Genomic DNA, 51,803 nt, shown 5'->3' on the forward strand with positions numbered 1-51,803 from the left:
ATATTAGAATGTGGCCTGCTGTCTTATTTAGCTTATGAATTTTTGGTATGTCCGGTCTTCGCTCAAAGCTGCCGGTCATGGCTGCTAAAGAAACTGTCTTAGCGTAGGATATTTAATGAGATGGTCACTCCCTCCTTCCCGGTACTATGCTGAGGATAGGCTTTCATTCGGAGAACTATCATGGAAAACATTGCGCTCATTGGTATCGATCTGGGTAAAAACTCTTTCCATATTCATTGCCAAGATCGTCGCGGCAAGGCTGTTTACCGTAAAAAATTTACCCGGCCAAAGTTAATCGAATTTTTGGCGACATGCCCCGCTACAACCATCGCAATGGAAGCCTGTGGCGGCTCTCACTTTATGGCACGCAAGTTGGAAAAGTTGGGGCATTTTCCAAAGCTGATATCACCACAATTTGTCCGTCCATTCGTTAAAAGTTACAAAAACGACTTTGTCGACGCCGAAGCTATTTGTGAAGCTGCATCGCGTCCGTCTATGCGTTTTGTACAACCTAGAACGGAATCTCAGCAGGCAATGCGGGCTCTGCATCGTATCCGTGAATCCTTGGTTCAGGATAAGGTAAAAACAACCAATCAGATGCATGCTTTCTGCTGGAATTTGGCATTAGCGTTCCACGAGGAGCTGCCGTTATTAGCCGACTGAGTACCATTCTTGAAGACAATAGTTTGCCTCTTTACCTCAGCCAGTTATTGCTGAAATTACAACAGCATTATCAATATCTTGTTGAGCAGATTAAAGATTTGGAATCCCAGTTGAAACGAAAGTTGGACGAAGATGAGATTGGACAGCGCTTGCTGAGCATTCCCTGCGTCGGAACACTGACAGCGAGTACTATTTCAACTGAGATTGGCGACGGGAAGCAGTACGCCTGCAGTCGTGACTTTGCGGCGGCAACAGGGCTAGTGCCTCGACAGTACAGCACGGGAGGTCGGACGACATTGCTGGGAATTAGTAAGCGAGGTAACAAAAAGATCCGAACTTTGTTAGTTCAATGTGCCAGGGTATTCATACAAAAACTGGAACACCAGTCTGGCAAATTGGCCGATTGGGTTAGGGATTTACTGTGTAGGAAAAGCAACTTTGTCGTCACTTGTGCTCTGGCAAACAAGCTGGCCAGAATAGCCGGGGCCCTAACGGCACGACAGCAAACTTATGTAGCATAACGGCAGAAATACACCGGTTTAAAGAATCACTGATCTGGTTTTGCGAATACTGATATTGATGATACTAACGGCCCACCGGTCTGTTGAGGAACCTGTAAAACGGAAAGGCTCATTGAAGCCGTATATTTTCTGGAGGTTCATCAGGCGCGGAACTCATCGAGGCGCGGGAATAAAATCCCATTCAGACGCCGGATAGATTCAAGCAAGCCAATTTATCGTCAAAATCGGTGTTGCAAAAACGGGAGTGACCATAGATTCGTTTTCCAAGCGGACCCCTATTATCCTGTGGGCCGTCCGCTGGTACTGCAAATATGGCATCAGTTATCGTGAGCCGCAGGAGATGCTCGCTGAGCGAGGGGGAAATGTCGATCACACCATGATTTATCGCTGGGTTCAGCCTTATGCACCTGAGATGGAAAAGCGGCTGCGCGGGTACTGGCGTTAGCCTTCCGTTTTTGGCTCATGGCATCTCGATGAAACCTACGTGAAGGTCAACGGACGCTGGGCTTATTTGTACCGCGCGGTCGACAGCAGGGCTGCACCATTGATTTTTACCTGTCTTCACGTCGTAACATCAAAGCCGCATATCGCTTTATGGGTAAACTTCTGAATAATACGAAGCGCTGGCAAATTCCACGGTTGATCAACACGGATAAAACCCCGGCGTATGGGCGGGCGCTGGCATTGCTGAAGCGGGAAGGTAAATGTCCGCAGCATGTGCAGCACCGGCAGATAAAGTACCGGAATAATATAATCGAGTGCGATCGTGGCAAACTGAAATGGCTAATCAACGCCACGCTGGGCTTCAAGTCAATGAAGACGGCTTACGCCACAATCAAAGGGATTGAAGTGATGTGAGCGCTAAGGAAAGGTCAGGCAGAATCATTTTATTTTGGGTATCCCCTTGGCGAGATGCGTCTGGTGAGCAGAATCTTTGAAAGATAAGACCTTTTAATAATACGAAAGGCTAATTCATCAATAACTTTGCAACAGTGCCCAAAACATCACCTTAACGTACAATAATTTTCGATATCCAAACTGCCCCCTAAATGGCCAGCTTCGAGGCGGAACTCGGGGCTGAAATAACGTCTGTTATTTCTGGTCATAATGTCACCTGTTTTGTCTATGAGGTGATGACATCACCTCTGTTCAGGTGGCCAAATTCACTATGCCACTACAATTATTATAAATTCTATTTGTTAATTAAAGAGAATGACTCTACGTTTTCATTTTGAGCGCTGAGTTTTGCTAAGTCTATTGTTTCAAAAACTATATCTGCCAATCCTAGCAAATCTTCTGAAGAGTTTTTTGAAATAACATCATTGTTATTTAAGTTATAATCAGATGATAAAGTATAGGAGCCTCTTAACGGATCATGCGTAATAACATGCAACGTTGCTCCAAGTGTTTGCAGAGCTTCCACGGCAAAAGATAATATCTCCGTTGGAGAGTCTTCATTTTGTAAAATGATAACACGCTTGGTGTTATCAACTTTTGATAGTAAAAAAATATTTTTCAGTTTTGCACTTAACGTTTTGTTATCTAAGCTCATTTATTAACTCTTTGGTGTTGGGTTTAACAATTAATGCAAAAAATTCAGGGTGTGATGACAGTTAATTTATTTTTTAAGTTAAACCCTACCCTTAGACGGCAGAGCTTACCGATATTATAAATTTCCAGAGTCAATAAATAGTCAAGGTTTAATCAAGATTGTGTCAAGACTAAAAGTTATAGATAAATGCAATTGTCGATGAGACCTGGTTGGGTTTGAACACAATCGGGCTGTCTTTTGCGTGTTTATCCAGACGAGTGTATTCGATGCTTGCTGCAGTGCTCCAGTGCGGGGTGAATTGATGGCTCCAGGTAAGAGTACTATCCACACCATAGAATCCACTGCTTGCCTGATATTGAGCATATCCAGAGTGAAAGCTTTGATCGCGACTCACGCCATAAAAGGTATTCATATATCGGCTATCGCCAAATAATGCAGCACCTTGGAAAGCAACAGTATTTGTTTCATTTTGTATGGGGAGAAGAGTTATTGACGTTTGGTATTTCACACCCTGTCCATCGCTGAGAGGCAAGATGGTTTTTCCCTCCAATGAAAGCCAGGGTGTAACGGCCCAACCCACAGCCACGACGGTATTGACTGTCGCATTGATATTTCCCATCCCCTTCAATCTATCTGAACCATCTCGCCAGTTGGAATTGCTGTCAGAACGGCCAAGGCTATATCCAAGGGTATGTTCTAGATATAACCCGCTGTCGCTTTGCAGGTCATATCCCACTCCCTTTTGCGAATCAAAGAAAAAAGCACCATCGCGTGCCTGAACAACAGGAGCAAATTGCCAATGTTTATTTTCAGAACCGCTGTAGCGAGGGGAATTTTGCATCGCCAGGCCAAGATTTAAGCTCTGCTGACTAGCAGCGTTGGTGTCCGCTAATGTGTTTGTTACGTTTCCTGCAAATAAAAAACAGGTAATGTGAAGGAGTAGTTTTCTGGTTATCATTATAAAACCTCGTCACTCATGACTCGCAAATCAAAGCGGATTACGGCCGCGTATGAAACTCAGAGTATGAAGAGGCAGTATCAATGTACTGTCAGGGAATTATCGAGAAACAGTCAAGGTAGTAAATATGCAAAATAAGCGGATCCTGATTATCGAAGATGATGTTGATGCGGCCAATGTTCTGGAAGCATATTTAATACGAGAAATGTACGAAGTAACAGTTGTCGGGGATGGTCTCTCGGGGCTTGATATGGCACTGCGCTGGAAACCCGATCTTATTTTACTGGATGTGATGCTGCCGGGGATGAGTGGGACGGAAGTATTGGCGTCAGTGCGCCGTAAAAATAATACCCCGGTTATCATGGTAACTGCCATGGGAGATCTGCCGGATAAAATTGGTGCGCTTCGTTATGGGGCGGATGATTATGTAGTCAAACCTTATAACCCTGGTGAAGTTGTCGCGCGAGTACAAGCCGTGCTGCGCAGGACTTCGGGCAATGCTCAAGGCCAGGAGCAGGTGGTTTTGCGCTGGCAGAATTTAGAAGTCGATGTCATAGCCTTGACCGCAAGCATTAACGGTGAGCAAGAGAGCAAATCGTATCTCAATTTAACACCCACAGAATTCAGTATCCTGTCTACTTTGATGAGTTCTGCAACACGGGCTTTTTCACGACAGTATCTTTTAGAAAATTGTCTGCCTGAGAGCGAGGCGTTAGAGCGCGTGGTGGATACACACGTTTATAACCTGCGTAAGAAACTGGAGTCAGCAGGCATTAGTCATGTGCTGGTCAATGTGCGCAGTGTCGGTTACCGGTTCAGACAACCATGAACAGCCGACATCAATCTCTATGGCGCTGGATTTGTGTGCGTATCCTGCTGCTTGCCATTGGCTCTGTGTGCCTTATTGCCCTGTGCATGTGGTCTAGATTCGCGCTGGTTGAGCTGTTGCGAGTGCATGAAATGCCTTCTTCAGTCAGTGCAGAGTTTAAAATACTGCTTCTGAATCCTGAAATTAATCCTCAACGTTTTCATCAAATTGTAGATAAATGGTGGGGTATACGTTTTTCGGATCCCTCGATTGCTTCCGCCGACTGGATCACCGTTGGAATTTTGGTCGTTGTGACGATCCCATTTATTGTTTTTTTTGGGCTGCGATCTGCTCTGCCGCTCTCTTTACAATTTAGTCGCTTGGCTTCGTCCGCACGTGAAGTGGCCAGAGGTGACTTTGAAACTCAGGCGGCATTGGTTAAAGGAGCGCCCTCGGAGCTGGTTCAATTCACGGAAGATTTCAATACTATGGTTCAGCAACTTTCGCGCTACGAGCGCGAGCTGCATGCCTCCCATGTCGCGATGGCACATGAGTTGCGCTCTCCGCTCACGGCCGCGATGGGGCGACTTCAGGGAATGATCGACGGCGTATTTCAGCCAGAACCCAGGCAGCTGGAAATGGTCATGAAACAGTTAGTCAGTTTAAATCGTCTGATAGATGAACTGCACCTGCTGTCGCTGGCAGATGCCGGGGAGCTCAGCCTTGATATCTTTGAGTGGGATCTCGCCGAGCTGTTGCAGGAGCGGGTGATGTGGATAAAGCCGCAAGCTGAGACCACGGGAATGGTTATTGCTGTTCATGCACCGGCTAAGTGCCGTTTCAAAGGTGATCCATTCCGGTTGGGACAGGTGTTTACTATCTTGATGGAAAATGCCCTACGCTATGCCTCGGAAGGCGGCACCCTGGATATTTATGTAGAAAGGTTGACCGATGCGTATCAAATTTCGTTTTGTGATAAAGGGAAAGGGGTGTCTGAAGCTTTCATCCCGCTGATGTTTGAACGATTCACCAGAGCTGAAACGTCGCGCGCCCGTCATTTTGGCGGCAGTGGCCTGGGCCTGTCCATAGCCCGAGCAATCTGCGAATCTCATGGGGGCAGAATTATGGCCCAAAATGCAGAAAATGGCGGGCTAAAAGTCGTCATTCAATTTCCCGATAAGGAAAAATAAATAAAAAAGTGTCAGTCTTGACGGTCCCTTGATGAAATATAGGGGGAATCTGGACCAATGCTGGATTGAATAGCGTTATATCAATTCAGGGGCAGGGTCATGACAGACACTTTTGCAGATTTAGCTCGCCAGGCAATTAGCCATATCATTTCATCTTGTAAAATAACTCATTTTTTAATTGGGCTTATTTTGCTGTCTTTTTTAATCGGTCTGAATAGTTGTGGTGAAAAGCAGCAAAAGGTTGCTCTTTCGCCGCGGCCAGTGCGTTTTGTGATTGCACCTCAACCTACATTGTCAATTTTTCACAACCAAACCGGTGAAATTCGTGCCCACGACGAGCTTACGTTGGGATTTCGTCTTGGCGGCAGGCTGCTTACTCGACGTGTTGAGGTGGGCGACGAGGTTAAAAAGGGGGAACTACTCGCCTCCCTTGAAAGTGAAACCGGCGAAAATCAGTTCAACAGTGCTCGCGCCGATCTGCAAAGTGCCATCGTAAGCGAACAGGTGGCGGCAGCCAATCTCAGACGAATGAAAATTTTAATGCCTTCGGGGGCGATTGCACGGGTGCAGCTGGATAATGCGATGGCAGACTGGCAATCCGCTTTATCTCATCGTCAGACAAGTGAAAATGCTCTGAAAAATGCGCGGGAGAACCTGGACTGGACTCGACTCACCGCCCCTGCGCCAGGCATAATAACCCAGGTTAGCGCCTCGTCCGGGCAAGTCGTTGGCGCAGGGCAGACTGTTGTCAACTTGGCCGAAGCTACGGAGCTCGACGCAGTATTTGACCTTTCGGAGTCTCAGGTTCGGGCTCTGAAAAATGTTCAAAGCCTCAATGTTTCCCTTCTCTCCGATCCCGCCATTACAACCCATGGAATCTTAAGGGATATAAGTCCCCAGGCTGACCCTCAAACACGTACCTGGCGCGTTCGAATTTCGCTGAACAATCCCCCGCGGGCGATGGCTCTTGGCGCAAGTGTACAAGCGCCATTACCAGAAACAGGGCTCGGGGGGATTCGGCTTCCGGCTTCTTCTCTTTCCCAGTCAGGAGGGACACCGGCAGTTTTTATCGTTGATCGCAGAAATCTGCAACTTGAAATGCGTCCGGTAATTATCGGTAGATTTTCTACCCGCGAAGTTTTCATTTCGTCGGGGATCCGGCCCGGTGAAACAGTCGTAACAGCAGGAGTGAGCAAGCTACGTCAAGGGGAGAAAGTGAGCCTTGGGGAGGGCCAAGAATGAACAGTAATAGATCCAAAAGGGCATTTAATCTTTCGGCCTGGGCGCTTAACCATCAGCAAGTGGTCACATTTTTCATGCTGCTATTGTTGGCCGCGGGGAGTTGGGGGTATGAAAATCTTAATCGTAACGAAGACCCGGCGTTTACTATAAAGACTGCTGTAGTTTCGGCTCAGTGGCCTGGAGCCAATGTTCATGACACCGTTAATCTTGTCACCGATGTGCTGGAGAAGAAGTTACAAGAAATTCCTCACCTTGATTATGTCGAAAGCAACACGCGGGCAGGGCAGTCAGTTATATTTGTTTATTTGCGAGAGGACACTCCGCCAGCCTCCGTACCCGATATCTGGTATCAGGTGCGCAAAAAAATGCAGGATATTTCTTCCTCGCTCCCTGCCGGTGTCCTGGCACCTACCGTCAACGATGAGTTTGACGACACTTTCGGCACAATTTATGGGTTTACTGCGGAGGGTTTTACAGAAAGAGAATTGCGCGACAGAGTGGAGGCCATTCAACGCAGTCTGATGTCATTGCCCAATATAGGGAAAATCAGTCTACTGGGTGTGCAAGAAGAACAAATGGTCGTTGCTTTTTCACCGGGCCAGCTTGCGGGAATGGGGATCACCCTGCAACAAATCTCTGATGCCTTGAAGCAACAAAACGCAGTAGTACCCAGCGGCACGCTGCGCGGCGATCGTGAAAACATTACGTTCCATGTGAGCGGGGCGCTGAGTACGCAGCAAAGCCTGAAAGAGATAACGTTGCATGTTGACGGGCGTTACATCCCCTTAACTGATATTGCCTCGATTAGCCGGCAGGTTGCCGAGCCGCCGTCTCCGGCCTTCAGAGTTAACGGGCATCCTGCGATTGGCATGGCAATCTCAATGGCCAAAACGGGCAATATGCTCAGTTTTGGCCGTGAGCTCAACCTGCGAATGAACGCTATTCGACATGCCCTTCCTCACGGTATCGAGATGACTACGGTTGCCGACCAGTCCGCTGTTGTAAAGCAGGCGGTAAACGGATTCATTAGAGTGTTGGTAGAAGCCGTTATTATCGTTTTGGCTGTCTCTTTTATATCTTTGGGAACTCGGGCCGGGCTCGTCGTTGCCACGGCTATTCCATTGGTACTGGCCATAACGTTTATTGGCATGATGCTAACAGGGATTGGGCTCCAGCGTATTTCACTGGGGGCACTGATTATCGCGCTGGGACTCATGGTTGATGACGCGATGATCACTGTTGAGGCAATGATTTCCAGAATGGAGGCAGGAGATAGCCGCTGGCACGCGGCGACTTACGCCTTTGAGACTACCGCCTTTCCCATGCTGACCGGTACGCTTGTAATGATTGCCGGATTTATTCCAGTGGGTTTTGCTGCATCCAGCGCGGGTGAGTATTGCTTTTCACTGTTTGCCGTAGTTCTGATTTCACTTTTAAGTTCCTGGGCCGTTGCGGTTTTATTTTCGCCCTTAATCGGCACTTGGATCTTATCGCCAAAAATAAAATCACACAGTGGCTCCCCCGGAAGACTGCTTCATTTTTATCAACGAATAGTAGACGCCACTTTGGCTCACCGTGGCCTGACTCTTTTCATTGCCGTTTTTCTGCTCGGGCTATCAGCTTATGGCACCACCTTTATGCAGGGGGAGTTCTTTCCAGCCTCCGACAGGCCAGAACTGCTGGTGAGCCTGACGCTTCCTGCCAATGCATCGCAGGTAGAAACATCCAGGCAAACAAGCAGATTGGAAGATTGGCTGAAGAAGAATCGATACGTTGATCACTTCTCAAGCTATGTCGGTTCTGGGGCTGTAAGATTCTATTTACCCATGGAGGTTTTACTGGATAATGAAAATACATCCCAGCTAGTCGTTGTAGCTAGAAACCTGAAAGACAGAGACAGGCTTCAGCAGCAGTTAAATTCACATCTTGCTCTAGATTTCAGAGATATCACGACGCGAGTGTCGCCGCTTGAACTTGGGCCACCCGTTGGATGGCCGCTTAAATATCGCATCAGTGGACCAGACTACAACGAGGTTCGCCAGCTAGCACAGCATCTTGAGGCTATCGTAGGCAACAGTAACTTGACGCGAGAGGTGAATCTTACTGCCGGAGAACCCGAGCGTGTCGTCACGCTTGAGGTTAATCAAACGGCTGCCCGTGCCGCCGGTGTATCTTCCGAGAGCCTGTCGGAGGTGCTAAATACTGTTTGGTCAGGAAGCGTGGTGACTACCCTGCGTGATAACAATAGGTTAATTGACGTGGTATTAAGATCCAATGACCATGAGAGACTCGATTTGGATACGCTTGCCAATCTGAAGGTAACATCGACCAACGGGGGCAAAGTCCCAATAAGTCAGGTGGCAACGTTGAGATGGGGCGTGAGTGACCCGATTATCTGGCGCAGGCAGCGATTGCCTTTCATCACAGTGCAAACCGACTTGGCACCTGGTATGCAAGCCGAGTCGGTTTCAAAGCAACTCTCTCCTATGGTAGACAAACTGCGCCGTTCGCTTCCTGAAGGCTATAACATTGAAGAGGGAGGCACTGTTGCTGAATCAGCCAAAGGGAACAATTCAGTTTACGCAGTGTTGCCAATAACTTTATTCGTCATGCTGGTATTGCTAATGATTCAACTGCAAAGTATTTCCCGCATGCTTGTCGCTTTGCTTATGGCTCCCTTTGCCCTAATTGGCATCGTGCTTGCGATGCTACCCAGCGGAACGCCGATGGGTTTTGTGGCTTTGTTGGGTATCATTGCATTGTCAGGGATGATTATTCGCAATGCCGTTATTCTTATTAGTGAGGTCGACAGTAATTTCCGTGAAGGGATGGCGCAACAAAACGCAATCGTCAGCGCTGCCCTTCACCGTTCGCGGCCGATTCTGTTGACTGCTTCAGCGGCAATTTTAGGGATGATCCCTATCTCGGAGCAGGTTTTTTGGGGGCCAATGGCCTACGCCATCATCGGAGGCTTGTTTGTTGCCACGCTCATTACACTGACTGTGTTGCCTGCATCAATAAGTGTCGTTATGGAAGTTGAGCTGAAATGGAAAAATAAACACGCTGACTAAAGTATGAAATAGTATCCAGAGTGCCAGACTTAATAATAATGGCACTGTTGCAAAGTTATTGATGAGTTAGCCTTTCGTGTTATTGAAAAGTCTTATCTTTCAATGATTCTGCTCACCAGGCGCATCGCGTCCGTTGACCTTTACGTAGGTTTCATCGAGATGCCATGAGCCAGAAGCGGACTAAGGTAGTACCGTATTTACATAAAGAGTATTGTTTAAAATCAATCGATTTGATGAGTTAACTTCTCAAGGATTAAAATAATGCCACTGCCGGAAAGAATGAGACCAGGCAAAGTCAGTAGTAATAAAATTAATGAACTTTCAAAAAGTGCTGAAATGATACTTTCTAAAATTGATGGAGGCTCTGTTCAAGAAGATCCCATATTAGTAACCATGATGGGCGAATGGAACAACCAGGTTGTATATCCCTATACTTTTTCTGATTTCAGAGATTTTTCCTCCTGGACCCGTGCCAGGGAATTTACCAGGATGGCCTTTAATCTGGAGAGGTTTTACCCAGACTATACCTGGAGCGAATTGATTCAAACAATCAAATTTATATGTGACTCCGAGGGCAAAGAATCCGAACAAAACTTTGCTCTTTCATTACTTGAGAGGAATTTTAACGGTAATCCATCTGATCTTATTTTTTGGCCAGATAGTTGGTTCCAGAATCCTGAGATGTTACATGTTGATCTCAGTGTTGACGAGATTGCTGGGTACTTGATGGCTATACATCAAAATGACGAGTAAGAGCCGACGTCCGCTCCTCGCTCACAGCAGCCCTTGTGCGTTGCCTTGGGCCGCTTTTTGCAAAAAGTGGACGTTGCTATCACCTCAATGTATTAATCATTGGATGCAAATCATACCTAAGGTTAGAAAATGAGTCGTACTAACAATGCCATTAGCAACCTCACATCAACTTTCAATCCGACGGTTATCTTGTATATCCGTACAAATTAATCCGGCCAGACAAATATTCACCTAAATAGACTTCACTAATTTTATTGAAGCCTTGCTCTGCGATTTTAGATTCTAACCACTCTCTGTCTTTATTAATTATCTCAAGCAAGTCATGGTTTGCTAATCCATCCACTATTATCGGATAACGAATGTTCTCATCGCCACTTTGAATAATAGTTAACTGCCCATTTTGCTCAAGCACTACGCGCTTGAGTTGTTCAACTTCATATATACCGTTAGCTCTTAATTTAAACATTAAATCATGGGCCGAAACGCCATTCCTTAAACACTCTTTAACATCTACACTGCCGTTGTGCACTAATGTAATCGGTTTCCCATCAATAATATGCTTAAGAAAACGGTTATTTTCCTTTAAAAACTTGAGAATGAAAACCAGCAATGTCCAGATGATTAACACCAGTACAAATTGCAGCACAGTTATCGATTCATTATAGATAACGCCACCGATAATTCCGCCTAATACGTAGTTTTGAACCTGATCCATTGCAGAGGATGGGGCTAAGTTTCCTTTCCCCATCAGATTTATTTGTACAATCAGGCAAAGTATTCCTAGCCCTAATTTTATTATTATCGGTGTATAGATAGGCATGTAGTCCCTCGTTATTTTATAATGGTAATGTCCGGGTTAATTAACCCGATCCTGACTAAGCTGTAAGTGTTTTGATCTGCGCTTAAATTTACGCGATAATAGTTATCATTAATCTTAACAATCACACCATCAGATAATTGCACTGAACTGGAAAGGATAGCATCAACCCCTACATTCTTTTCCCTGGCGAGGAGTTTTACAAAATTAACCATTTGCGATGATTGAGAGTGTATATTTTCACTATTTGCGTAGTCTGAGTATTGAACGCCGGAAATAAACAGCAAAAACAAGAAGGCGATAATCGTTAAGTCTCGATATTTAGTCTGTAGACGATGACGCATATACAGGCTGAATACGACAACTAAAACAAACAGAGTGCTAAAAATAATCGCATACTTGAAGTAATCATTTAAATTAGACTGCGTTTGCAGGTAGTTTATACCATAAAAATTCATGTAGTAATCATCTTGGTTGTTAAGGCTCTATTTTTTATAATTATAGTCAAGTATTGTCAATTATCTTTCTCATTTTCAATCTTTTAACAACCGTACAGAAACTGTTCTCGATTGATGAGTAAAGCCCCACGTGAATAATGTTTACGCCGGTAACTCGTCGCTAATGTATTATTGGTCGGTAAGTCTACTTCGGACAGTACGAGCTCCGGCGTCATTGTAGCGCCAGCTTTCATTGTCCCACACTACTTGACTAAAAATCCGTTTCTAAAAGGGTCGCGTGGGTCGATGAGCCATTTACAGAATCCATATAGATAAGCATTGCCCGATATCTCGGGGATGATTGCCGGAAAATCCCCGACCGTTGTTTCACCGATGACCCTTCCTCGAAAGACAGAACCTATTATTGACTCATTGACCAATATTTCGTCTCGTTGAAGCTCACCCCGTAGAAACAGCTGGGCGACTCTCCCGGCAGTCCCCGTTCCTGTAGGAGAACGGTCTACCTCACGGTCAGCAAAAATACAGCAGTTTGCCTGAGACGATCCGGCATGCCTGGGCTCACCATCAATCACTGTCCCATAGATTACGCCTTCCTCAGCGGAGTCAGGATGTTTAACCAAGAAGTTAGTATTTGCGGCATGGGTGACTTCGGCACCAAATTGCGTGAGAGCGTCAATTGAGGATTCACGTATTGGTAATCCATGCGATTTGCCGCGAGTATAAAAATAGAATACCCCCCCGTAAACGATATCGCCGATGACGTCCCCGAAGGTGGGCGTGCTGACTTTTACGTCGCGATGATAAATAAAAGACGGCGCATTAATAAAACGGACACCATTGGCATGATTGCCATCCCAATTGACGAAAGCCTCTATGACACCGCAGGGCGCATCAATACCAACACGTGTTTCCGGTAAGGTCCGTTCAACCCAACCTAGCTCTACGGCCGCGGTCGCTAATGCGATAATCCCATGACCACAGAGGTCGCTATATCCCTCGTTATGGATAAAGATTATCCCAATGTCAGCGCCGGGGGAGACCGCCTGCGTAAGATAGCCCCCGTACATATCTGCATGTCCGCGAGGTTCGAATATTAATGCCTGGCGAATATCATCAGCATATTGGCGAAACCATGTTCTGCGTTCTGCAATGCTGTCACCCTGTGCTTCCGGTAAGCCTGAAATAACGATACGAAAAGGCTCTCCAGCCGTGTGGACTTCAACCGTTTCAAGCGTAAGCATTTTATTGATATAACTCCATGTATTAAAGGAGTTAATTTAGAGGTTGTTTATTATTATCGCAACGTTACTACCGTTCTAAAATTTGGACGACTTGATGTCGGCAGGCGAGTTATTAAACCCTGAGGCAAAGCACAGTAATCCCTTCCCACTCACCCCCAGTTTAAGCAGAAAGTCAGAACGGGCTGGCTTGATGAGCTTTTATACGCTCGCCGCTGATGGGATGAATAAAATGCAGCTCGCTGGCGTGCAGCATCAGGCGAGGAGTCTGTTCGGTACCGGGCAGCAGGAGACCGCCATACAGGTCACAGCCCAAAATAGGGTGGCCCAGGTGCTGACAGTGGATGCGCAGCTGATGGGTGCGTCCGGTTTCCGGAGTCAGCTGGACCCGCGTCAATGGCAGTAATCTCCCGTCTTCCAGCGCATGATAAAAGCGTTCAACCACCCGATAACCGGAGCGAGCAGGCTTGCCATTTAGGGCGCAAATCGACATCAGCGGAAACAGCGCCGGGTCTTTAGCAATCGCCGCGTCAATGATCCCTTCGTTGTGAGCCAGATGTCCGCAGAGTAATGCGCTGTAGGTTTTGGTCACCGTGCGCTCGCTGAACTGCTGGCAAAGTGCGGCATTGATAGCCTTATTGCGGGCAATCACCATCAGTCCAGACGTCCCGAAGTCGAGGCGGTGGATCAGGGTGCAGCCGGGAAATAGCTCTACCAGCCGATAATGCACTGAATCCAGATTTTGCGGATTTTTCCCCGAGAGGCTGAGCAGCCCTGTGGGCTTATTGATGAGTACTAAGTGATCGTCCTGATAGAGAATCTCAATCTTGTCATGGCAAGGCGGGGCAATAAAAGTATCGATTATCTTGGACATCAGGCTACCGGGATGAAGAGCGGGAGCGGATGATAGCGAATTTTATACTCACTGGCGAGCCGAGCATATGAATACAGAGTCGGCCTGGGGTAGGTAATGTTGTGACCCGTTCTGATATCGGTTGATACTTTCTCTTTATCCTAACGCCTGATCAATTACATCAGGCGTTTTGTATTTAAGCGACAGATGCTGTGGCTTCTCGCTACAGATTGCGATTGATTGCGCATCCCGCCGTTAATCAGTTAACCCTCCGATTTAAGGCTTTCCGCGCGCCCGACAATCCCAAACTGAATCAAACACGCTCTGAGCACGCCGAACGCATCCTGGCACTGCCTTTCATCCACGCAGGCATAACCCAGCAGCAGTCCTCGTCGCTCTTGCAGATGCATATAATATTGCGACAGGGGCCGCACTTTTACGCCACGCTGCAACGCCAGAGCGGCAACCGCCACATCGTCACAGCCGGTAGGGAGATTGATCACCAGGTGCAAACCCGCTTCGTGATTCACCTGAGGCATAAAATCCTTGCCTAAGTAGCGTTCAATCAAGTTGGCCAAAAAGCGCCGTCGCTGGCTGTAGAGTTTACGCATACGGCGAATATGCGCCACGTAATGCCCTTTTAGAATAAATTCCGCCAGCGCACGCTGCACCAGCAGATGCCCACCACGGTAGAGCTCAGCCGCTGCCACACGGAGCGGCTGCGCTAATGCTTTTGGTACCACCAGATAACCGAGGCGCAGTGCCGGATAGAGTGTTTTACTGAAGGTGCCCATGTAAATGACCGGCGCATCAGGCTCAAAACCTTGCAGCGATGGAAAGGGTTGACCGGCAAAGCGAAATTCACTGTCATAGTCATCTTCCACTAGCCAGGTTTTATGTTTGCGCGCCAAATCCAGGAGCTGTTTTCGCCGTTCAAGACTGAGATGTACGCCAAGTGGATATTGATGTGACGGGGTGATAAAAACCATTTTTGGCACAGGAGTTCGCGGCGGCAGGTCAGGGATAATGCCCTGTTCATCCACTGACATGGCCTGAATTTTTAGCCCGTTGATGCGCAATAGGTTACGTGTTCCCCAATAACCCGGTTCTTCGATCCACGCCAGATCCCCCGGATCGCACAGCACACGGGTCACCAAATCCACGGCCTGATGAATTCCCTCGGTGATAATTATTTGGTCGGCATCGGCCCGTACTGAACGCGAAACGCTGAGATACTCCGCCAACGCCTGACGCAAATACGTGCAGCCCCCATTGCTACTGTAGATAAGCCTGTCTATATCGGGTTCTTTGTTAAGCCGCGCTTGAATTTGGCTAAAAAGTTTATGTGGAAATTGGGTGACATCGGGTGCGCCTGGCACAAAGGCACCCCACTGATACGGCGAGGCGTTTGCATGTCCCAACAAGGACGAGCCGCGCTTGGAGATGGCCGCGCTTTTGGCGACGAGGGGCAGGCTGAGAGCGTCGTTACGCGGACTATTTAAACACCTTTCCGGCAGCGTTTCGGCTACCCAGGTGCCGCTACCGGTTCGCGCCGTGACGTAACCCTGTGACATCAAATTGTCATAGACGTTAAGGACGGTATTGCGAGAAACCGACAGTTCGCGCGCTAAATCCCGCGTAGCCGGTAATCGCGTGGCACGTGGAAATATTCCCTCCACAATCGCAGCCTGCATACACGCCAACAGGCGCTGTTGCAGCGTCCCTTCCGGCAAACACCGCAAACGCTCTAATACATGATCGGCGTACAAACTCCGCAATTGGATCCCCCCTTTTCTATAGAAGTGGCTCTGGCAACAAACCTTGGCACAGGGATAAATAAGCGTGTTTGTCGTGATTTGTAAAGACTCTTATTGCTAAGGAAAAGTTATGGAAGGTAAAAACGGTCAATTGCAACAACGCAAAGATGATGCACTCCCACGCGGCACCGGAAATCTTTGCCAGTGGTATGTCGAGCAGGCAGAGAACGCGACGCTGCGTGACGTTGAGGGCAATACCTGGATTGACTTCGCGGGCGGTATCGCGGTGCTGAACACCGGCCATCGCCACCCGCGCATCGTTAAGGCGATTGTCGATCAGTTAGAAAAATTTACCCATACTGCGTTTCAGGTCACGCCTTATGAGAGCTATGTTGCGTTGGCAGAACGCATTAACAGTGTGGTGCCAATTGCCGGTAAAGCTAAAACCGCCTTCTTCTCGACCGGTGCCGAAGCGGTAGAGAATGCCGTCAAAGTGGCACGCGCAGCAACGCGCCGTCACGGCATTATTACCTTTGGCAACGCCTTCCACGGCCGCACCTTCATGACCATGGCAATGACCGGCAAAGTAGCGCCGTATAAACGCGACTTTGGTCCGATGCCTGCCTCGGTGTGGCATGCACGTTATCCGAACCCGATAACCGGTATCAGCGTTGAAGACGCACTTGCCAGCCTGCACGATATCTTTACCCAGGATATTGCACCACAGGACGTAGCCGCGATTGTGCTGGAGCCGGTGCAGGGCGAGGGTGGCTTCCACATTGCCCCGCCTGAGTTCCTGACTCGCCTGCGTAATCTGGCCGATGAGCACGGTATTCTGCTGATTGCCGACGAAGTGCAAACGGGCTTCGCTCGCACCGGAAAACTCTTTGCGATGGACCATTACGATGTCAAACCTGACCTGATAACCATGGCAAAAAGCCTCGCAGGGGGCATGCCGCTGTCGGCGGTAAGCGGTCGCGCAGAAATAATGGACGCGCCGGGTCCCGGCGGCCTTGGAGGCACTTACGCCGGAAACCCGCTGGCAATTGCGGCGGCGCATGCGGTGCTTGATGTTATTGCCGAAGAGCAGCTTTGTGCACGTTCGGTACGACTCGGATCTCAGTTGGTCGATTTCCTGAGCAGTGCGCGTGCCAACTGCTCGGCCATCACCGATATCCGCGCGTTGGGCTCGATGGTCGCCGTGGAGTTTTCACAGGCGCAAACGGCTCAGGCGATTCAGCAACAGGCAATGGCGCGTGGTTTATTGCTGTTGACCTGTGGTCCGCAGGGCAACGTGATTCGCTTCCTCTATCCGCTAACCATTCCTGATGCGCAGTTCAGCAAGGCGCTGGACATCCTCAGCGGCATATTGAAGCCATATCAGGATTCATAGGCATTCCTCAACTAACCCAGCCCGCACTGCGGTCTGGGCTAATCATCTGCTGCTGCCGGGCTGTACAGAGCACAACCCGAGAGACAATCTGGAGAATAACAATGAGTTCACAGAATGCCGATGTGCTGGCGCAAGGCCTCAAGCCGCGTCATGTACGGATGTTATCTATTGCCGGTGTGATTGGTGCCGGACTGTTTGTCGGCTCCGGCCATGCGATCGCCGAAGCAGGCCCGGCCGTGTTACTGGCTTACATCGCGGCCGGCGCACTGGTGGTATTGATTATGCGTATGTTGGCTGAAATGGCGATTGCCTCACCCGACTCCGGATCCTTCTCCTCCTACGCCGACAAATCGCTGGGACGCTGGGCCGGTTTCACTATTGGCTGGCTCTACTGGTGGTTCTGGGTGTTGGTTATTCCGCTAGAGGCCAACGCCGCAGGCACTATCTTGCACGGCTGGTTCCCGCAGGTTGCAATCTGGGAATACACGCTGGCGATCACCACATTCCTGACGGTGACTAACCTGTTTAGCGTGAAGAACTACGGTGAATTTGAGTTTTGGTTTGCACTACTGAAAGTGGTTGCCATTATCGCTTTCCTGATTGCCGGCAGTCTGGCGATATTTGGACTCATGCCGGGCAGCAGTACGCAGGGTATTTCAAATCTTTATGCGACCCACGGCTTTATGCCTAACGGCATTAGTGCGGTACTGGCAGCCATTCTAACGACCATGTTCTCATTTATGGGAACCGAAATTGTTACCATCGCCGCCGCAGAATCGCGTGAGCCGAAAAAGCAGATTACCCAAGCCACCAACTCGGTTATCTGGCGTATCTCGTTGTTCTATCTGCTGTCGATTTTCATTGTGGTTGCGCTGGTCCCCTGGAATACGCCGTCGCTGATGAAAGCCGGTTCATACCAAACAGCGATGGAAATGATGAATGTTCCGTATGCGCGCCAAATCGTCGATGTGGTGGTGCTGGTAGCCGTTTGTAGCTGCCTTAACTCCGCACTCTACACCGCATCACGCATGCTTTATTCGCTGTCACGTCGTCAGGATGCACCCGCTGCTGCTTCTCGCACCACGCGCAGTGGTACCCCGTGGGTTGCCGTTATTGCCTCCACGGCAGCCGCGTTCATTGCGGTGATTTGCAACTATCTGGCACCCGCAGCGGTCTTTGAATTCCTGCTGGCAAGTTCAGGCGCCATTGCTTTACTGGTCTATCTGGTGATTGCCGCCTCACATTTGGTGTTGCGTAAAAAACGCGAGGCGCGCGGTGAAACACTCAGTTACCGCATGTGGCTATTCCCTGGATTAACCTGGGCAACCATGGTGTTCATCGTCGGAATACTCATCTCCATGCTGTTCAACCCACAACACCGTAGTGAAATCATCGCGACCGGCCTGTTAACGCTCGCCGTACTGGTCACCAGTCGTATTGTGCATCACAAACGCTCTATGGGTAAAAACGAGGAAACTTTGGCGCTGCGTTCGTAACGCGGGATATTTCGGGCAAGGATGCCTAAAGTTTTTAGGCGTATTGATGCGATGGTTGGGATAACGCTGAGGAGAACTGCCGAGATTGATTAACAGGTATAGGTAGTGTGAAGCGGAAACTTTGCGAGAGAGAGGGATAACTGAAAATGCATCGGGAAGAGTTTTCACGCTAATTTGTTGAGTCTAAATGAGATAAAGACTCGCGAAGATGCATGAGAACATAAATATGGCTCCTCTGACTGGACTCGAACCAGTGACATACGGATTAACAGTCCGCCGTTCTACCGACTGAACTACAGAGGAATCGTTTGAACGGGGCGAATACTAACGGGGGTAGCCCGGCTTGTCAAAGGCCTTTCTTCATAATTCGGTTTGAGTGCTGAAGAAATCGGCAAATCATCCACTTCCGCCCTGATTATTGAGAAAATCGGACAAACTTCTTACAGCCGGGCTCAGTAAGAGGCTTATCCCTGAATGCGTTTAGCCCAGGACGAAATCTCGTCGCCACTGCCAATATCGGCCTGCACCAATCCGTTAACCATAAAGGTTGGCGAAACGTGAATGCCGTTTTGACGTGAGTATTTACTGTGCCATTTAATCACATTCTGCAACTCCGGACGCGCAAAGGCTTCACGGGCGTTGATGCCGCTGTAGCTCTCGAGGCGATTCAGAATGTCGTTCGGCGTGGCGTCCATGTTCGGTCCCGCGCAGTGATCGGTAAACTCAAACTCTTCACGATGGTCGGCCACGGCCTTTAACACCGCTTTAGCCGCTTCCTTACCTTCCGGCAGGGTGGATGCCGCCAGAATGTAGCGAACGATCACCCCGGAATACAGGTGCCACGGCTGGGACTGCAAATGAATTTTCAGCGTAACCTTGTCCTCGCCGACCTCCGCCAGCAGGGCATCGAACTTGTTGAAGGCACGTACCGAAAACGGGCAGGTGGGTTCCAGAAACACCTCGAAGACGTTCTTGCCGTGTCCCCAGACCAGCGGATCGGCTTGCAGTGGCTTGTCGTTACTCATAGTCATATCCTCAATTCATCCGGTAAATTTTGAAATATTAACCTCGCCATCTTGGCAAATCCTGACCCAGAGCTCCAGCAAAGGCGCGCCGTTTAGCGGCAATTTTCCGTTACCAAAGGTGACTTATAAAGATGACTTGTTATTTTGCTGCTTCACTTGGTCGAGCGCGCGCTGTGCCAGCTCGGTGAAGTAGGCCACGGCAGGGTCGATAATCGCCTCGTTAGGGTCAAACGACGGATGATGCAGTCCGAAACTGCTGGCGCTGCCAATGCTGACAAACGCGCCGGGCACGTGGTGCAAATAGAAGGCAAAATCCTCGCCGCCCATCTGCGGCGTAGCGACTTCGGTCTGGTAGCCGGTCTCTCTGGCGACGGACAGCGCAAAGTCGGCCCACTGCGGCGTATTCACCAGCGCAGGCGGGCCCGGCTGCCAGTTCAGGGTAGCGGTCGCGCCAAATCCACCGGCGATGCCGTTGATAAGCGTGCGGATACGTTCAGGGATCTCCCTGCGGATAGCCTCGTTATGAGTGCGCACGGTGCCCTCAAGCTCGACGCTCTGCGGCAACACGTTCCAGGTGTTGCCCGCGGTGAAACGGGTTACGCTGACCACCACCGACTCCTGAGAACTGTAAATGCGGCTCGCCAGCGTTTGCAAGGTGGTGACAATCTGGCTGCCGATAACGACAGAGTCGATGCCCTCGTGCGGGCGCGCGGCGTGTGCGCCTTTGCCCTGAATATTAATTTCAAAACGGTCAACGTTAGCGTAAAACGCGCCACCGCGAGTCTTGAGCGTGCCGAGCGGCAGGTCGGGGGCATTATGCATGCCGAAAATAGCCTGTACGCCTTCGAGTGCGCCCGCATCGATCAATTGCTGAGCGCCGTTGAAGGTCTCTTCCGCCGGTTGGAACAGAATGCGCACCCGGCCCTTGAGGTTTTTTTCCAGCGCTTTGAGCTGATAGGCGACGCCGAGCATCACGGAGGTGTGCACGTCGTGCCCGCAGGCGTGCATCACGCCCGGATTTTTAGAGGCAAAGGGTTGTGCCGTCGCCTCTTCAATTGGCAGTGCATCGATATCGGCACGCAGCGCAATTAGCGGTTCGCCCTGACCTATTTCAACCACCACACCGGTCTTCAGCGCAAAAGGCAGCACGCGGATATCGGCCTGTTTTAGCCAGGCGGTGATGCGCTCGGTGGTGGCAAATTCATGGTTGGAAAGTTCGGGATGCTGGTGCAGCTCACGCCGCCAGGAAATCAGCTGTTCGGATAAGGTGTCCGTCATAAAATCCTCAGGGTTTGAAAGAGATAAAAAGACTGAGCGGCGTTTAGGATCGTGAGTGGGCGTCACCGCCTCAGCGGACGCTACTATCATCCGAAGATGTCGGCGGCAGGTGAACCAACGATTTACGATAAGCTTTGCCGGAAAATAGATAATCCTATTGCCATATTTTTCATTCCCTTGCGCGGAATTGTTCTTTTACTCCCCTTGGGCGAGCGGTCACTATCAGCGATAAAGGAATGGAGATCCTCGCTTCGTTCTATTCTCGATTCTGGAGGAACCGTATGAGCGACAATTTTGCTGCGCAGTTGATTAAATGGCGCAGAACCCTGCATAGCTGGCCAGAGCTGTCGAATAAGGAACTGGAAACCACCGCCCGCATTCGTGAATGGCTACAGGCGGCGGATATTCGCATTCTGGATTACCCGATCCACACCGGCGTGGTCGCAGAGATAGGGCAGGGAGAGCAGCTGATTGCGCTGCGTGCCGACATCGATGCGTTGCCCATTCATGAGCAGACGCAGCTGGCCTATGCCTCAAAGAACGACGGTGTCATGCACGCCTGCGGACACGATATTCACACTTCGGTGATTCTCGGCGCGGCCCTACAGCTGAAGGCCCGTGAAGCGACATTGCCGGGCAGAGTCAGGCTGTTCTTCCAGCCGGGCGAAGAAAACTGCACCGGCGCTAAGCAGTTCATTAAGGCCGGTGCGCTGGACGGTATACAGGCAATTTTTGGCATGCATAACGAACCGGGTCTGCCGGTGGGGACCTTCGCGACGCGAGGCGGTGCCTTCTATGCCAACGCCGACCGTTTCATCATTAATATTCACGGTAAAGGGGCACACGCGGCGCACCCGGAGCAGGGCAACGACACTATTGTACTTGCCAGCCAGGTGATTCAGGCGTTGCAGGCGCTGGCCAGTCGCAGCTTTAACACGCTGGACAGCCTGGTGCTGAGCATCACGCGTATTGACGCCGGTAAAACGTGGAACGTCTTGCCAGAGAAGGTGATGTTTGGCGGCACGTTGCGTACTCACGACGTAAAGGTGCGTGAGCAGGTGCAGCAGCGGGTGATTCATCTGGTGAAAAGCCTGGTGGAAGCCAGCGGCGGAACGGCCGAGGTCAGCTGGACCGCAGGTCCACCGGTGCTGATTAACGACGAAAACTGGGCCAGAGTGAGCGCCGAGGTGGCTAAAGAAAGCGGCTATCGCGTGCGCACTGCCGATTTGCATCTGGGCGGTGAGGACTTTGCCATCTATCTGCAAAAGGTGCCGGGGGCGTTCGTGAGTATTGGCAGCGCCAGCGAATTTGGCCTGCATCACGACAGCTTTAATCCAGACGAGGCGCTGATTGCTCCGGCAGCGCACTATTTCTCGCAGCTGGCCGAGCATGCGCTAACGTTGCTGCGTGAAAACGCCGTGCAGGAAAGCACCGTTTAAGGGCTTTCCCGGCATAGAGCAGGCTATGACCAACCGGGCTACGTCATCACGCGTAGCCCGGCTGACATTGCACCTGCATTGTGAAGGGTTGCTTGCTAAGCGTGCAGCCCTTCTTTTACCTTCCCCGGTTATTGCCCTTCATCAGCCGTTTCTCAGCCTTATTCCTCTGATTAATTCATGATTTTTATCTGATTTTTTGGTTAATTCTTGGTCATTTTGGATATTGGCACAGCTGTTGCTTTGTTAGTGAACTAACAAGCGATGCGGTGCTGATAACAAAGCAACAGGGCCTATGACCGAGAATCTGGATGTAATTGCACAAATCGAAGGCTCCTTCGCCACCCAAACGCCGACCGGAAAGCGCATCGCGGGCTATCTGCTCGCTAATCTGGCGCAAATTCCCTTTGAGACCGCCGACAGTATCGCACGCAGCGCCGCGACCAGCGGGATCTCGGTCGGGCGCTATCTGCGCAGTCTCGGCTATCGCAATCTTGATGACTTCAAGCAGACGCTGCGCCAGCAAAGTAGCGGCGCGATGTATCAACCGTGGGTGGTAACCGACCGTCTGGGCGCTTACCGCCAGCGTAGCAAGCAGCCACGGCAGGAGAAGTTTCAGCAGGCGCTGACGCTAGAACTTGAGGCGATTCAACACGTGTATCAACTGGCGCAGAGCGAAGGTTTTGCACAAATCAGCCGCGGGCTGGCGGAGGCGGACGCGGTGTTTATCCTCGGCATTCAGTCAGTGCGCGGTATCGCCAACACCTTCTACAGCAATCTTGAATATCTGCGACCACAGGTCTATTTCGCCGACGGCCAGTCCGGCACCTACGTCGAGTCGCTCAACTCGGAATTTTCTTCGCCTTATTTGATTGTGAGCGACACGCGCGCCTATTCGGTGATCGCTCAGAAATATTGTAAAGCCGCCTGCGATCGCGGGCTGCGCGTCGGGCTGATCACCGACATCTATTGCCCTTGGGCCCATGACTACCCGGTTGACCTGTTGCAGATAAAGACCGACACCGGCCAATTTTGGGACTCGATGGCACCGTTAAGCTGCCTGTTTAACCTGCTGTGCTCGGCGGTGCTTGAGCTACGCGGCGGTGACGAGGTCGAGCAGCGTCTCGCCACCAACCGAATTTTGCAAAAAGAGTTTGGACAGTTCGAGTCCTGATGGCTCTGTGCACGCACCGAGCCGCTCAGGAAAACATTTCGGAACAGGGGATTGTAAAAATTATTATGAAACAACCAGACGTAACCTTGATTGACGTGACCAAACTTTTGCCGCAGGCGGTCATCGACATGAAGTATGCCAGCGACGATAACCTCACCGGTCAGGTGGTGTACTGCGAAAACCGCTGCTTACTGCATCCCGACGCCGCCACCGCCCTGGTGCGTTGTTTTGAGGTCGCGCAGCTTGCCGGTTTAAATCTGAAGATCTTCGACGCCTACCGCCCGAAGCAGGCACAGCATATCTTCTGGGCGGTGCTGCCCAACCCTGATTATGTCGCCGATATCAAAATCGGATCCCACCACAGCCGGGGCGTCGCCGTCGATCTTACGCTGACAGACGAGCGCGGGCAGGAGCTGGATATGGGCGCGGGTTTCGATGAAATGACCGAGCGCTCGCATCCATTCTACCCGCATCTCGCGCCAGAAATTCAGCGCAACCGCCTGCTGCTGAATGCGGTAATGGCGGCGGGAGGCTTTATCGGCATGCCGACCGAGTGGTGGCACTTCGAGCTGCCGAACTCGATTTCCTATCCCTTGTTGACCGACGTTTTTGACTGTTTTCCTTCAAAACACCTTGCCTGAACCTTGGCGCATTAACCTTTGCTACGTTTAAACACCAGGAGTTTGCAGATGTCGATTTCTACAGAAAATACCATCGTAAAATCTTTATTTAATAAGGCGTTATTACATAAAACGGCGTTGGCTGGTGCGGTCATCATGGCGCTGTCTGGTGTGACGACACAGTCGCAGGCCGCCGTGCCCAAGGACATGCTGGTGATTGGCAAGGCGGCGGATCCACAAACGCTGGATCCGGCGGTGACTATCGATAACAACGACTGGACGGTGACCTATCCGGCCTATCAGCGTCTGGTGGGCTATAAAACCGAAGACGGCAAGGGCTCGACGCAGGTCGAGGGCGACCTTGCCGCCAGCTGGACGTCGTCGGCAGACCAGCTGGTCTGGACCTTTACACTCAAGCCAGGTGCCAGGTTTGACGACGGTTCGGCGGTCAATGCCGACGCAGTAAAGGAGTCGTTTGACCGACTGATGAAGATTGGGCAGGGCCCGTCGGAGGCGTTCCCGAAAGACATGCAGGTATCGGTGGTTGACCCGATGACCGTGCGCTTCACCTTGAAAACGCCGTTTGCGCCGTTCCTCTACACTTTGGCCAACGATGGTGCGGGCATCGTCAACCCGGCAATTGCCAAGGCCAACCCAACCGACGACGGCAAAGCCTGGCTGTCGAGCCACACCGCCGGGTCGGGTCCGTACAAGCTCGAGCGTTGGCAGAAAGGCCAGCAGCTGGTACTGGTCCCCAATACCTATTACAGCGGCCCGAAACCGGCCTTTAAGCGCGTGATGGTAAAAATCATCGGCGAAAGCTCGAGCCGACGTTTGCAGCTGTCGCGGGGCGATCTTGATATTGCGGACTCACTGCCTATCGACCAGCTCGCGGCGCTGAAGCAGGAGAACAAGGTTGCGGTGGAAGAATATCCCTCCCTACGCGTGACTTACCTCTACCTCAATAATGCCAAATCGCCGATGAATCAGGTCGATTTGCGCCGTGCCATCTCTTACGCGGTGGACTATCAGGGCATGGTGAAGGGCATTCTCGGCGGTAACGCCAAACAGATGCGCGGACCTATCCCCGACGGCATGTGGGGCTATGACCCGAAAGCGATGCAGTACAGCACCGACTTGAGTCAGGCCAAGGCCGACCTTGCTAAGGTCAAGACCCAGCCGGGTACGCTCGACTTCCTCTACTCCGACAGCGACCCAAACTGGGAACCGATCGCGCTTTCCGTGCAGGCGAGTCTGGCCTCGGCGGGCATTAAGGTGAAGCTCGAGAAGCTGGCTAATGCCACTATGCGTGACCGCATCGGACAAGGGGATTATGACATCTCGATCGGCAACTGGAGCCCAGACTTCGCCGACCCTTACATGTTCATGAACTACTGGTTCGAGTCGGACAAGAAAGGTCTGCCGGGCAACCGTTCGTTCTACTCCAACCCACAGGTCGATGATTTGCTGAAGAAAGCGGTATCGGTAACCGACCAGAAGCAGCGCACTGACTATTACCAGCAGGCGCAGAAAATCGTCATCGGCGAGGCGGCCTACGTTTATCTGTTCCAGAAGAACTATCAGGTGGCAATGAACAAAGACCTCAAAGGCTTTGTGTTCAACCCGATGCTCGAACAGGTGTTTAACGTCGCGCAGATGAGCAAGCAATAAGTTTTCCTTGCCGACTTAGGGTCGACGTTTCAAAGGCACCGAAGCGAGGAGTTTCGGTGCCGCGTTCAGGGGGATGTTATGACTTTTTGGACCATTATTCGCCAGCGCTGCTGGGGGCTGGTTTTGGTGATGATGGGCGTTTGCGTCATCACTTTTATCATCTCGCACATGATCCCCGGTGACCCCGCGCGGCTATTGGCGGGCGATCGCGCCAGCAACGAAATGGTGCTGCATATGCGCCAACAGCTGGGGCTCGATCAGCCGCTGTACGTGCAGTTTTACCGCTACGTCCTTGATTTGCTTCATGGCAATCTTGGCGTCTCGATTCGTACCGGTCGACCGGTGCTTGATGACCTGCGGGCCTTTTTTCCCGCCACGCTTGAGCTGGCGTTCAGTGCGCTGCTGCTGGCCATTATTCTCGGTATTCCGCTCGGCGTGCTCTCGGCGGTGTATCGCAACAAATTTCCCGACCACATCGTACGTATGCTGTCGGTGATAGGTATCTCGACGCCGGCATTCTGGCTGGGCTTGGGGGTTATTATCCTGTTTTACGGCCATCTGAATCTGTTGCCGGGAGGCGGCAGGCTTGATGACTGGATGGATCCGCCGACCCATATCACCGGTTTTTACGTCATTGACTCTATTCTGACCGGCAATCGTGATGCGCTATGGAACAGCCTGCAACACCTGCTGATGCCCGCGCTGACGCTGGCGTTTGTCCACATGGGTATCGTTGCGCGGCAGATTCGGTCGGCGATGCTCGAACAAATGAGCGAGGACTATATCCGCACCGCGCGTGCCAACGGGCTGTCGCACTGGCGGGTGATTATTTGTCACGCTTTGCCGAATGCGCTGATTCCGTCCGTGACTGTGCTTGGGCTGGCGATGGGCGATCTGCTCTACGGCGCGGTGCTGACTGAGACGGTATTTGCCTGGCCGGGTATGGGGGCCTACGTCGTCAGTTCGATTCAGGCGCTGGATTTCCCCGCGGTGATGGGTTTTGCGGTGGTGGTGTCCTTCGCCTATGTGCTGGTGAATTTATGGGTGGATTTACTCTACGTGTGGATTGATCCGCGTATCGGCAGAGTGGGGTAAGGCGATGTCATTACTTGAACCGGGCGTCGACAGCCGTCGCGCCGATATCGTGCCACCCGATGTAAAGCCGCGCTTTGCCTCGTGGCGCAAAACTGCGCACCTGCTTAGGCGCAGCCCGCTGACCCTGCTGGGGCTGGCAATCATGCTGATTGTGGTGTTCCTGATGGTGTTCTCACCTTGGCTGGTGCCGCATGACCCTAACGCTATCGATTTAACCGCGAGACTACAGGCCCCGTCAGCCGCACACTGGTTCGGCACCGACGAAGTGGGGCGTGACCTGTTTAGCCGGGTGTTGACAGGCAGCCAGCAGTCGGTCGCGGCGGGTCTGGCGGTGGTTATTCTCGCAGGAAGTGTGGGCTCGCTGCTCGGCTGTTTTTCCGGCGTGATGGGCGGTCTGGTGGACGCGCTGATTATGCGCTGCATGGACATCATGCTGTCGGTTCCGTCGCTGGTACTGACCATGGCGTTGGCGGCGGCGCTGGGGCCGAGCCTGTTCAACGCCATGCTGGCGATCGCTATCGTGCGTATCCCGTTTTATGTGCGGCTGGCGCGTGGGCAAACGCTGATGCTGCGCCATCAGGCTTATATGCAGGCCACGCACACCTTTGGTGCGTCGCGCTGGCATCTGATTACCTGGCACGTGCTGCGTAACGTACTACCGCCGCTGGTGGTGCAGGCTTCTCTCGACATCGGTACCTCGATTCTGATGGCGGCAACGCTGGGTTTTATCGGGCTTGGCGCTCAGCAGCCCACGGCGGAGTGGGGCGCGATGGTCTCCAACGGCCGCAACTATATTCTCGACCAGTGGTGGTATTCCGCGTTTCCGGGCATGGCTATCCTGATTACGGCCACCGGTTTTAACCTGTTCGGTGACGGTCTGCGTGACCTGCTCGATCCGAAAAGCAGAGGGCGCTAACGATGGCAGAAGAAACGCAGAAGCCCGTATTGGAAATCAACGACCTGCGCCTGGTGTTTCCGGTTTACGGCGGAGAAATCAGCGCGCTGAACAATGTCTCGCTCCAGGTGAACGCCGGGGAAATTGTCGGGGTAGTGGGCGAATCAGGTTCGGGTAAGTCGGTCACGGCGATGATGTCGATGCGCCTCCTGCCGCAGGACAGCTTCGCCATTAAGGCCGGGGAGCTGCGCCTGCTGGGCACCGACGTCATCAACGCCAGTGATAAACAGATGCGTCAACTGCGCGGCGCACGGGTGGCGATGATTTTTCAGGAACCGATGAACGCGCTGAATCCGACGCGCAAGATTGGCCGTCAGATGTGTGAAGTCATTCGTTTGCATCAGCATCTCACTCGCCAGCAGGCTTACCAGAAAGCCATCGGGCTATTGCAGGAGATGCAGATTGGTGACGCCGAGCAGGTGATGGGGCGCTATCCGTTTGAGCTCTCGGGCGGCATGCGCCAGCGGGTGTTGATAGCGATGGCTTTTTCCTGCGAGCCGGAACTGATTATTGCCGATGAACCGACCACCGCCCTCGACGTGACCGTACAGCGTCAGGTGTTACGCCTGCTGCGTCGCAAAGCGAAATCCAGCGGCACGGCGGTGTTGTTTATTACTCATGACATGGCGGTGGTGTCGCAGCTCTGCGACCGCGTTTACGTGATGTACGCCGGGCACGTGATTGAAAGCGGTAAAACCGCGGAGGTGATCGGCCAGCCGGCGCACCCTTATTCAATAGGGCTATTGCAGGCCGCCCCCGAGAACGGCGAGCCGCGCAGTTTGCTGAAAGCCATCCCCGGCACGGTGCCGAATCTTGCCAAACTGCCTGCGGGCTGTGCGTTTCGCGGACGCTGTGCTCAGGGTGATGAACAGTGCGCGCAATCCCCCAAACTGATGCCGCTCGACGGCCACGCGCAACAGCTTGTGTCTTGCTGGCATCCGCAGCGGATACCGACCCTTACCATGCAGGAGTAGGCCTGATGAATCTCGATGCACTGATTGAATTACAGGATATTCGCGTCCGTTTTCCGGCGAAATATAACTGGCTGGGTAAGCCGAAAGGCTACGTCAATGCGCTGAACGGCCTCGATCTCAACATCATGCGCGGCGAAACGCTGGGCATTGTCGGGGAGTCAGGCTGTGGCAAGAGTACCTTGGCACAGCTGTTGATGGGGCTGCAAAAACCGAGCAGCGGACAGCTGTTGCGGGCGCGCTCCGACGGTTCCTGGTTTGGTTCCGGCATGCAGATGGTGTTTCAGGATCCTCAGTCCTCGCTGGATCCGCGCCTGCCTGTCTGGCGCATCATCACCGAGCCGGTTTATGTGCAAAAACACAATTCGGTCAGCGAACGTCGACAGCTGGCCGAGGGGCTGGCAGAGCAGGTCGGTATTCGCAAGGAGTATCTCGACAGGCTGCCGCACGAATTTTCCGGCGGTCAGCGCCAGCGGATCTCCATTGCCCGCGCACTCTCGTCTGAGCCGGACATTATCGTGCTCGACGAGCCTACTTCGGCGCTGGATATTTCCGTTCAGGCGCAGATTCTCAACCTGTTGGTCGAGCTACAGCGCCAGCGTAATCTGACCTACGTGTTGATTTCGCACAACGTGTCGGTGGTTCGACACATGAGTTCGCGGGTTGCGGTGATGTATCTCGGACAGATTGTCGAACTGGGGCCTGCGGAAAAGGTGCTGACGCATCCGCAGCATCCGTACACCCGGCTGTTGCTGGACTCGGTCCCGCAGGCCGGTCGTTCTCTTGAAGAGGGACAGGAAGATAAAAAAGGGGAACTGCCGAGCAATCGCAATCTGCCGCAGGGCTGCTTTTTCCGCGAGCGTTGCCCCTTTGCGGGCGACGGCTGTCACATGCCGCAGGATCTCAGGGTTAATCTTTCCGGGGCTGCGGTGCGCTGTCATCGGGTAAGTTGAAGACTTCCCCCGCCGCGTTGGCTGGGGGAAAGTCAGGATAGCCGCATTGCCATCAGTGTGACTTGTACAACCTGTCGACGGTCTTTTCCCAGTCGAACGGAACGAGATCGCGATAGCTCAGGGAGTGGGCGGTCAGAGCGTCAATAAAGCCCTGCTGGGTTTCAACCGTCGCCTTACTCTGATGCGGGACCACGCCGACGTCTTCCAGCGTTTTCACCACTTCGCGCATCTCTTCTGCACGGCGTTTGCCGTGCTCGGCGACGCGGCTAATCAGGTAATGCGGCAGTTTGTCGTCCCAGCCCAGCGACGGGAAGCTGGCGTGCAGGGAGGCGAGCACCTCTTTCTCGACGCCGTATTGCCGTGCTGCACTCAGGCATTCGGTGGTCAGCGCCTCAAGCCCTTTGATCATGACGCTGCGGCACATCTTGATAGCCGAGGCTTCGCCGACTTCTGTGCTGTGAACCTGGCTGTTGAAACCTCGCGCATTCAGCCAAAGACGAGTCGCCTGTGCCTGTTTACCGCCCAGCAGCAGCGGCGTTTTTAGCCTTGCCGGAGGGAAGGGGGCCATCACCGCCACGTCAACGTACTCGCCGCCGTGCCGTGAGATAAACTCAGCCGCCTGACGCTTGGTGTTGGGCGACACCGAGTTCAAGTCCAGGAAGGTCTGCCCCCGGCCAATCAGGGTGGCCGCGTGTTCGGCAACGCTCAGTGCCTGCGCGGCGGTCACCGCAGAGAATATCAGCTGGCTTTCTTCCACCGCCTGGCTAAGTGAGGTTGCCATACGGATTGACAGGTCCTGCGCCTTCTGTTGCATCGCCGGTTTATCGTGCAGCAGATCAAAAGCTACGATCGCCAGCTCGGGATAGTTTGCCTTGAGGTCGGTCGCCAGAATAGTACCGACCTCGCCAAGACCAATCAGCGCAACCCGCCTGACGTTGAGTTCCAAATCAGGCGTTGCCATGAGAGCCTCCTGCGTTTTTGCCGTCCCACAGGCTGCCTGGTATGGCAACGCGGCCTTCGAACAGCAGACGCGCAGTCCGCAACAATCCGCACCCAGTCAATCTTTCAGCACCCGATGCGGCAGGATTAATGTGCAATTCGACGCTGAATTCGCCGGTTGGGTGCTCTACGCTGATGCGCGGACGTGTTCCCTCTGGCGTATTCGCCAGACCCTCGGTGACCGAACCCGGCAACAGACAGGCGCTGGCCACGCTGACCGCACCCAGCACCCCAATCGAGGCGTGGCAACGGTGCGGAATAAAGGTGCGGCTGGAAAGTGAACCGCCGTCGCGCGCTTCGGCAACCAGTGTCATCTTCGGTACCGTACGCTGCGCCACGTCGCCGAGATTCATTTTCGGACCGGCCTGGAGACGAATAGACTCGAGCTTAGCCTTTAGTTCGGTGTCGTCGTCGAGCTGCTGACGGGTCTCGTAACCGGTACGACCCAGATCGGCGGCGCGCAACAATACCACCGGCATGCCGTTGTCGATGCAGGTCACTTCGATACCGTCAAACTTGTCGATAACCTGACCGGTTGGCAGCAGTGACCCGCAGCTCGAACCGGCGATGTCGGCGAACTCAATCATAATTTCGGCGGCGGTACCCGGCACGCCGTCAATGCGTAAGCTGCCTTCGTACTCAACCTGTCCCTGCGGGGTAGGGATGTGGGCGATAGCAATTTGTCCGGTATTTTCCATGAAGATGCGCACCGGCGTGACGCCGTCCCGCGCCTCGACCAGACGTTGTTCGATGGCGAACGGACCCACGGCGGCGAGAATATTGCCGCAGTTCTGCCCGTAATCGACCACCGCCTTGTCGACGTTAACCTGCGCGAACAGGTAGTCAACGTCGGCGTCTTCACGCGCCGAAGGGCGAATGATGGCGACCTTGCTGGTCAACGGATCTGCGCCGCCGACGCCGTCAATCTGGCGCGGATCGGGGGAACCCATGACCGCCAGCAACACCTTGTCGCGAAGCTCGGCGTCTGCCGGAAGAGAGTCGGCCAGGAAGAAGGCCCCTTTTGAGGTGCCTCCGCGCATCAGGACACAGGGAATGCGAGTTTGCAACATCGTGCCTCCTCAACGCTTCAGCGATTTTTCCAGCGCTTCGGCGTCATCATAATAGGTCAGGCCTTTTTGCTCGAGGGTTGGGCGCATCTTGTAGATGTCCAGACCCAGCTCGCCGTCGGCCATGCGCGCACGCTTGCTCTCTTCCAGCGCTTCGCGTTGACGGCTGGCTTCAGCAACCTGGGCGACTTCTTCACGGCGAACCACGACGACGCCGTCGTCGTCGGCCACAATGGCGTCGCCCGGATAAATAATCTGACCGGCGCACAGCACGGGAATATTCACCGAACCCAGAGTCTCTTTCACGGTGCCCTGTGCATAGACGGCGCGTGACCAGACGGCAAAGCCCATCTCGCGCAGCGTGCGGGTATCGCGCACGCCAACGTCAGCCACGAGACCCACCACGCCGCGCGCCTTCAAAGAGGTCGCCAGCAGGTCACCGAAATAGCCGTCGGTGCATGGTGAGGTCGGTGCTACCACCAAGATATCGCCGGGCTTGCACTGCTCGACCGCGACGTGGAACATCCAGTTATCACCGGGCGCGACCAGCACCGTCACTGCGCTGCCCGAGATGGCGAGGTCACGTTGAATAGGACGAATTTCGCCGTCCAGCAGGCCTTTACGGCCCTGTGCTTCATGCACGGTGGCAACGCCAAACGCCGCCAGCGCCTCGACGTCCTGTTGCTTGGCACGTGGGATATTACGCACCACTACGCCTTTTTTACCGAGGATTAAACCGTCGTTGCTGCTCATGCAAGCTCTCCTGTCACGCGTGGGAAGATGCTCTGATAGCCTTCACCGTAAACGATGTTTTTGCTGGTGGTGATGCCAACGTTACGCTTGGCCTGCACACCGCGCTGCTGAGCGACGCGAGTGTAGTATTCCCACAGGTGTTCCTGACCGGCCATACACTGAATGGCGGCATACTTTTTGTCCCACACGTCGGTGATGTCGAGCAGGACGTCCGGTTTCCATTCACACTGCTCAGGCTGGTGCGGTTCGAAGCAATAAACCGGCGGAGCAGCAACGATAGGTTCGCCCGGCTTGTAGCCTTCTGCCTGCGCGATAATGCGGGCTTCCTGCGCCAGGTTGGTCGCCATTGGGTGATCGTAGTTGTACGGGTCTTTCAGGGAATGGGTCAGCACGAAGTGGGGCTGAATGCGACGGTAAACGTCGGCCAGACGGAACAGGTCGTCTTTGGTGGCGCGCAGTGGGTAGTCGCCCATGTCAAAGAACTCGACGCTAGCCCCCAGAATTTCTGCGGCGGCCATGGCTTCTTCGCGACGTGCGGCTTTAACCTTCTCTTCGGTCATCTCGCCTTTGCGCCACAGCTTGGCGGATTCGCCGCGCTCACCGAAGGACAGGCAAACGATATGGACCTTGTAACCCAGCTGAGTATGTTGCGCGATAGCACCGCCCGCACGCCATACAAAGTCAGCCGAGTGAGCACTGACAACCAGGGCGCTTTTTGCTGCGCTATCGGCAGCACCTTTGTTTGTATTTGTCATTTGCCTAATCCTTATCATTTTATATTTTGAGGGTACCAAACGCATCGCGTGGTCTGATTTCTATGCTGGCAGTGGACAGGGGACACAGGTAATTCATTTAATTGCAGCAGGTATGCGTTTTATTTATATTGCTGGTTCAGTTCACGAAAAAAAGACAGACGGGAGAAGGGGATGAGGCAAGAACGAGAGTTATGTAACCTGATGCAGATCCGGGCATTTTGTCAGGTCGTGGATCAGGGCAGCGTCTCGCGCGCGGCCGACGAACTGTTCCGCACCCAGTCGGCCATCACGCGGGCAATACGCGACCTCGAGGAGCATTTAGCCGTTCCCCTGTTTGAGCGCCACGCCAACGGTATGCTGCTAACCGATTACGGAAAATGCATTCTTCCGCGTGCCCGTCGTGCGATAGCCGACCTGCACGACACCGCCGAGCTGCTGACGCGCTTGCAGGGTAAAAATGCGCCGGGCAGAGCGCCTACAGAACCGCTGTATTTGTTCAACGTACGGCGGCTGCAAATCTTTGTTGCGCTCTGCAAGACGCGGCATATGCAGACCGTCGCCACGCTGCTGGGCCTGAGTCAGCCCGCCGTCTCGGCCGCGCTGAAGGTGCTGGAAAACGGTGCGGACACCTCGTTGCTCGAACGCACGCCCCAGGGCATGATCCCAAGTCTCGCTGGCCAGGAAATTGTGCCTAATATCCGACGTGCGCTGAACGAGCTGCGGCATATTCCCGCCGATATCGCGTCCCGTCAGGGGGTGCTGGTCGGTACCGTGCAGATAGGTGCGCTACCGCTGAGCCGAGCACGTCTGCTGCCGCAGGCCATCCTGTCGGTGACCGCCCGCTATGCCGGTATCAAGATCATTACCAACGAAAGTGCCTTTGCGGTGCTGGCCTCCGAGCTGCGTTCCGGCGAGGTGGATTTTATCGTCGGCGCGCTGCGCACCAGCGATTATGCGGCGGATATGGTGACCGAGACGCTGTTTACCGAAGAGATGGTTATTCTGGCGCGGCGCGGTCATCCGCTCAGCGAAACCTCGGTCGGACCTGAAGAGCTTCGCAACGCACGCTGGGTGCTGCCGCGATCCGAAACCCCCGCCAGAAAACTGCTGGAGAGCAGCTTTCAATCGATGAACATCCCGGCGCCGGATCCGGTAGTAGAGAGCGGCGACCTGGCTATCGTCCGTGGGCTGTTGCTCGATTCCGACATGCTGGCGGCGGTATCAGCCAGACAGTTGGAGCACGAACTGGACAACGGCGAACTGGTTACGCTCAACGTGGAGCTTGCCGACACCCGTCGCGCAATCGGCATTACCTATCGCGCCGGAAGCCTGCTGTCCCCGGCCGCCAACGCGATTATTGAAGCGATCCGCTCGCAGGCGAGCTAGCGAGACCTTTGCCGTTTTCGACCGCATTCAGACCATAACCATTTTTTCAGTAACGGCAGCAGGGTCTCCGTCGCCATCGCTAAAGCAAATAACCGCCTCATTCGGGAAAATCATCCTCAGGCAAGCTTGTGCAGCACGTCGCCCACGGCGTCGAACAGGCGGTCGAGATCCTGTTGTCCTGCGGTGAACATTGGCCCGAACTGTAGCGAATCTCCGCCAAAACGCACATAGAAACCGGCTTTCCACAGCGCCATGCCGGCATCAAACGGCCTGATGGCCGCATCATTATCGCGTGGAGCCAGCTGGATAGCCCCGACCAGGCCACAGTTACGGATATCCACCACGTTCGGACAGGACTTCAGGGCGTGAATTTTCCGCTCAAAGTGGGGGGCCAACTCGGCGGAACGTGCGATAAGCTGCTCATTCTCTAGAATATCCAGCGTTGCCAGCGCGGCGGCGCAGGCCACCGGATGCGCCGAATAGGTATAGCCGTGCGGGAATTCAACCAGATGCTCGGGCAGGTTTTGCGACATAAAAGTCTGATAAATTTCACTCGACGCGACCACGCCACCCAGCGGCACGGCTCCGTTGGTGATTTGTTTGGCGAAGTTGAGAATGTCCGGCGTGACGCCAAAGTATTCTGCGCCCGACCAGCGGCCCATGCGGCCAAAGCCGGTGATGACCTCATCAAAAATCAGCAGGATATTGTGCTGGTCACAAATCTCGCGCAGGCGCTGTAGGTAGCCCTTTGGCGGCACAATTGCGCCCGCAGAGCCTGAAACCGGTTCGACAATCAGCGCTGCGATGTTAGAAGCGTCGTGCAGCTCAATCAGCTTGAGCATCTCGTTGGCCAGCTCAACCCCGCCGGTTTCGGCCATGCCCTGCGTAAACGCCATTCCACTTTGCAGCGTGTGCGGCAGGTGATCGACGTCCATAAACTGACCGAACATCTTGCGGTTACCGCCGATGCCGCCGAGGCTGGTGCCGGCGATATTTACTCCGTGATAACCGCGCGCGCGACCAATCAGTTTGGTTTTTGAGGCTTGACCTTTGATACGCCAATAGGCCCGCGCCAGTTTCACCGCCGTGTCGGCCGACTCAGAGCCGGATCCGGTGAAAAACACGTGGTTGAGCGGGTCGGGAAGGTGATTAACGATGCGTTCTGCCAGCTGGAAAGACAGCGGATGCGCGAACTGGAATCCCGGCGAGTAGTCGAGCGTGCCGAGCTGTTTGCTCACTGCCTGCTGAATTTCGCCACGCACATGACCGGCCCCGCAGGTCCACAGCGCCGACAGGCTGTCGTATATCTTGCGCCCGTCGTTATCGAACAGCCATTGCCCTTCGGCACCGACAATAAAGCGCGGATCGCGGTGGAAATTGCGGTTGGCGCTGAACGGCATCCAATGCGCATTCAGATTGAGTTTATCTACGTCAAAGGCGTTGGTCATGGCGTCTGTCCCGGTCTTGTTAAATGAGGTGATGACAGAGAGTTTGCAATGATTCGCCGGGTGAGTTAAATCTAAAACAACTCACGCTCAGATGTTGGATTACTCACCTAAATGCCAAAATCCAAAATTGGTCAGATTGCCGATGTCGATATCAAATTACTGAAGATATTCAAAACGGTAGCGGAATGCGGCAGCTTTACCGCCGCCGAAACGCTGCTGGGCATCACCCGTTCGTCGATAAGCCTGCACATGGGGGACCTCGAGAAACGTTTGGGGATCCGGCTTTGCCAACGCGGCAGGGCCGGTTTCGCGCTGACCGAAGAGGGGCGGGTGGTGCTGCGAGACAGCGAAACGCTGCTGGCGGCGGTTGAAAACTTTCGTCAGCAGGTCAATCAGATCCACGACCATCTGCGCGGCGAGTTTAACATCGGCATCATCAATAACCTGATAACCCAACCGCAGATGAAGGTCACCAATGCGCTGTCGCACCTGCGCGGCAAGGGGAAGGACGTAGTCATCAATATCAGCATGACGACGCAGGAAGAGATTGAGAGAAAGGTGCTGGATGGTCGGCTGCACGTCGGCGTGGTTCCGATGACGTCACCGCTTTCAGGTCTCGACTATCGGGCTATCTACAGTGAGAAATCCTCTCTCTATTGCGGTCGGCAGCATCCGTTGTTTGCGCATAGCGGCGAACTGCCCGAGGCGGCAATAGCCGGTTTGGACGCGGTGGTGCCCAATGGACGTATTACTCCGGAGACGCTCGCGCTTTATGGTCGAATGCAGGCGGCGGCGCGGGCCAGCGATCGTGAGGGCATTGCCTTTCTGATCCTCACCGGAAAGTTCGTCGGTTTTTTACCCGATCATTACGCCAATATCTGGGTCGAACGCGGCGAGATGCTGACGATAAATCCGCATCGGCTGTCGTTGAATACCGATATTGTGGTGACCACTCGAAAAGGGAGTAACAAGAATCTGCTGCTGGAGAGTTTTATGGCGGAGTTGTTTCACCCAACGAGTGAGCAATAAGGCCAGACGCCGCAATGATGTGGCGTCTGGCGGAGCGTTTTAGAAAATCTCGTTCATGTTCAACTGGCTCATCAGCAGCGCGTTATCACTGTAGTCGACCGGAATAGCCACCACCGCCGGACCTTGGACGTCCATCGCGGCGCGCAGGGTGCGCTCCAGCGAATCGGCGGAGGTTACCGCAAAACCCTTGGCCCCAAAGGCGTCGGCGTAGGCCTTGAAGTCAATCGGCCCAAATTCGATGCCAGAAGTGCGATGATATTTTTTCTCCTCCTGAATCGCCACCATGTTATAGGCCTGATCGACCCAGATGATATGCAGCAGATTCACGCCCAGTCGTACCGCGGTTTCCAACTCCATGCTTGACTGCATGAAACCGCCGTCACCGGATACCGACACCACCTTGCGGCCAGGCTCGACCAGCGCCGCACCAATCGCCCAAGGCAGTGCGACACCCATCGTTTGCTGGCCGTTGGAGATAAGTACCTGACGCGCACGGAAGCTGTAAAGATAGCGTGCAATCCAGATATGAAAGCTGCCCATGTCCACGCACAGGGTCACGTCGCTGTTGACGATGTCCTGCATCGCGCGCACCAGACGCAGCGGGTGAATGGCAAACTGATTCAGGCTGCGGCCTTTCTGATCCAGCAACTGCCGCTGTAAACGGCGTTCCTCAAGGATATCGATGGCTGCCGGGCTCAGCGCAATCTGCTGTTTTACCTGCTCCGTTAGCAGGTCCACGGTGGCGGCGATGTCGCCGACCAGCTCGATTTCAGGTTGATACAGACTGTCGGTCTCGGCGGGCGTCACGTCGATGTGTACCAGTTTGGCCGTGCCGTTGCTCCACTGGGCAGGTTCGTACTCGACCGGGCTGTAGCCAATAGTGATCACCAGATCGGCGTTTCGCAGCAGGCGGTCACCGGCCTGATTGTTAAATAGTCCAACGCGGCCCGCGAAACGGTGGAATGAAGCCTGGTCAATAACCCCTGCCGCCTGATAAGTGCTGGTGACTGGCAGGTCGCCTTTATGCAGCAGACGGCGAATTGCCTCGGCGTTAGGGGGCTGACTGGCCATCAGACCTAATAGCAAGACTGTATTCTTGGCTTTCTCCAGTAATTTAGAGACTTCAAGAATGGCGCTGTGCGGCGCGCTGCCAAGGGTGGGCGAATAGGAGGCCAGCAGCTTGCCCCGCGTCGGCTTATTGATAAGGTCCATCGGCAGGCTGATAAATGCGGCCCCAGGACGGCCGAATTCGGCGGCGCGAAAACCGTTGGAAACTACCTCTGCCAGCGCGGAGGAGGAGATAGCCTCAGCCGAATATTTGGTGACCGGTTTGAACATCGACACGGTGTCCATCGTCTGATGCACCTGTTTCAGGTGGTCGGCGCGTTTCACCGCACCGCCCAACGCCACCATCGGGTCACCTTCAGAGTTGGCGGTGGCCACGCCGGTGATTAGATTAGAGCAACCCGGACCGGAGGTGACTAACGCCACGCCCGCCTTGCCGGTGAGGCGTCCGACCGCAGCGGCCATAAACGCGGCGTTGGCTTCGTGGCGGACCACGACGGTGTCGATTTTCGAGTCGACCAGCGAATCAAAGACGCGGTCTATTTTGGCCCCGGGAATGCCGAAGACGTGCTTGACGCCCTGTGCTTCGAGCTGGGCGACGACCAGGTCCGCACCGCATTTCCATTCATCGTTTTTATCGATACTGCTGTTTGATTCTTTCATTTTTATCGCTCCTGTTAACTCTCAACGGCCCGAATGGCTTCCTGCAGGTTCTCTGGCGAGAGGTTGGCATTGAGGAAATCGGTGTCCCATGGGAAGTCGATCATCAGCTTTTCAACGGTGCCAAACTTCAGCGTGCCGCGCTCGACCTGATAGTCCAGCACGTGACCGCCGCTGCTGCGCGCCTCGTTGATAAAGTGTTCGTGATAGCCCGCAACGTTGATGCCCTGCATGTATTCCGGGGTTAGAAAACCGATCAGCACGCCGCGATTGTTCTCGATGTGAAAGGTGGGCTGTTGTTTCACCGCCTCAAGCATCGGTTTGTAGGGACGATGCTGTTCCGGTACGGTGCGGGTATCGACACGGCTAAATTCGCCGTCAATGCGCAGGGCGCAGAAGCTGTTCTGACTGGCGATGACCTTATCGATGACCTGATGAATCTCTTCACGGGTATGCGGACAGTCTATTTTGTATTCATTAGTGGGGTTAAAGAATGTCATCGTCGCAAACGGCGTTTTTTGGTCGGACGTGGCGCGTCTCGCGGTGCCGTCTCCGCGCAGTTGGAAGATGTTGCCGTCGAAGGCGATCAGCTCGCCGTCGAGTTTGTTGAAAGTGCCAAGGCCGAAGTCACCGTGCTCGCGCAGCTGCGCCATGGTGGTATCGCCTTCATAGACGCCGCTGAGTAGGGCGCTCATCAAAGAAGCCTGATAGAGGACATTGGAACGTGAAACAGAAAGGTTGCTCATACGGGGGCTCCGGAAAATCCATTAACAAGATTAACTAAAGGTTGACTCCATTCCGCCCTGAGTTCCAATATGAAGAGGTGTTCACTTTGAGACGTTTTTAATATGGAACTTCGTCATCTGCGTTACTTTGTTGCCGTAGCAGAGACAACTAATTTTACCCGGGCAGCGGAACGCCTCGGCATCTCGCAGCCCCCTTTGAGTCAGCAAATTCAACGGCTTGAGCATGAAGTGGGTACGTCATTACTGAGGCGTTTAACGCGCGGCGTTGAGCTAACCGAGGCCGGTCAAGTGCTGTATGAGGACGCGCGGATTATCCTTAAACTCTCCGATGCCGCCCTGGAGCGCACCCGCAGCGTGGCGCGAGGTATGAACGGCTTCTTACGCATCGGCTTTGCCAGCTCGTCGGCGTTTAATCCGCAGGTCTTCTCGCTGTTGCATCACTATCGCGACAAATATCCCGGCGTGAAGCTGGAGCCTCAGGAAAAGGACATGTCAGCACTCATGACTGCGCTGAGTGAGGGCACCATCGATTTGGCGTTTATTCGTTTGCCGTGCGAGCGCAGCAAGGAATTTAACCTGCGGGTGATTGATAACGAGGAGATGATGGTCGCGCTGCCCAAGATGCATCCGTTGAGCCGGGGGGCGAGCGTTTCACTGGGTGAGCTACGTAATGAAACCCTGATAACTTTTCCCCGCGATCTGTCGCCAGGACTGTACGATGCGGTGATTGCGGCCTGTGAAGACGCAGGCTTCACGCCGAATCTGGGCCAGCAGTGCCCGCAGATTGCTTCGTCGCTGAGCATGGTGGCGACCGGTTTTGGCTATGCGCTGGTACCGGCCTCGTTAAGTAAAATCGATGCCGATAACGTCCGCTGCCTGCCTGTCTCGAACCAACGGATCACCACGCAGGTCGCGCTGGCATGGCGGCGGACCTCGCAGTGCAAATCGGCTCAGCATTTGCTGAATTTGATTACCTCAGCGCGGGGAGTTGAGGGCATGACGAGCTCGGTAAGCGATCATTTTTGAGTCAGGATTGCCATTCTGTCAGCACCTGGGCGGTGGGTTTTACCAGAATTGGATTGCCTGGTTGGTCAAAGTTTTCCCAAACTTCATTATGCTGATTGATCAGCGCCTCGGCGGAAACCCATTTTCTTTCCGACGTGGTGTGCGCATCTGCTACGGCGGTGATGCGATACCCTGCGGCGCAGCCCGATTTGATGGTGCTGTCCAGGCAGTAGTCTGACGCGCAACCGCAAATAGTAAACGCCTGCTCCGAAAGTTCTTTCAGCAGGCTGGCCAAAGAGGTGTGTGAAAACGCGTCACAGGCGGTTTTTTTGACGTAAAAGACCTCTTTGGGGGTCAAAACATCAGGCAGTAGCGCATAGTTTTGGCTCCCCTCCATCATGCCGTCACACTCGTGCTGGATGAAAATCACTCTGTCTGCGGCAGCAATCAAGGCGTTTATCTTCTGAATTTTCTCTTGAGCCTGAAAGCGCGGGGTCGCAAAAACGCCGTTTTGCATATCGACAACGATGAGGGTGTTCATTGGACTCCTAACTGAAGTTTACGCCGGGATAGGTATTCCGGCGCGTTGTTTTCTGTCGGCAAATCTATCGCATACGGCCCAGTCGGTTTCTTTTGTAGTCGCAGTAGCCTTTGAACATGTAACGTAGTTTCAGCCACTTTTGTTTCTCAAAGAAGATAACGCCGAGCAGTAACATGATATTGAACTTGGCATAATCGCGAGTGAAATCAGGGAAACGTTCGCGCAGCAGGAAGCGGTTACGGATGATGTAATACTTTCTGACGGCACCGTGGTGCATCACCAGGAGTCGGCGGGGGAACAGGAAAGCGTGCGACTTCGCGTCACCGATTTTGTGCTGCATCCGTGCGTTATCGAAGGTATAAATCTTGTAGTTAAACTGGGTCAGCTTGTAGCACAGGTCGTGGTCCACTTCGTCGATGAATAATTTGTCATCGAAGCCGCCAATCTGTTGATAGGCGGTGAGATTGAGGAGGTTGCCTGAGGTGATGACCCGCGTCGCGTAGCCGATGGGATGAAATTCATTAGTCCACGGCGTGAAGAGCGCAATACTCGGGTCTTCAATCTTTTTGCTTTCGAATGAGGCAATAAACTTGCTCATCTCGACGGGATCAAAACTGGAGTCTTGATCCATGGTCAATATCCAGTCATAACCTTGTTCGATAGCGCGTTTACAGCCCTTATTTAACGCGGTGGCGATGCCCAGGTTATCAAGATTCGGGATGTACTGAATATGCCCGTCATTCTGATTAAGCGAGCTGAGCAGGGCTGAATTATCATTCGCCGAATTGTCGATCACGTAGAGGTTTTTCAGGAAGCCGACATAGCTGCGAATATTGTCGACTTCTTTTTCTGTAGGATTGTACCAAACCACGACCCCGGCCAATGGGGTTGAATTAACTATATTCTGTTCATCAGACATTTAAGAACGTCTCCATATGGACTTGGTTTTGGATACAATCAAAATCGCAACCAGCGCCTCGGTGACCAGCACCGAAATAGCCGCACCGTCTGCGCTTGCCAACCATATTAATGGGAAAATAATCACAGTATTGAGTATCGCACCCAACCAGAGTATCTGGCTAAACTCTTTTCTCATCCCAATAATTAACATCCCCTGTACCCCTAATACCGTGCTCACGCTGATAAAGAAAATAAGCGGGGCGAGCAGCACCAGGATAGAAATCGATTCGTGATAGGTCTTACCGTAAAAGAGATCAATGATTTGATGGGAGAAAATCATCAGCAACAGCGTCATCAGCAGCGCGACCGCGTTTTGTCCGACCAGCAATAGCCGAATCATTCTCAGGCCTTTGGCCTTATCAATCGACATCAGCGAGCTTATTCTAGGGTAGAACACGCTGGTCACCGGGCTCATCAAACCCTGTATCGCCTGGCGGATCCTATCTGCTGCCACATAGTAGCCTACGGTAACTGGCCCTGCGGCAAATCCCAGAAATACCGGGATACTGTTGACGTAAAGGCTGCCCGCAATATTCGACAGGAAGATATAGCGCCCGTCCTGAATAAGTTCTTTGAGCTGCCCAAGGGTCGGACGGGTCCATTCAATCCACTTCTCGCGATAAATCATGTAGAAGCTAAACAGAGAGCCCAGAATGAATCCTGCACCGGTAATCAGGGCCACAATCCAGGTATCAGCCGGAGAACTCACGAAAATAAAGATCAGCGGGATGGTGACAATTTTGGCCAATATATTCGAGATTGCCATCCAGCCCATCTTTTCCTTGCCCTGAAACAGCCAGGAGGGAACGTAGGCCGCGCCGACAACCGAGGTGTAAGAAACAATAATGACCGTGCTGTAATCTTTGAGGCCGGGCACAAGAAGCAGGATCGCCACCATCAGCAGTGCGCCAAGGATGACTAAAATGGTTTTACAAAACAGCACTCCCCAAAACACCTGACTGACCAGCGTTTTATCGTCTTTATGAATGGCTATTTTATTGGTGGCGGAGAGATCAAAACCGTATTGGACGAGAAGGGTGAAATATTGGACGAAGGCTAACGAGAATCCGAGTACACCGTATTCACTAGGTCCTAGCACTCTTACCAGATAGGGGAGTGTGATAAGGGGTAAAATATATCCGGCTCCCTGTATCATGAAGAGCGATAATATATTTTTGACCATGGTTTTGTTCACTGAAAAGGCACTCCCAAAATAGTTATCATGCGTTCCTGACACTTACCTTCAATTAACGTGGGCAATAGCCGATCCCCGTCACAAAATTGACCTTGGCAGTGTAGCCCTATTACCTCAGTTTTTTCAAGGTTCAACTTTTTTAATCAGATACCTAGGATAGGTGATGCCTTCTGGAAGGGCGAGAAAATGCCCTCGGCGATTGAACAGCAAACGTGCGCAGTGGAGGGAGGAAAAACGACGCCAGTGCACTGAAAAGCACGTGCGTCGATGATGGAAAAACCCCTGTGACACCCTGTGCCCAATCAGCCGCATATTGCGGCTATATTCAGGCTGTGGGAGGGATTGTGTTGTCATTGCCGCACCTTGATTATTATTTAATGAGCGGAGTTTTTATGATGGCGGCATAAATGACAACGAACGAAAAAATCTATGTTTATTCTAACTACTTTCAGCGGTCTGGCACTGACCTCGCGGTCTCTAAAAGCCTCAGCGACAGGGCAATCACCTGCGATAAGTCGTTTCGACTCACGCCGTCACGCGCCTGAACAGACAGGCCGTGCAGGACGGTAGCAAAATAGTTTCCCAGCAGGTCTGCCGAGGCGTCGGCGGAGAGTTGCCCTTCCTGTGCCGCCCGACGGAATCTGTCGATAATGCCCTGCGTTCTTTGATTGCGCTGCTGTGAAAGCCACTCGGCGAGAGACTGATTCTCATCGCTAAGTCCGCTGGTGGAAGAGACCACCATACAGCCAAGGTGAAGCGGCTGGGCGGTGTACAGCAGTACGGCGTCCTCCAGCAAGCGGGAGATAGCGTGGGTAATGTCCGGCTCCCTGAGTGCGCGTTCGGCGAATCCGCCTTCGTTTTCCTCATAATGCGCAACGGCTTCCCGAAACAGCTGCTCCTTTGAGCCGAAAGCCTTATAAATGCGTGCCGATGCGATGCCCAGTGTCGCAACCAGACTTGACATCGACGTGCCCTCATAGCCGCAGCGCCAGAATAAGTCTCGGGCGTCGTTCAGCGCGGTATCGCGGTCAAATTCTCTCGGTCTTCCGGCCATCATGCTCTCTCATTGATGCAAATTTTATGGATTATTATCCGCCAGACGCCAAAAAATAACATTCAAAATCAGGAGTGTCTGGCTTTCTACACTAAGCCATTTGTGCTCAGTTCGCGTAAAAGGCTTGGCAAAGGGTGCCGATTGCTCCTATTGTTTGTCAATCGACAAACAATAGGGTAACACGATGAGAACCATAAAAGGACCCAGCCTGCATCTGGCACAATTTAGTGATGACCTCGCGCCTTTCAACAGCCTGCCGACTCTTGCAAAATGGGCGGCCGAGAATGGCTTTAAAGCGCTGCAAATTCCGGCGTGGGATACACGCCTCTTTGACGTCAACGTCGCTGCCGAAAGCCAGAGCTATTGTGACGATATCCGTGGCATGCTGGCGGAAGAGGGACTGGTCATTAGCGAATTGACGACGCATATTTTTGGCCAGCTGATGGCCGTTCATCCTGCCTATGAATCGCTGTGTGACAACCTGGCGCCCGCGTCGCTGCGCGGAAATCCGGCTGCGAGAACCGAATGGGCGAAAGGGCAGCTTTTGGCCGCCGCCAAAGCTTCGTCACGCCTCGGATTGACCGAGATGGGCACCTTCTCAGGCTCGCTGGCGTGGCCGTATATCTTTCCTTTCCCGCAGCGCCCGGAAGGGTTGGTTGAAGCGGCATTTGACGAATTGACTCGCCGCTGGTTACCGGTGCTCGACGCCTGTGACCAGCAGGGCGTTAATCTGTGTTATGAAATTCATCCCGGTGAAGACCTGCATGACGGCGTGTCATTTGAAATGTTCCTTGAGCGGACCGGTAACCACCCGCGTTGCAACATCCTTTTTGACCCCAGTCATTTTGTGCTTCAACAGCTTAACTATCTGGATTACCTGGATATCTACAAAGACGTTATCCGCATGTTTCACGTTAAGGATGCTGAATTCACGCCAAGCGGCCGTCAAGGGATGTACGGCGGCTACCAGTCATGGATCAATCGCGCGGGTCGCTTCCGTTCAACGGGCGACGGTCAGGTTGATTTCAAAGGTATTTTCAGCAAATTAGCGCAAAACGACTATGCCGGGTGGGCGACGCTTGAGTGGGAATGCTGTTTGAAAAATCAATACGATGGTGCACGCGAAGGCGCTGAATTTATTCGCCAACATATCCTTCATGTAACGGAAAAAGTGTTCGATGACTTTGCCGCCGCACCGGTGAGCGTTAAGCAGCTGCAACAGCTGTTGGGCATAAACGGACAGAAGGCGTAAAGCATGGAAAATCAAGACTATTTTTGTGCACAACAGGCAGCCAAACAGCATCACTATTTGACGGTGGGTCATCGCCGTCTGCACTACGTGACGCAAGGGCGAGGCCCTGCGGTGCTGTTGATTCCCGGCTGGCCGCAGACCTGGTATACGTGGCGCGACGTAATGAAACACCTCGCGCAGGCGGGATTCACTGCCGTCGCCGTCGACTCTCCCGGCACCGGTGAGTCGAGTCCGCCGTGTGGCGGGTACGATACCGGCAATATTGCCGCGCTGCTCAATCAGCTGATGCAGCATCTCGGTCACGCGCGTTACTCACTCATCGGTCACGATATCGGCATGTGGGTAGGGTACGCAATGGGGGCTGACTTTCCTGATGCGGTGCAACGAATGGTGCTGACTGAGGCGGTTATCCCCGGATTAGCGCCCGCACCTGAAATCTTCGTCAGTGGTGAAGAGAATTTGTTCCTGTGGCATTTCATGTTCAACCAGCTAGCCGATTTACCCGAGGCGCTGACTCAGGGGCGCGAGGCGCAGTATCTGGGCTATATCTTTGATAAATGGTCGTGGCAACGTAACAGGGTGGCGGCGGAGGAGTACGTTAAGGCCTACAGCGCGCCGGGCAGGCTACACGCCGGATTTAACTATTATCGTGCCATTCCGAAAACGATTCGCCAGAATCAGAAACGCGCATTGACGCCGTTAGCCATGCCGGTTCTGGCCATCGGAGCCTCCCATGCGACGCGCAATGCGCCGTTTGAGACGATGCAGAAGGTCGCACCAATGCTTGAAAGCGCGATGGTAAGCGACTGCGGGCATTTTATTACCGAGGAGTGTCCCGAGGATTTTTGTGCGCTGATAACGCCATTTTTATTGCGGGAAAGCCTTTAAACACCCTAAAAAAGCCTGCCTGCCGCAACGGCAGACAGGCTCACAGGTGAGCATTAATCAGTTAAAGACCATGCCACCGTCGATAAGCAGCGACTGGCCGGTCATGTAGTCGGAGTCAGGACCGGCGAGATAGGACACGCAGCCAGCCACGTCTTCCGGTTCGGAAAGGCGTTTGAGGGTGATGTTTTTCGCAAACTCCTGCGTTCCGTAGCCAACAGGTTTTCCTGCCGCTTTAGACACCTGACGGTCGATCTCTTCCCACATCGGCGTTTTCACAATGCCGGGGCAGTAGCCGTTGACGGTAATGCCGAGCGGAGCCAAGTCGCGTGCTGCCGTTTGGGTCAGGCCGCGCACCGCAAATTTGCTTGAGCTGTAGATGGCGAGTTCGGGATTCCCGACGTGGCCCGCCTGAGAGCAGGCGTTGATGATTTTTCCACCGTGTCCGAGGGATTTAAACGCGCTAACCGCCGCCTGAATGCCCCAGATAACGCCTTTGACGTTGATGTTATAAACTTTGTCGACGATTTCAGGCGTAATATCTTCAATTAGGGTGGTGGGGGCGATGCCCGCATTATTGACGATGACGTCAAAGCCGCCCAACTGCTGTTTTGCGGCTTCCACCGCAGAGAATACCTGATCGCGATCCGAGACATCCGCCAGTTGAGCAATCGCTCTGCCACCGGATTGATTGATTTCTTCTGCTACCTTTTTAGCGGTTTCGCCGTTGAAGTCGACAACGGCGACCGCAAAACCGTCTTTCGCCAAACGCAGTGCAATTGCACGGCCGATACCCTGGCCGCCACCCGTTACCAAAGCTACTTTTCCATGGTTAGACATACAGCCTGTCCTCTGTTAAGAATGAGTCTCTTGTTCAGGTGCTACGCGCAGTGCAAAGAGTTCTCATGCTCTTTGCCGTTGCGGGAGCTCAGGTCAGGTGTACGCCTCTCGGGACGGATGTTCAATTGTTGTTAACGAAGATTGGCTTTTTATTGATCTTGATTAACTTTTAGTGAGTAAAGCGGCTTTTCTGATCGCGTATTCGTAACCCTGAATACCAAAACCACAAATAACACCCACTGACACATCGGACAGGAAGGAGTGATGGCGGAACGCATCACGCTTGTGAACGTTGGTGATATGCACCTCAAACAGCGGCACATCAATAGCGGTCACGGCATCACGAATCGCCACCGAGGTATGGGTCCAGGCGGCGGCGTTGAGCACCAGTGCGCTGGTGTTGCCACGGCATGACTGAATCTTCTCAATCATTTCACCTTCAAAGTTGGTCTGGAAGAACTCAATCTCCACCTCACATTCTTCACCCGTCTTGCGGCAGAGTGCTTCGATGTCGGCCAGAGTATCGCGACCGTAAGTTTCAGGCTCGCGAGTGCCGAGCAGGTTGAGATTACATCCGTTCAGTACCACAATTTTACGCTGCATTCTTTTTCCTTAATCCTTAAATCCAAACAGCCTTTTCGGCGTTTCCCACATGATTTTTCTCTGCGTATTTTCATCAGGGAAAAGACGCTCTACCAGCATCAATAACGTGCCCAGGTCCATACGGTGCTCTGCGCGCAGGAACGGCCAGTCAGAACCCCACATGCACTGGTCAGCACCAAATGCCTCAAGCAGCGCGTGCTGATAGGCATGACCGTCGCCGTAAGGGAAGGGCTGACGGCTGAACTTGGACAATCCAGACAGTTTGACCCAGCAGCGGCCGCTGTCGCCGAGCGAGAGCAGCGACTGGAAAGCCGGTTGCTGCAAACCTGCGCTCACATCAGGGCGACCAGAGTGGTCAAACAGCAGTTTGGTTCTGCTGCGCGCCAGCATGGGCATCAACGCCAAAAGCTGGTCATCCTGAACCTGAATGGCGGCAAACATGTTGAGCTCGGCAAGTTTGCCCATCATATCGTCGAAGGCGATAAAAGGATCGACTCCGAGCATCGCGACATTAAGTGCGATACCGACGACGCCGGCCTGTTTCAATTCGGCTAGCCTTTCAAGGCTGCTGTCAAAAGGCACCACCGCAATACCGCGAAAACGGCCATTGCCTTTTTCAAGGGCGTCCAGCAGACAGCGACTGTCGGTGTTATAGCCGGAAGTTGGCCCCACTATCAGCGAATGACGGATGTTATAGGCCTGCATCACCGACTGATAATATTCCACCGTACCAATCTCATGCCCCTCTGGGCGATAAGCCGTATCCGCAATATAGGGAAAATTGATCGGATCAAAAACGTGGTGGTGCGTGTCTATTTTAGGCTGGTCGAAAATACTCATGCCTTGGCTTTCCCCGCAACAGAATAAAGAACCTGCTGGTTACGTGTTTTCTGGAACTCTTCCAGCGTCTGGCCGCGCATAGCAGAGTAAATGTGCAGGTTAGATACGCCGACCACTGCACCCAGTTTCTCCAGCAGGAAGAAGCTGACACCGTACTGAATCATTGAACGCCAGTCGAGGCTGCGGATCATCGATTGTTCATCGGTTGTCAGTTTGTTTTCATCAAACATCGCCTGCTGTTCGCTCAGGAAGCGCTCACGCCACGCAGGCTGAATCAGACGATGCAGGAAACGGTTGATACGTAACGCTTTCAGGCTACGCGCCTGGGTAAACGGATAGGTGCCTTCAAGCTTCTCAACGCCGGCCATTTGCAGGGCAATTTTGTCGCGCTGACGCTGGTGCACGTCGACCGGGGCTTCGCGAGATTTGTTCTCGAGCACCAGGGTTGCAATCCCCGTCATCGACGGCAGATAGTACGCATGGTGCAGTTTCTCGACGTTGGCAGACAGTGCGCCACGCATGACCAACCACATGATCTCTTCCGAACCTTCCATGCCGCTCAGCGTCGCGTATTCGGCGATGGTCATTTCGGTCAGACGTTCCGGATCGTTAATCAGCATGTCAACAAACTGCTCGTCCCACTCTGGATTGTTAAATCCGCAACGCTCGCCGTGAACCTGGTGAGATACGCCGCCGGTGGCAACGATTGCCACTTTCAGGTCTTCCGGGAAGCTTTCTACCGCGCGGCGCAGTGCCTGGCCCAGCTTATAGCAGCGGCGCGCGGTCGGAATAGGGAACTGCAACACGCCAATCTGTAGGGGAACAATCTGCGTCGGCCATCCGTTTTCCGTGTGCGGCATTAGCGCCGACAGCGGAGAGAACAGGCCGTGATCCAGCGGTTTGTCCATAAAGAATGACATATCGAACTCATCGGCCATCAGGCTTGCACCGATGTGCTGCGACAGTGCGGCGTGGCCTTTTACGGCAGGAATATCGCGCGGGCCACCGCCTTCGTCCGCCACTTCATAGCTATCATCAATGCCCAGCGTGAAGGCAGAATAGTGATCGAAGAAGAAAGAGGTGACATGGTCGTTAAACACATAGATCAGTACGTCTGGTTTTTTCTCGTCCAGCCATTTTTGCATGGGAGCAAAGCTTTCAAAGATAGGCGACCAAGCGCTTTCATTTTGCTTGTTGTGGTCAACCGCAAAACCAATGGTTGGGGTATGAGATACCGCCAATCCGCCGATAATTCTAGCCATACTGTTTGCCTCTACTGCATCAGTTAAAAGGGTAGAAGGAATTTTCCTTCAAAAATTTCAATCAATGAATCTTTTATCAAAGATTAACGAACATTCATGGTGCGTGACAGCTCCGGAATATCATTAAGGTCGATACCTTTGATCATTTCGACCGGATGCGCCGCACGGTGCATCAAAATACTCAGGCCAGCCAACAGCGCCGGGACGGCCAGAACCAGGAAAATCACGTTTTGACCCGAGAACAGGCCAAGCAAAATACCGCCGGTGGACGAGCTGATAATCGCCCCGGTGCGGCCTACGCCGTGCATCCAGCAAACGCCGGTTGCACGCATCTCGGTCGGATAAAATGCCGGAGAGAAAGCCTGCAATCCAGTCTGTGCGCCGTTAATACATACGCCGCTAAAGAACACCAAGACCGCCAGCGTGTTGGCACCAAAGTTACCGATGCCCTGCGACAGCAGGCAGGTCATGCCGATGAGATAGAACAGTGCAATGACGCGACGCGCTTTGAAACGGTCCATCAGTCCGCCGACCATCAGGCCACCAAAGGTGCCGCCGAGCTGGAAAAGACCGGCGACGATAGCGGCACGCTCCATCGTGAACCCACTGTTACGCATAATCGTTGGTAGCCAGCCGTTCAGCAGATAGATAACGAACAGGCCCATAAAATAGGTTAACCACAGCACCAGCGTGCCTTTCGCGTAGCCTTGAGTGAACAGCTGGAACACCTTGGCTTTCTGCTGGATAACGGGCGCTTTAAGAACAAATTTGGTTTCGCTTGAGAATACCCCGCCTGCACGACGCAGTACTTTTTCAATCTTCTCTTTGGCAACGTTGCGCACCACCATGTACATCGCAGATTCAGGCAGGATCCACAGCAGCACAGGCAGCATAACGAGCGGCACGATACCGCCGAGGAACAGCACCGATTTCCAGCCAAAGTGCGGCAGCAGACCTGCGGCAATAAACCCACCGAGTCCGGAGCCGATGTTAAAGCCGCTATACATCACGGTTATCATCAGGCTGCGGCGGCGTTCCGGCATGTATTCGGAAACCAGCGTGACGGTATTAGGCATGACGGCACCCAGACCTAAGCCGGTCAGGAAGCGGAGAATACCCATTTCCATCGGCGTGCGAGCGAAGGTGCTCATCATGCTAAACACCGCAAAGCACAGGATGGAAATCAGCAGAATGCGTTTTCTTCCGAAGCGGTCGGCATAAGGACCGGCAACCAGTGCGCCGATGGCGACGCCAAACATGGCCGCGCCGAGAATTGGCCCCATTGCACCTCGACCCATACCCCAATCATCCATGAGTGCCGGTGCAATAAAGCCCATCACTGCGGCGTCATAGCCGTCAAACATAATAATGATGAAACACAGTGATAAAATCAGCCATTGATAACCCGAAATAGATCGAGAATCTATCCAGGCTTTTACATCGACAATACTGTTCTGACTCATGGGGTACGCTCTCTATTTTTTTTATTAATATGTGATCGGATTAAAAC

The 51,803-nt window shown here is 53.0% G+C and carries 45 protein-coding genes, 1 tRNA gene and 2 pseudogenes; 22 read left to right on the forward strand and 26 right to left on the reverse strand.

Annotated features, from left to right (window positions below):
* Positions 1 to 180 precede the first annotated feature (180 nt).
* Together BS640_RS18105 and BS640_RS18110 are read left to right on the forward strand one after the other, a co-directional pair.
* A pseudogene (locus BS640_RS18105) lies at positions 181 to 1,184 on the forward strand (IS110 family RNA-guided transposase).
* Positions 1,185 to 1,428: 244 nt separating this feature from the next.
* Positions 1,429 to 2,129 (forward strand): annotated as a pseudogene (locus tag BS640_RS18110) (IS6 family transposase).
* Positions 2,130 to 2,376: 247 nt separating this feature from the next.
* Here the strand turns inward: BS640_RS18110 and BS640_RS18125 are convergent.
* Together BS640_RS18125 and BS640_RS18130 are read right to left on the reverse strand one after the other, a co-directional pair.
* The gene (locus tag BS640_RS18125; protein WP_017490100.1) at positions 2,377 to 2,736 is read right to left on the reverse strand and encodes a hypothetical protein; all 360 of its coding nucleotides are present in this window, start codon (positions 2,734 to 2,736) and stop codon (positions 2,377 to 2,379) included.
* A gap of 169 nt (positions 2,737 to 2,905) precedes the next feature.
* On the reverse strand, positions 2,906 to 3,694 hold the full coding sequence (locus BS640_RS18130; protein ID WP_084913046.1) for a MipA/OmpV family protein: 789 nt from the start codon (positions 3,692 to 3,694) through the stop codon (positions 2,906 to 2,908).
* A 127-nt stretch (positions 3,695 to 3,821) separates the two neighbouring features.
* On the opposite strand from BS640_RS18130, the gene BS640_RS18135 reads away from it, so the two are divergent.
* The 5 genes from BS640_RS18135 to BS640_RS18155 all read left to right on the forward strand — a co-directional run bounded on the left by BS640_RS18135 (position 3,822) and on the right by BS640_RS18155 (position 10,758).
* The gene (locus tag BS640_RS18135) at positions 3,822 to 4,523 is read left to right on the forward strand and encodes a response regulator (protein WP_017490102.1); all 702 of its coding nucleotides are present in this window, start codon (positions 3,822 to 3,824) and stop codon (positions 4,521 to 4,523) included.
* Entirely contained in the window at positions 4,520 to 5,692 is a 1,173-nt protein-coding gene (locus tag BS640_RS18140; protein WP_026110286.1) for a sensor histidine kinase, read from the forward strand. Before BS640_RS18135 ends, BS640_RS18140 begins: the two co-directional genes overlap by 4 nt.
* 99 nt (positions 5,693 to 5,791) lie before the next feature.
* Positions 5,792 to 6,934 carry an efflux RND transporter periplasmic adaptor subunit gene (locus BS640_RS18145; protein WP_084913047.1) on the forward strand — a complete coding sequence of 381 codons (1,143 nt, stop codon included), beginning with the start codon at positions 5,792 to 5,794 and terminating at the stop codon, positions 6,932 to 6,934.
* Complete coding sequence (locus BS640_RS18150) at positions 6,931 to 10,005, forward strand: efflux RND transporter permease subunit (protein ID WP_084913048.1); 3,075 nt, start codon at positions 6,931 to 6,933, stop codon at positions 10,003 to 10,005. The genes BS640_RS18145 and BS640_RS18150 overlap by 4 nt, the downstream gene beginning before the upstream one ends.
* A 261-nt stretch (positions 10,006 to 10,266) precedes the next feature.
* Positions 10,267 to 10,758: a hypothetical protein gene (locus tag BS640_RS18155; protein ID WP_084913049.1), complete on the forward strand. Its 492-nt coding sequence runs from the start codon at positions 10,267 to 10,269 to the stop codon at positions 10,756 to 10,758.
* 184 nt (positions 10,759 to 10,942) lie between these two features.
* On the opposite strand, the gene BS640_RS18160 is transcribed toward BS640_RS18155, so the two are convergent.
* The 5 genes from BS640_RS18160 to pdxR form a co-directional block, all read right to left on the reverse strand.
* Complete coding sequence (locus BS640_RS18160; RefSeq protein ID WP_084913050.1) at positions 10,943 to 11,578, reverse strand: DUF421 domain-containing protein; 636 nt, start codon at positions 11,576 to 11,578, stop codon at positions 10,943 to 10,945.
* Positions 11,579 to 11,589: 11 nt separating this feature from the next.
* Positions 11,590 to 12,033 carry a DUF3290 domain-containing protein gene (locus BS640_RS18165; protein WP_084913051.1) on the reverse strand — a complete coding sequence of 148 codons (444 nt, stop codon included), beginning with the start codon at positions 12,031 to 12,033 and terminating at the stop codon, positions 11,590 to 11,592.
* A gap of 242 nt (positions 12,034 to 12,275) precedes the next feature.
* Positions 12,276 to 13,274, reverse strand: a complete 999-nt coding sequence (gene lhpH, locus BS640_RS18170; protein WP_017490109.1) for a trans-3-hydroxy-L-proline dehydratase — start codon at positions 13,272 to 13,274, stop codon at positions 12,276 to 12,278.
* A 172-nt stretch (positions 13,275 to 13,446) separates the two neighbouring features.
* Positions 13,447 to 14,145: an RluA family pseudouridine synthase gene (locus BS640_RS18175; RefSeq protein WP_017490110.1), complete on the reverse strand. Its 699-nt coding sequence runs from the start codon at positions 14,143 to 14,145 to the stop codon at positions 13,447 to 13,449.
* A gap of 242 nt (positions 14,146 to 14,387) precedes the next feature.
* Positions 14,388 to 15,902: a MocR-like pyridoxine biosynthesis transcription factor PdxR gene (gene pdxR, locus BS640_RS18180; protein ID WP_026110287.1), complete on the reverse strand. Its 1,515-nt coding sequence runs from the start codon at positions 15,900 to 15,902 to the stop codon at positions 14,388 to 14,390.
* A 109-nt stretch (positions 15,903 to 16,011) separates the two neighbouring features.
* Between pdxR and gabT the strand changes: the two genes are divergently transcribed.
* Both gabT and gabP read left to right on the forward strand, forming a co-directional pair.
* Positions 16,012 to 17,274 (forward strand): 4-aminobutyrate--2-oxoglutarate transaminase, encoded by a 1,263-nt coding sequence (gene gabT, locus BS640_RS18185; RefSeq protein WP_084913052.1) that lies wholly within the window; start codon positions 16,012 to 16,014, stop codon positions 17,272 to 17,274.
* 95 nt (positions 17,275 to 17,369) lie between these two features.
* Positions 17,370 to 18,770 (forward strand): GABA permease, encoded by a 1,401-nt coding sequence (gabP, locus tag BS640_RS18190; RefSeq protein ID WP_026110288.1) that lies wholly within the window; start codon positions 17,370 to 17,372, stop codon positions 18,768 to 18,770.
* Between the two features lie 227 nt (positions 18,771 to 18,997).
* On the opposite strand, the gene BS640_RS18195 is transcribed toward gabP, so the two are convergent.
* From BS640_RS18195 to BS640_RS18205, 3 genes are all read right to left on the reverse strand, one after another.
* Positions 18,998 to 19,073 (reverse strand) — tRNA-Asn (locus tag BS640_RS18195).
* A gap of 161 nt (positions 19,074 to 19,234) precedes the next feature.
* Positions 19,235 to 19,795 (reverse strand): DsbA family protein, encoded by a 561-nt coding sequence (locus BS640_RS18200; protein WP_017490114.1) that lies wholly within the window; start codon positions 19,793 to 19,795, stop codon positions 19,235 to 19,237.
* A 123-nt stretch (positions 19,796 to 19,918) separates the two neighbouring features.
* Positions 19,919 to 21,073: an amidohydrolase gene (locus BS640_RS18205; RefSeq protein WP_084913053.1), complete on the reverse strand. Its 1,155-nt coding sequence runs from the start codon at positions 21,071 to 21,073 to the stop codon at positions 19,919 to 19,921.
* Between the two features lie 281 nt (positions 21,074 to 21,354).
* Between BS640_RS18205 and BS640_RS18210 the strand changes: the two genes are divergently transcribed.
* From BS640_RS18210 to BS640_RS18245, 8 genes are all read left to right on the forward strand, one after another.
* Positions 21,355 to 22,512, forward strand: a complete 1,158-nt coding sequence (locus BS640_RS18210; protein WP_017490115.1) for an amidohydrolase — start codon at positions 21,355 to 21,357, stop codon at positions 22,510 to 22,512.
* A gap of 292 nt (positions 22,513 to 22,804) precedes the next feature.
* A complete protein-coding gene (locus tag BS640_RS18215; RefSeq protein WP_017490116.1) occupies positions 22,805 to 23,683 on the forward strand; it encodes a MurR/RpiR family transcriptional regulator in 879 nt (292 codons plus the stop codon).
* Positions 23,684 to 23,748: 65 nt separating this feature from the next.
* A complete protein-coding gene (gene ddpX / locus BS640_RS18220; RefSeq protein WP_026110289.1) occupies positions 23,749 to 24,324 on the forward strand; it encodes a D-alanyl-D-alanine dipeptidase in 576 nt (191 codons plus the stop codon).
* A gap of 135 nt (positions 24,325 to 24,459) precedes the next feature.
* A complete protein-coding gene (locus BS640_RS18225; RefSeq protein WP_193791222.1) occupies positions 24,460 to 25,974 on the forward strand; it encodes an ABC transporter substrate-binding protein in 1,515 nt (504 codons plus the stop codon).
* Positions 25,975 to 26,052: 78 nt separating this feature from the next.
* Entirely contained in the window at positions 26,053 to 27,069 is a 1,017-nt protein-coding gene (locus tag BS640_RS18230; RefSeq protein ID WP_084913055.1) for an ABC transporter permease, read from the forward strand.
* 4 nt (positions 27,070 to 27,073) lie between these two features.
* Positions 27,074 to 27,985, forward strand: coding sequence for a D,D-dipeptide ABC transporter permease (ddpC, locus tag BS640_RS18235; RefSeq protein WP_084913056.1), 912 nt, complete (start codon positions 27,074 to 27,076; stop codon positions 27,983 to 27,985).
* A gap of 2 nt (positions 27,986 to 27,987) precedes the next feature.
* Positions 27,988 to 28,998 (forward strand): ABC transporter ATP-binding protein, encoded by a 1,011-nt coding sequence (locus BS640_RS18240; protein ID WP_084913057.1) that lies wholly within the window; start codon positions 27,988 to 27,990, stop codon positions 28,996 to 28,998.
* Between the two features lie 5 nt (positions 28,999 to 29,003).
* Positions 29,004 to 29,948 carry an oligopeptide/dipeptide ABC transporter ATP-binding protein gene (locus BS640_RS18245; protein WP_084913058.1) on the forward strand — a complete coding sequence of 315 codons (945 nt, stop codon included), beginning with the start codon at positions 29,004 to 29,006 and terminating at the stop codon, positions 29,946 to 29,948.
* 52 nt (positions 29,949 to 30,000) lie between these two features.
* Here BS640_RS18245 and BS640_RS18250 read toward each other — a convergent pair whose 3' ends face one another.
* Genes BS640_RS18250 through galB form a run of 4 tightly spaced genes read right to left on the reverse strand, consistent with a single transcriptional unit; the run spans position 30,001 to position 33,522 of the window.
* Complete coding sequence (locus tag BS640_RS18250) at positions 30,001 to 30,909, reverse strand: NAD(P)-dependent oxidoreductase (RefSeq protein WP_084913059.1); 909 nt, start codon at positions 30,907 to 30,909, stop codon at positions 30,001 to 30,003.
* Positions 30,896 to 32,017: a 4-oxalomesaconate tautomerase gene (locus BS640_RS18255; protein ID WP_017490124.1), complete on the reverse strand. Its 1,122-nt coding sequence runs from the start codon at positions 32,015 to 32,017 to the stop codon at positions 30,896 to 30,898. The genes BS640_RS18250 and BS640_RS18255 overlap by 14 nt, the downstream gene beginning before the upstream one ends.
* A 9-nt stretch (positions 32,018 to 32,026) precedes the next feature.
* Entirely contained in the window at positions 32,027 to 32,767 is a 741-nt protein-coding gene (locus tag BS640_RS18260) for a 4-carboxy-4-hydroxy-2-oxoadipate aldolase/oxaloacetate decarboxylase (protein ID WP_017490125.1), read from the reverse strand.
* Entirely contained in the window at positions 32,764 to 33,522 is a 759-nt protein-coding gene (gene galB / locus BS640_RS18265; RefSeq protein ID WP_017490126.1) for a 4-oxalmesaconate hydratase, read from the reverse strand. The genes BS640_RS18260 and galB overlap by 4 nt, the downstream gene beginning before the upstream one ends.
* Positions 33,523 to 33,693: 171 nt before the next feature.
* Between galB and BS640_RS18270 the strand changes: the two genes are divergently transcribed.
* The gene (locus BS640_RS18270; RefSeq protein WP_026110292.1) at positions 33,694 to 34,908 is read left to right on the forward strand and encodes a LysR family transcriptional regulator; all 1,215 of its coding nucleotides are present in this window, start codon (positions 33,694 to 33,696) and stop codon (positions 34,906 to 34,908) included.
* A gap of 116 nt (positions 34,909 to 35,024) precedes the next feature.
* On the opposite strand, the gene aptA is transcribed toward BS640_RS18270, so the two are convergent.
* Positions 35,025 to 36,356, reverse strand: coding sequence for an omega-aminotransferase AptA (aptA, locus tag BS640_RS18275; protein ID WP_017490128.1), 1,332 nt, complete (start codon positions 36,354 to 36,356; stop codon positions 35,025 to 35,027).
* A gap of 111 nt (positions 36,357 to 36,467) precedes the next feature.
* Between aptA and BS640_RS18280 the strand changes: the two genes are divergently transcribed.
* Positions 36,468 to 37,385, forward strand: coding sequence for a LysR family transcriptional regulator (locus BS640_RS18280; protein WP_017490129.1), 918 nt, complete (start codon positions 36,468 to 36,470; stop codon positions 37,383 to 37,385).
* Positions 37,386 to 37,424: 39 nt separating this feature from the next.
* On the opposite strand, the gene alsS is transcribed toward BS640_RS18280, so the two are convergent.
* Positions 37,425 to 39,113 (reverse strand): acetolactate synthase AlsS, encoded by a 1,689-nt coding sequence (alsS, locus tag BS640_RS18285; protein ID WP_084913060.1) that lies wholly within the window; start codon positions 39,111 to 39,113, stop codon positions 37,425 to 37,427.
* A gap of 14 nt (positions 39,114 to 39,127) precedes the next feature.
* Complete coding sequence (gene budA, locus BS640_RS18290) at positions 39,128 to 39,856, reverse strand: acetolactate decarboxylase (protein ID WP_084913061.1); 729 nt, start codon at positions 39,854 to 39,856, stop codon at positions 39,128 to 39,130.
* 102 nt (positions 39,857 to 39,958) lie between these two features.
* On the opposite strand from budA, the gene BS640_RS18295 reads away from it, so the two are divergent.
* Positions 39,959 to 40,882, forward strand: a complete 924-nt coding sequence (locus BS640_RS18295) for a LysR family transcriptional regulator (RefSeq protein WP_017490132.1) — start codon at positions 39,959 to 39,961, stop codon at positions 40,880 to 40,882.
* A 1-nt stretch (position 40,883) separates the two neighbouring features.
* Here BS640_RS18295 and BS640_RS18300 read toward each other — a convergent pair whose 3' ends face one another.
* From BS640_RS18300 to BS640_RS18315, 4 genes are all read right to left on the reverse strand, one after another.
* Entirely contained in the window at positions 40,884 to 41,402 is a 519-nt protein-coding gene (locus BS640_RS18300; protein ID WP_017490133.1) for an isochorismatase family protein, read from the reverse strand.
* A 64-nt stretch (positions 41,403 to 41,466) separates the two neighbouring features.
* The gene (locus BS640_RS18305) at positions 41,467 to 42,321 is read right to left on the reverse strand and encodes a glycosyltransferase family 2 protein (RefSeq protein ID WP_017490134.1); all 855 of its coding nucleotides are present in this window, start codon (positions 42,319 to 42,321) and stop codon (positions 41,467 to 41,469) included.
* Positions 42,322 to 43,545 (reverse strand): flippase, encoded by a 1,224-nt coding sequence (locus BS640_RS18310; protein WP_038327550.1) that lies wholly within the window; start codon positions 43,543 to 43,545, stop codon positions 42,322 to 42,324.
* A 460-nt stretch (positions 43,546 to 44,005) separates the two neighbouring features.
* A complete protein-coding gene (locus BS640_RS18315; protein ID WP_084913065.1) occupies positions 44,006 to 44,611 on the reverse strand; it encodes a TetR/AcrR family transcriptional regulator in 606 nt (201 codons plus the stop codon).
* A gap of 184 nt (positions 44,612 to 44,795) precedes the next feature.
* Between BS640_RS18315 and BS640_RS18320 the strand changes: the two genes are divergently transcribed.
* Both BS640_RS18320 and BS640_RS18325 read left to right on the forward strand, forming a co-directional pair.
* Positions 44,796 to 45,863 carry a sugar phosphate isomerase/epimerase family protein gene (locus BS640_RS18320; RefSeq protein WP_084913062.1) on the forward strand — a complete coding sequence of 356 codons (1,068 nt, stop codon included), beginning with the start codon at positions 44,796 to 44,798 and terminating at the stop codon, positions 45,861 to 45,863.
* Positions 45,864 to 45,866: 3 nt separating this feature from the next.
* On the forward strand, positions 45,867 to 46,751 hold the full coding sequence (locus tag BS640_RS18325) for an alpha/beta fold hydrolase (protein WP_084913063.1): 885 nt from the start codon (positions 45,867 to 45,869) through the stop codon (positions 46,749 to 46,751).
* 57 nt (positions 46,752 to 46,808) lie between these two features.
* Here the strand turns inward: BS640_RS18325 and BS640_RS18330 are convergent, their stop codons facing one another.
* The 5 genes from BS640_RS18330 to BS640_RS18350 all read right to left on the reverse strand — a co-directional run bounded on the left by BS640_RS18330 (position 46,809) and on the right by BS640_RS18350 (position 51,756).
* On the reverse strand, positions 46,809 to 47,588 hold the full coding sequence (locus BS640_RS18330; RefSeq protein ID WP_017490139.1) for a (S)-acetoin forming diacetyl reductase: 780 nt from the start codon (positions 47,586 to 47,588) through the stop codon (positions 46,809 to 46,811).
* A gap of 162 nt (positions 47,589 to 47,750) precedes the next feature.
* Positions 47,751 to 48,191 carry a type II 3-dehydroquinate dehydratase gene (gene aroQ / locus BS640_RS18335; RefSeq protein WP_017490141.1) on the reverse strand — a complete coding sequence of 147 codons (441 nt, stop codon included), beginning with the start codon at positions 48,189 to 48,191 and terminating at the stop codon, positions 47,751 to 47,753.
* A gap of 9 nt (positions 48,192 to 48,200) precedes the next feature.
* The gene (locus BS640_RS18340) at positions 48,201 to 49,031 is read right to left on the reverse strand and encodes an amidohydrolase family protein (protein ID WP_017490142.1); all 831 of its coding nucleotides are present in this window, start codon (positions 49,029 to 49,031) and stop codon (positions 48,201 to 48,203) included.
* Positions 49,028 to 50,293 (reverse strand): gallate dioxygenase, encoded by a 1,266-nt coding sequence (locus BS640_RS18345; RefSeq protein ID WP_084913064.1) that lies wholly within the window; start codon positions 50,291 to 50,293, stop codon positions 49,028 to 49,030. Before BS640_RS18345 ends, BS640_RS18340 begins: the two co-directional genes overlap by 4 nt.
* Positions 50,294 to 50,376: 83 nt before the next feature.
* Positions 50,377 to 51,756: an MFS transporter gene (locus BS640_RS18350; RefSeq protein WP_017490144.1), complete on the reverse strand. Its 1,380-nt coding sequence runs from the start codon at positions 51,754 to 51,756 to the stop codon at positions 50,377 to 50,379.
* Positions 51,757 to 51,803: the final 47 nt, after the last annotated feature.

The sequence above is a fragment of the Rouxiella badensis genome, from assembly GCF_002093665.1.
Lineage (GTDB): Bacteria > Pseudomonadota > Gammaproteobacteria > Enterobacterales > Enterobacteriaceae > Rouxiella > Rouxiella badensis.

Bases quoted from the DNA above. Each gene is read 5' to 3' on its own strand.
- BS640_RS18125 (WP_017490100.1), bottom strand. From the start codon at position 2,736: ATGAGCTTAGATAACAAAACGTTAAGTGCAAAACTGAAAAATATTTTT.
- BS640_RS18130 (WP_084913046.1), bottom strand. From the start codon at position 3,694: ATGATAACCAGAAAACTACTCCTTCACATTACCTGTTTTTTATTTGCA.
- BS640_RS18135 (WP_017490102.1), top strand. From the start codon at position 3,822: ATGCAAAATAAGCGGATCCTGATTATCGAAGATGATGTTGATGCGGCC.
- BS640_RS18140 (WP_026110286.1), top strand. From the start codon at position 4,520: ATGAACAGCCGACATCAATCTCTATGGCGCTGGATTTGTGTGCGTATC.
- BS640_RS18145 (WP_084913047.1), top strand. From the start codon at position 5,792: ATGACAGACACTTTTGCAGATTTAGCTCGCCAGGCAATTAGCCATATC.
- BS640_RS18150 (WP_084913048.1), top strand. From the start codon at position 6,931: ATGAACAGTAATAGATCCAAAAGGGCATTTAATCTTTCGGCCTGGGCG.
- BS640_RS18155 (WP_084913049.1), top strand. From the start codon at position 10,267: ATGCCACTGCCGGAAAGAATGAGACCAGGCAAAGTCAGTAGTAATAAA.
- BS640_RS18160 (WP_084913050.1), bottom strand. From the start codon at position 11,578: ATGCCTATCTATACACCGATAATAATAAAATTAGGGCTAGGAATACTT.
- BS640_RS18165 (WP_084913051.1), bottom strand. From the start codon at position 12,033: ATGAATTTTTATGGTATAAACTACCTGCAAACGCAGTCTAATTTAAAT.
- lhpH (WP_017490109.1), bottom strand. From the start codon at position 13,274: ATGCTTACGCTTGAAACGGTTGAAGTCCACACGGCTGGAGAGCCTTTT.
- BS640_RS18175 (WP_017490110.1), bottom strand. From the start codon at position 14,145: ATGTCCAAGATAATCGATACTTTTATTGCCCCGCCTTGCCATGACAAG.
- gabT (WP_084913052.1), top strand. From the start codon at position 16,012: ATGGAAGGTAAAAACGGTCAATTGCAACAACGCAAAGATGATGCACTC.
- BS640_RS18200 (WP_017490114.1), bottom strand. From the start codon at position 19,795: ATGAGTAACGACAAGCCACTGCAAGCCGATCCGCTGGTCTGGGGACAC.
- BS640_RS18205 (WP_084913053.1), bottom strand. From the start codon at position 21,073: ATGACGGACACCTTATCCGAACAGCTGATTTCCTGGCGGCGTGAGCTG.
- BS640_RS18210 (WP_017490115.1), top strand. From the start codon at position 21,355: ATGAGCGACAATTTTGCTGCGCAGTTGATTAAATGGCGCAGAACCCTG.
- BS640_RS18215 (WP_017490116.1), top strand. From the start codon at position 22,805: ATGACCGAGAATCTGGATGTAATTGCACAAATCGAAGGCTCCTTCGCC.
- ddpX (WP_026110289.1), top strand. From the start codon at position 23,749: ATGAAACAACCAGACGTAACCTTGATTGACGTGACCAAACTTTTGCCG.
- BS640_RS18225 (WP_193791222.1), top strand. From the start codon at position 24,460: ATGGCGCTGTCTGGTGTGACGACACAGTCGCAGGCCGCCGTGCCCAAG.
- BS640_RS18230 (WP_084913055.1), top strand. From the start codon at position 26,053: ATGACTTTTTGGACCATTATTCGCCAGCGCTGCTGGGGGCTGGTTTTG.
- ddpC (WP_084913056.1), top strand. From the start codon at position 27,074: ATGTCATTACTTGAACCGGGCGTCGACAGCCGTCGCGCCGATATCGTG.
- BS640_RS18240 (WP_084913057.1), top strand. From the start codon at position 27,988: ATGGCAGAAGAAACGCAGAAGCCCGTATTGGAAATCAACGACCTGCGC.
- BS640_RS18245 (WP_084913058.1), top strand. From the start codon at position 29,004: ATGAATCTCGATGCACTGATTGAATTACAGGATATTCGCGTCCGTTTT.
- BS640_RS18250 (WP_084913059.1), bottom strand. From the start codon at position 30,909: ATGGCAACGCCTGATTTGGAACTCAACGTCAGGCGGGTTGCGCTGATT.
- BS640_RS18255 (WP_017490124.1), bottom strand. From the start codon at position 32,017: ATGTTGCAAACTCGCATTCCCTGTGTCCTGATGCGCGGAGGCACCTCA.
- BS640_RS18260 (WP_017490125.1), bottom strand. From the start codon at position 32,767: ATGAGCAGCAACGACGGTTTAATCCTCGGTAAAAAAGGCGTAGTGGTG.
- galB (WP_017490126.1), bottom strand. From the start codon at position 33,522: ATGACAAATACAAACAAAGGTGCTGCCGATAGCGCAGCAAAAAGCGCC.
- BS640_RS18270 (WP_026110292.1), top strand. From the start codon at position 33,694: ATGAGGCAAGAACGAGAGTTATGTAACCTGATGCAGATCCGGGCATTT.
- aptA (WP_017490128.1), bottom strand. From the start codon at position 36,356: ATGACCAACGCCTTTGACGTAGATAAACTCAATCTGAATGCGCATTGG.
- BS640_RS18280 (WP_017490129.1), top strand. From the start codon at position 36,468: ATGCCAAAATCCAAAATTGGTCAGATTGCCGATGTCGATATCAAATTA.
- alsS (WP_084913060.1), bottom strand. From the start codon at position 39,113: ATGAAAGAATCAAACAGCAGTATCGATAAAAACGATGAATGGAAATGC.
- budA (WP_084913061.1), bottom strand. From the start codon at position 39,856: ATGAGCAACCTTTCTGTTTCACGTTCCAATGTCCTCTATCAGGCTTCT.
- BS640_RS18295 (WP_017490132.1), top strand. From the start codon at position 39,959: ATGGAACTTCGTCATCTGCGTTACTTTGTTGCCGTAGCAGAGACAACT.
- BS640_RS18300 (WP_017490133.1), bottom strand. From the start codon at position 41,402: ATGAACACCCTCATCGTTGTCGATATGCAAAACGGCGTTTTTGCGACC.
- BS640_RS18305 (WP_017490134.1), bottom strand. From the start codon at position 42,321: ATGTCTGATGAACAGAATATAGTTAATTCAACCCCATTGGCCGGGGTC.
- BS640_RS18310 (WP_038327550.1), bottom strand. From the start codon at position 43,545: ATGGTCAAAAATATATTATCGCTCTTCATGATACAGGGAGCCGGATAT.
- BS640_RS18315 (WP_084913065.1), bottom strand. From the start codon at position 44,611: ATGGCCGGAAGACCGAGAGAATTTGACCGCGATACCGCGCTGAACGAC.
- BS640_RS18320 (WP_084913062.1), top strand. From the start codon at position 44,796: ATGAGAACCATAAAAGGACCCAGCCTGCATCTGGCACAATTTAGTGAT.
- BS640_RS18325 (WP_084913063.1), top strand. From the start codon at position 45,867: ATGGAAAATCAAGACTATTTTTGTGCACAACAGGCAGCCAAACAGCAT.
- BS640_RS18330 (WP_017490139.1), bottom strand. From the start codon at position 47,588: ATGTCTAACCATGGAAAAGTAGCTTTGGTAACGGGTGGCGGCCAGGGT.
- aroQ (WP_017490141.1), bottom strand. From the start codon at position 48,191: ATGCAGCGTAAAATTGTGGTACTGAACGGATGTAATCTCAACCTGCTC.
- BS640_RS18340 (WP_017490142.1), bottom strand. From the start codon at position 49,031: ATGAGTATTTTCGACCAGCCTAAAATAGACACGCACCACCACGTTTTT.
- BS640_RS18345 (WP_084913064.1), bottom strand. From the start codon at position 50,293: ATGGCTAGAATTATCGGCGGATTGGCGGTATCTCATACCCCAACCATT.
- BS640_RS18350 (WP_017490144.1), bottom strand. From the start codon at position 51,756: ATGAGTCAGAACAGTATTGTCGATGTAAAAGCCTGGATAGATTCTCGA.